This is a genomic window from Morganella morganii (assembly GCF_019243775.1).
Classification (GTDB): Bacteria; Pseudomonadota; Gammaproteobacteria; order Enterobacterales; family Enterobacteriaceae; genus Morganella; species Morganella morganii.
Genome location: NZ_CP069157.1, coordinates 3683361 through 3741031 on the forward strand (window position 1 = coordinate 3683361; position 57671 = coordinate 3741031).

At 53.0% G+C, this 57671-nt stretch carries 48 protein-coding genes and 1 pseudogene (2 of these 49 cut by a window edge); 27 read left to right on the plus strand and 22 right to left on the minus strand.

All coding sequences use genetic code 11. The annotated features are described in order from the left end of the window. Together yihX and typA are read right to left on the minus strand one after the other, a co-directional pair. Positions 1–526, minus strand: partial view of a glucose-1-phosphatase gene (gene yihX / locus JL661_RS17595; protein WP_062773265.1) — the 5' portion only. It extends 92 nt beyond the left edge of the window; only the first 526 of its 618 coding nucleotides appear in the window; it begins with the start codon at positions 524–526; its stop codon lies off the left edge, out of view. A 221-nt stretch (positions 527–747) separates the two neighbouring features. After that, complete coding sequence (gene typA, locus JL661_RS17600; protein ID WP_004236578.1) at positions 748–2568, minus strand: ribosome-dependent GTPase TypA; 1821 nt, start codon at positions 2566–2568, stop codon at positions 748–750. A gap of 561 nt (positions 2569–3129) precedes the next feature. Here typA and glnA point away from each other — a divergent pair. From glnA to glnG, 3 genes are all read left to right on the plus strand, one after another. Continuing rightward, positions 3130–4539, plus strand: a complete 1410-nt coding sequence (glnA, locus tag JL661_RS17605) for a glutamate--ammonia ligase (protein WP_004236580.1) — start codon at positions 3130–3132, stop codon at positions 4537–4539. Between the two features lie 153 nt (positions 4540–4692). Next, complete coding sequence (glnL, locus tag JL661_RS17610) at positions 4693–5742, plus strand: nitrogen regulation protein NR(II) (protein WP_004236581.1); 1050 nt, start codon at positions 4693–4695, stop codon at positions 5740–5742. An 18-nt stretch (positions 5743–5760) separates the two neighbouring features. Further along, positions 5761–7215 carry a nitrogen regulation protein NR(I) gene (gene glnG, locus JL661_RS17615; protein ID WP_004236582.1) on the plus strand — a complete coding sequence of 485 codons (1455 nt, stop codon included), beginning with the start codon at positions 5761–5763 and terminating at the stop codon, positions 7213–7215. On the opposite strand, the gene hemN is transcribed toward glnG, so the two are convergent. The 3 genes from hemN to yihI form a co-directional block, all read right to left on the minus strand. Continuing rightward, the gene (hemN, locus tag JL661_RS17620; RefSeq protein WP_062773262.1) at positions 7212–8582 is read right to left on the minus strand and encodes an oxygen-independent coproporphyrinogen III oxidase; all 1371 of its coding nucleotides are present in this window, start codon (positions 8580–8582) and stop codon (positions 7212–7214) included. The genes glnG and hemN overlap by 4 nt on opposite strands. Before the next feature lie 132 nt (positions 8583–8714). Next, the gene (locus tag JL661_RS17625; protein ID WP_004236584.1) at positions 8715–8993 is read right to left on the minus strand and encodes a SemiSWEET family transporter; all 279 of its coding nucleotides are present in this window, start codon (positions 8991–8993) and stop codon (positions 8715–8717) included. 241 nt (positions 8994–9234) lie between these two features. Beyond that, the gene (gene yihI / locus JL661_RS17630) at positions 9235–9738 is read right to left on the minus strand and encodes a Der GTPase-activating protein YihI (RefSeq protein ID WP_004236585.1); all 504 of its coding nucleotides are present in this window, start codon (positions 9736–9738) and stop codon (positions 9235–9237) included. 215 nt (positions 9739–9953) lie between these two features. Between yihI and JL661_RS17635 the strand changes: the two genes are divergently transcribed. Next, entirely contained in the window at positions 9954–11426 is a 1473-nt protein-coding gene (locus JL661_RS17635) for a glycosyltransferase family 39 protein (RefSeq protein ID WP_062773259.1), read from the plus strand. Between the two features lie 64 nt (positions 11427–11490). Here the strand turns inward: JL661_RS17635 and JL661_RS17640 are convergent, their stop codons facing one another. Next, positions 11491–11865, minus strand: coding sequence for a YijD family membrane protein (locus tag JL661_RS17640; protein WP_004236587.1), 375 nt, complete (start codon positions 11863–11865; stop codon positions 11491–11493). A gap of 23 nt (positions 11866–11888) precedes the next feature. Further along, a complete protein-coding gene (fabR, locus tag JL661_RS17645) occupies positions 11889–12545 on the minus strand; it encodes an HTH-type transcriptional repressor FabR (protein WP_004240776.1) in 657 nt (218 codons plus the stop codon). Positions 12546–12749: 204 nt separating this feature from the next. Here fabR and sthA point away from each other — a divergent pair, with 204 nt between their 5' ends. After that, positions 12750–14150, plus strand: a complete 1401-nt coding sequence (gene sthA, locus JL661_RS17650; protein WP_015422398.1) for a Si-specific NAD(P)(+) transhydrogenase — start codon at positions 12750–12752, stop codon at positions 14148–14150. On the opposite strand, the gene oxyR is transcribed toward sthA, so the two are convergent. Further along, positions 14147–15058: a DNA-binding transcriptional regulator OxyR gene (gene oxyR / locus JL661_RS17655; RefSeq protein ID WP_004236590.1), complete on the minus strand. Its 912-nt coding sequence runs from the start codon at positions 15056–15058 to the stop codon at positions 14147–14149. The genes sthA and oxyR overlap by 4 nt on opposite strands. A 249-nt stretch (positions 15059–15307) precedes the next feature. Between oxyR and JL661_RS17660 the strand changes: the two are divergent. Then, positions 15308–15508, plus strand: a pseudogene (locus JL661_RS17660) (helix-turn-helix domain-containing protein); the annotation flags it as partial. On the opposite strand, the gene argH reads toward JL661_RS17660, so the two are convergent. The 4 genes from argH to argC form a co-directional block, all read right to left on the minus strand. Further along, positions 15474–16853 carry an argininosuccinate lyase gene (argH, locus tag JL661_RS17665; RefSeq protein ID WP_032098014.1) on the minus strand — a complete coding sequence of 460 codons (1380 nt, stop codon included), beginning with the start codon at positions 16851–16853 and terminating at the stop codon, positions 15474–15476. The pseudogene JL661_RS17660 and the gene argH sit on opposite strands and share 35 nt — an antisense overlap. Positions 16854–16930: 77 nt before the next feature. Further along, positions 16931–18154 carry an argininosuccinate synthase gene (locus tag JL661_RS17670; RefSeq protein ID WP_004240778.1) on the minus strand — a complete coding sequence of 408 codons (1224 nt, stop codon included), beginning with the start codon at positions 18152–18154 and terminating at the stop codon, positions 16931–16933. A gap of 69 nt (positions 18155–18223) precedes the next feature. After that, the gene (gene argB / locus JL661_RS17675) at positions 18224–18997 is read right to left on the minus strand and encodes an acetylglutamate kinase (RefSeq protein ID WP_004236593.1); all 774 of its coding nucleotides are present in this window, start codon (positions 18995–18997) and stop codon (positions 18224–18226) included. A gap of 42 nt (positions 18998–19039) precedes the next feature. Continuing rightward, positions 19040–20050, minus strand: a complete 1011-nt coding sequence (gene argC / locus JL661_RS17680; protein WP_062773256.1) for an N-acetyl-gamma-glutamyl-phosphate reductase — start codon at positions 20048–20050, stop codon at positions 19040–19042. 97 nt (positions 20051–20147) lie between these two features. Here argC and argE point away from each other — a divergent pair, with 97 nt between their 5' ends. Both argE and metF read left to right on the plus strand, forming a co-directional pair. After that, positions 20148–21308, plus strand: a complete 1161-nt coding sequence (gene argE, locus JL661_RS17685; RefSeq protein WP_004240780.1) for an acetylornithine deacetylase — start codon at positions 20148–20150, stop codon at positions 21306–21308. 197 nt (positions 21309–21505) lie between these two features. Next, positions 21506–22405, plus strand: coding sequence for a methylenetetrahydrofolate reductase (metF, locus tag JL661_RS17690; RefSeq protein ID WP_004236596.1), 900 nt, complete (start codon positions 21506–21508; stop codon positions 22403–22405). Between the two features lie 74 nt (positions 22406–22479). On the opposite strand, the gene JL661_RS17695 is transcribed toward metF, so the two are convergent. Next, a complete protein-coding gene (locus tag JL661_RS17695) occupies positions 22480–22815 on the minus strand; it encodes a carboxymuconolactone decarboxylase family protein (RefSeq protein ID WP_004236597.1) in 336 nt (111 codons plus the stop codon). 204 nt (positions 22816–23019) lie between these two features. Here JL661_RS17695 and JL661_RS17700 point away from each other — a divergent pair, with 204 nt between their 5' ends. After that, positions 23020–23415 (plus strand): hypothetical protein, encoded by a 396-nt coding sequence (locus tag JL661_RS17700; RefSeq protein WP_125460931.1) that lies wholly within the window; start codon positions 23020–23022, stop codon positions 23413–23415. Positions 23416–23506: 91 nt separating this feature from the next. Here JL661_RS17700 and ppc read toward each other — a convergent pair whose 3' ends face one another. From ppc to metB, 3 genes are all read right to left on the minus strand, one after another. Then, positions 23507–26140, minus strand: a complete 2634-nt coding sequence (gene ppc / locus JL661_RS17705; protein WP_004240786.1) for a phosphoenolpyruvate carboxylase — start codon at positions 26138–26140, stop codon at positions 23507–23509. A 718-nt stretch (positions 26141–26858) separates the two neighbouring features. Next, entirely contained in the window at positions 26859–29297 is a 2439-nt protein-coding gene (locus JL661_RS17710; RefSeq protein WP_015422395.1) for a bifunctional aspartate kinase/homoserine dehydrogenase II, read from the minus strand. An 8-nt stretch (positions 29298–29305) separates the two neighbouring features. Continuing rightward, complete coding sequence (metB, locus tag JL661_RS17715; protein WP_004236601.1) at positions 29306–30466, minus strand: cystathionine gamma-synthase; 1161 nt, start codon at positions 30464–30466, stop codon at positions 29306–29308. A gap of 183 nt (positions 30467–30649) precedes the next feature. Here metB and metJ point away from each other — a divergent pair, with 183 nt between their 5' ends. After that, a complete protein-coding gene (gene metJ / locus JL661_RS17720; protein ID WP_004236602.1) occupies positions 30650–30967 on the plus strand; it encodes a met regulon transcriptional regulator MetJ in 318 nt (105 codons plus the stop codon). A gap of 120 nt (positions 30968–31087) precedes the next feature. On the opposite strand, the gene rpmE is transcribed toward metJ, so the two are convergent. Beyond that, positions 31088–31303: a 50S ribosomal protein L31 gene (rpmE, locus tag JL661_RS17725; protein WP_015422394.1), complete on the minus strand. Its 216-nt coding sequence runs from the start codon at positions 31301–31303 to the stop codon at positions 31088–31090. A 303-nt stretch (positions 31304–31606) separates the two neighbouring features. Between rpmE and priA the strand changes: the two genes are divergently transcribed. From priA to rraA, 7 genes are all read left to right on the plus strand, one after another. Further along, positions 31607–33808 (plus strand): primosomal protein N', encoded by a 2202-nt coding sequence (gene priA / locus JL661_RS17730; protein ID WP_036417504.1) that lies wholly within the window; start codon positions 31607–31609, stop codon positions 33806–33808. A 251-nt stretch (positions 33809–34059) separates the two neighbouring features. Next, the gene (gene cytR / locus JL661_RS17735) at positions 34060–35088 is read left to right on the plus strand and encodes a DNA-binding transcriptional regulator CytR (protein ID WP_004236605.1); all 1029 of its coding nucleotides are present in this window, start codon (positions 34060–34062) and stop codon (positions 35086–35088) included. Positions 35089–35165: 77 nt separating this feature from the next. Next, positions 35166–35972, plus strand: coding sequence for a cell division protein FtsN (ftsN, locus tag JL661_RS17740; RefSeq protein ID WP_032098016.1), 807 nt, complete (start codon positions 35166–35168; stop codon positions 35970–35972). A 100-nt stretch (positions 35973–36072) separates the two neighbouring features. Next, positions 36073–36603, plus strand: a complete 531-nt coding sequence (hslV, locus tag JL661_RS17745) for an ATP-dependent protease subunit HslV (RefSeq protein ID WP_015422392.1) — start codon at positions 36073–36075, stop codon at positions 36601–36603. 11 nt (positions 36604–36614) lie between these two features. Then, the gene (hslU, locus tag JL661_RS17750) at positions 36615–37949 is read left to right on the plus strand and encodes an ATP-dependent protease ATPase subunit HslU (RefSeq protein ID WP_004236608.1); all 1335 of its coding nucleotides are present in this window, start codon (positions 36615–36617) and stop codon (positions 37947–37949) included. A gap of 113 nt (positions 37950–38062) precedes the next feature. Next, on the plus strand, positions 38063–38992 hold the full coding sequence (locus tag JL661_RS17755) for a 1,4-dihydroxy-2-naphthoate polyprenyltransferase (protein WP_004236609.1): 930 nt from the start codon (positions 38063–38065) through the stop codon (positions 38990–38992). Between the two features lie 127 nt (positions 38993–39119). After that, positions 39120–39653: a ribonuclease E activity regulator RraA gene (gene rraA, locus JL661_RS17760; protein ID WP_004236610.1), complete on the plus strand. Its 534-nt coding sequence runs from the start codon at positions 39120–39122 to the stop codon at positions 39651–39653. 235 nt (positions 39654–39888) lie between these two features. Here rraA and zapB read toward each other — a convergent pair whose 3' ends face one another. Further along, on the minus strand, positions 39889–40131 hold the full coding sequence (gene zapB, locus JL661_RS17765; RefSeq protein WP_004236611.1) for a cell division protein ZapB: 243 nt from the start codon (positions 40129–40131) through the stop codon (positions 39889–39891). A gap of 315 nt (positions 40132–40446) precedes the next feature. On the opposite strand from zapB, the gene JL661_RS17770 reads away from it, so the two are divergent. The 4 genes from JL661_RS17770 to glpQ all read left to right on the plus strand — a co-directional run bounded on the left by JL661_RS17770 (position 40447) and on the right by glpQ (position 45634). After that, on the plus strand, positions 40447–41265 hold the full coding sequence (locus JL661_RS17770; RefSeq protein ID WP_015422391.1) for an MIP/aquaporin family protein: 819 nt from the start codon (positions 40447–40449) through the stop codon (positions 41263–41265). Between the two features lie 69 nt (positions 41266–41334). Beyond that, positions 41335–42861, plus strand: coding sequence for a glycerol kinase GlpK (glpK, locus tag JL661_RS17775; protein WP_046024803.1), 1527 nt, complete (start codon positions 41335–41337; stop codon positions 42859–42861). 323 nt (positions 42862–43184) lie between these two features. After that, a complete protein-coding gene (gene glpT / locus JL661_RS17780) occupies positions 43185–44537 on the plus strand; it encodes a glycerol-3-phosphate transporter (RefSeq protein WP_036409018.1) in 1353 nt (450 codons plus the stop codon). Positions 44538–44551: 14 nt separating this feature from the next. Continuing rightward, positions 44552–45634, plus strand: coding sequence for a glycerophosphodiester phosphodiesterase (gene glpQ / locus JL661_RS17785; protein WP_062773250.1), 1083 nt, complete (start codon positions 44552–44554; stop codon positions 45632–45634). 65 nt (positions 45635–45699) lie between these two features. Here the strand turns inward: glpQ and emrD are convergent, their stop codons facing one another. Then, a complete protein-coding gene (gene emrD / locus JL661_RS17790) occupies positions 45700–46887 on the minus strand; it encodes a multidrug efflux MFS transporter EmrD (protein WP_004236617.1) in 1188 nt (395 codons plus the stop codon). Positions 46888–47212: 325 nt separating this feature from the next. On the opposite strand from emrD, the gene fpr reads away from it, so the two are divergent. Next, a complete protein-coding gene (fpr, locus tag JL661_RS17795; RefSeq protein ID WP_062773247.1) occupies positions 47213–47962 on the plus strand; it encodes a ferredoxin--NADP(+) reductase in 750 nt (249 codons plus the stop codon). A gap of 34 nt (positions 47963–47996) precedes the next feature. Here fpr and JL661_RS17800 read toward each other — a convergent pair whose 3' ends face one another. Continuing rightward, on the minus strand, positions 47997–48425 hold the full coding sequence (locus JL661_RS17800; RefSeq protein ID WP_004236619.1) for a DUF805 domain-containing protein: 429 nt from the start codon (positions 48423–48425) through the stop codon (positions 47997–47999). A 57-nt stretch (positions 48426–48482) separates the two neighbouring features. Between JL661_RS17800 and JL661_RS17805 the strand changes: the two genes are divergently transcribed. Together JL661_RS17805 and tpiA are read left to right on the plus strand one after the other, a co-directional pair. After that, entirely contained in the window at positions 48483–49103 is a 621-nt protein-coding gene (locus JL661_RS17805; RefSeq protein WP_032098020.1) for a DUF1454 family protein, read from the plus strand. 133 nt (positions 49104–49236) lie between these two features. Then, on the plus strand, positions 49237–50007 hold the full coding sequence (gene tpiA / locus JL661_RS17810; RefSeq protein ID WP_073970194.1) for a triose-phosphate isomerase: 771 nt from the start codon (positions 49237–49239) through the stop codon (positions 50005–50007). 382 nt (positions 50008–50389) lie between these two features. Here the strand turns inward: tpiA and pfkA are convergent, their stop codons facing one another. Further along, a complete protein-coding gene (gene pfkA / locus JL661_RS17815) occupies positions 50390–51367 on the minus strand; it encodes a 6-phosphofructokinase (protein WP_004240806.1) in 978 nt (325 codons plus the stop codon). A gap of 977 nt (positions 51368–52344) precedes the next feature. Here pfkA and JL661_RS17820 point away from each other — a divergent pair. Next, entirely contained in the window at positions 52345–54798 is a 2454-nt protein-coding gene (locus JL661_RS17820) for an autotransporter outer membrane beta-barrel domain-containing protein (RefSeq protein ID WP_225310109.1), read from the plus strand. Positions 54799–54987: 189 nt separating this feature from the next. Here the strand turns inward: JL661_RS17820 and JL661_RS17825 are convergent, their stop codons facing one another. Further along, on the minus strand, positions 54988–55485 hold the full coding sequence (locus tag JL661_RS17825; RefSeq protein ID WP_015422390.1) for a Spy/CpxP family protein refolding chaperone: 498 nt from the start codon (positions 55483–55485) through the stop codon (positions 54988–54990). 154 nt (positions 55486–55639) lie between these two features. On the opposite strand from JL661_RS17825, the gene cpxR reads away from it, so the two are divergent. Both cpxR and cpxA read left to right on the plus strand, forming a co-directional pair. Then, the gene (gene cpxR, locus JL661_RS17830) at positions 55640–56344 is read left to right on the plus strand and encodes an envelope stress response regulator transcription factor CpxR (RefSeq protein ID WP_004236626.1); all 705 of its coding nucleotides are present in this window, start codon (positions 55640–55642) and stop codon (positions 56342–56344) included. After that, positions 56341–57671, plus strand: partial view of an envelope stress sensor histidine kinase CpxA gene (gene cpxA / locus JL661_RS17835; RefSeq protein WP_004236627.1) — the 5' portion only. The gene runs 40 nt beyond the window's last position; 1331 of the gene's 1371 nt are visible here — the first part of the coding sequence; its start codon is at positions 56341–56343; its stop codon lies off the right edge, out of view. The genes cpxR and cpxA overlap by 4 nt, the downstream gene beginning before the upstream one ends.

Below are 57671 nucleotides of genomic sequence, written 5' to 3' on the forward strand. Positions count from 1 at the left end.
CTACTGCCGCATCCACGTTTTCGCGGACATCATCAAAGAACACGGCATCCTGCGGCTCAAACTCTTCGGTTTCAAGCACATACTGATAGATATCCGGGTCCGGCTTACGCAGTCCCAGATCCTGGGAGAGATACAGGAAATCCGCGGAAGCAGCGATTTCCGGATAGTGCTGCGGCCAGTAATCCTGATGCAGACGGTTGGTGTTAGAGAGCACCACCACGCGGTGTCCCTGCTCACGCAGCCTGTTCATGATATCAATCACATCAGGGCGGACAGAGATAAAGATAGCCTGCCAGCCTTCGGCAAACTCATCAAAACTCAGCGACATATCCAGCTGGTCATTAATAGCTTCAGCAAATTCAACATCGGAAATTTTGCCGCATTCATGCTGTTTAAAGGTTTCACCGTGAATAAAATCACTACTCAGTTCGGACAGCGGCTTGCCGCTCAGATTACTCCAGACTGATAAAACACGTTTAAAATCAATATCAATAATGACATTACCCATGTCAAAAATATAAAGCATACCATCCCTCCGGGTTGATGAATTATTTTTACTCTACCCGCAGAGTCCCTTCCTGAACAGAGTGAAAACCATTTTCGGTGAGAAAAAATATCCGGGAGTGCGATCCCGCCCGTATTTCAGTGCGGTTATCAGCCTGTGACCGGTATGTAATCAGCACGCAGAAAAAGCTCAGGGCGCCCGGAGGCGCCCTGAGTGGCATGAATCAAAACAACCGGCAGAGATTAATCTTTGCTGCGGTGTGCGCGTTTGCGGTCGTTTTCAGTCAGGTGGCGTTTACGCAGACGGATAGACTTCGGCGTTACTTCCACTAATTCGTCGTCATCGATAAATTCTAACGCCTGTTCCAGGGTTTTCTCGATAAACGGCGTCAGTGTGGTCGCTTCATCAGTACCGGATGCACGCATGTTGGTCAGTTTCTTACCGGTCAGGCAGTTAACTGTCAGGTCGTTTGAACGTGAGTGAATACCGATCAGCTGGCCTTCATACACTTCAGTACCGTGACCGACAAACAGCTTACCGCGATCCTGCAGGCTGTACAGTGCGTATGCAACTGCTTTACCCTGACCGTTGGAAATCATCACACCGTTCTGACGGCGGCCGATTTCACCCTGTTTAACATCATCATAGTGACTGAATGTGGCATACAGTAAACCGGTACCGGAAGTCATGGTCATGAATTCAGTACGGAAACCAATCAGACCACGGCTCGGGATGCTGTAATCCAGACGTACGCGGCCTTTGCCATCCGGCATCATGTCACGCAGTTCGCCTTTACGCTCACCCAGTGCCATCATCACGTCACCCTGGTGCTGTTCTTCAATATCCAGAGTCACCTGCTCGAACGGCTCCTGTTTACGGCCGTCGATATCGCGGAAGATAACGCGCGGACGGGATACCGCCAGCTCAAAACCTTCACGGCGCATGTTTTCGATCAGAACAGATAAGTGCAGCTCACCACGGCCTGATACACGGAATGCATCCGGGTCTTCAGTTTCTTCAACGCGCAGTGCCACGTTGTGAACCAGCTCTTTCTTCAGACGGTCAAGGATCTGACGGGAAGTCACATATTTCCCTTCTTTACCGCAGAATGGTGAGGTGTTAACGCAGAAATACATGCTGACGGTCGGTTCATCAACGGCCAGTGGTTTTAATGCTTCAACACAGTTGGTGTCACAGATAGTATCTGAGATATTCAGTTCACCCAGACCGGTCAGCGCGATGATATCACCGGCTTCAGCAACTTCCGTTTCGATACGGTCCAGACCTAAATGTCCGAGAACCTTACCGATTTTACCGTTACGGGTTTTACCTTCCGCATCGATAACAGTAACCTGCTGGTTTGGTTTGACTTTACCGCGCTTGATGCGGCCAATCCCGATAACACCTAAATAGTTGTTGTAATCGAGCTGGGAGATCTGCATCTGGAACGGGCCGTCGAGGTCAACCTGAGGCGGCTCAACATACTTAACAATAGCTTCGTACAGCGGAGTCATATCATCCGCCATATCGTTATAATCGGTGCCCGCAATACCATTCAGCGCAGATGCATAAATGATAGGGAAGTCGAGCTGCTCGTCAGTTGCGCCGAGGTTGTCAAACAGGTCAAACACTTGGTCGATAACCCAGTCAGGACGTGCGCCCGGACGGTCAATTTTGTTGATAACGACGATTGGTTTCAGACCGTTTGCAAACGCTTTCTGCGTTACAAAGCGGGTCTGCGGCATAGGACCGTCCATCGCATCTACCAGCAGCAGTACGCTGTCAACCATGGACATCACACGTTCTACTTCACCACCGAAATCGGCGTGCCCCGGGGTGTCAACGATGTTGATGTGATAGTCGTTCCACGTAATCGCGGTATTTTTTGCAAGAATAGTAATGCCGCGCTCTCTTTCCAGATCGCCGGAGTCCATTACACGCTCTTCCGGTTTTGAACGCTCATCAAACGTACCGGACTGCTGTAATAATTTATCGACCAGCGTGGTCTTGCCATGGTCAACGTGAGCGATGATGGCAATATTTCTTAATTTCTCGATAGACAAAGACTTGTACCGTTTTCGTTAATGGATGGGAATTACGTCACAGATAGCATTCTTTTCAACAACGCCCATCTATGGTGTAGATGTTTGGTGGTATTTTACACGTTCTCTGAGGCAAGTGAAAGAAGTGTGATACATCTCACTTAAAAAATAAATGATTATAAAACATGGAGATAAAATTCATCCTGCCATTTTTTTACAAAATCAGCGGCGCATACCACGCTCAGCGACGAATTCAGAGGGGCATATCATAAACCTATTCAGGATAAAAGAGATACTTTTTTTGCGTTTGTGGCCGGGAAACGGTGCACTGATTTCATTGCACCATAATAGTGCATCCCGGATCTGCAAGCCGAATCAAAAATGCACCAATATGGTGCAATTCACTCCGTTTCCGCTATCCTTATCTGAGTAACCCGCAGCAGTAACGCGGTTTACCCTCTTTTAAAAAAGTTGGCACGCTTTTCGCTTTATATTTATCAAGCAATGTGAGAACCGCAATCAGTGTCCCTCCGGGTGACCACCAGAGGATTGACGGAACATCCCAAACCAGGAGATCTGAATATGTCTGTTGAACATGTATTGACCATGATGGAAGAGTACAACGTTAAATTCGTGGACTTACGCTTTACCGATACCAAAGGCAAGGAACAGCATGTGTCGATCCCTGCTCATCAGGTAGATGAAGATTTCTTCGAAGACGGAAAAATGTTTGACGGTTCCTCAATGGCCGGCTGGAAAGGCATCAACGAATCTGACATGGTACTGATGCCGATTGCGGAATCCGCCCTGATCGACCCGTTCTTTGAAGTCCCGACACTGGTTCTGCGCTGTGATGTGTTAGAGCCGAACACCATGCAGGGTTATGACCGCGACCCGCGCTCTATCGCAAAACGTGCTGAAGATTTCCTGCGCACCAGCGGTATTGCGGATACCGTCCTGTTCGGGCCTGAACCTGAGTTTTTCCTGTTTGATGACATCCGTTTCGGTGCCGATATCTCCGGTGCTTACTATCATATCAATGATATTGAAGCTGCCTGGAACACCGGTACTGTCTATCCGGAAGGTAACAAAGGCCACCGTCCGCGCGTGAAAGGCGGCTACTTCCCGCTGCCGCCGGTCGATTCCTCACAGGATCTGCGTTCTGAAATGTGTCTGGTCATGGAAGAGATGGGTCTGGTCGTGGAAGCACATCACCACGAAGTCGGTACTGCCGGCCAGAACGAAATCGCTACCCGTTTCAATACCATGACGCTGAAAGCGGACGAAACCCAGATGTACAAATATGTGGTGCAGAATGTGGCGCACCGCTACGGCAAAACCGCGACCTTTATGCCAAAACCGCTGGTCGGCGATAACGGTTCCGGTATGCACTGCCATATGTCTCTGTCAAAAGACGGCGTTAACCTGTTCTCCGGGGATAAATATGCCGGTCTGTCAGAAATGGCGCTCTATTACATCGGCGGGATCATCAAACACGCCCGTGCCCTGAACGCCTTTACCAACCCGACCACCAACTCTTACAAACGTCTGGTGCCGGGCTACGAAGCACCGGTCATGCTGGCTTACTCTGCACGTAACCGTTCGGCCTCAATCCGTATTCCGATTGTGTCCAGCGCGAAAGCCCGCCGTATTGAAGTCCGCTTCCCGGACCCGGCTGCTAACCCGTATCTGGCCTTTGCCGCACAGCTGATGGCCGGTCTGGACGGCATCATCAATAAAATTCATCCGGGCGATGCCATGGATAAAAACCTGTATGACCTGCCGCCGGAAGAAGCGAAAGAAATCCCGACAGTTGCACCGTCTCTGGGCGATGCACTGGATGCGCTGGCAGCGGATCATGAGTTCCTGGTACGCGGCGGTGTGTTTACCGAAGATGCGATTAACACCTATATCGACCTGCTGCGTGCTGATGTTCAGCGCCTGAATATGACGCCGCATCCGGTTGAGTTTGATATGTATTACAGCGTGTGATTCTGATAGTGCCGCCGTTTGGCGGCACTCAGAGTGACAGGTTCCGGTTTATTTTGTTGCCGTGAAGCACTTGACCCGCCGTTGGGCGGGTCCTTTTCTCCTGCGGGGTAAATACGCTACAATGCACCAAATTGGTGCAAAGAGGTGGATAATATGAACCCGGATAACAAACCGCAGGCAGAGCAGCTCCTTGATTCACTGATCAACTGTGTCCTGCTGCTGGATAATGATTTGATTATCCGTTACGCCAATCAGTCGGCCATGCAGTTATTCGCCCAGAGTGCCCGTAAACTCACCGGCACACCGCTCCCTATTTTATACAGCTACCTTTCCCTCGATACCGCCACATTGCAGGCCACACTGGCAGAAGGCCACAGCTTTACTGACAACGATGTGACCCTGGTGGTAAATAACCAAATGCACGCTCTTTCGCTGAGTGCCCAGCCGGTATCCGGCGATTTTATTCTGCTGGAACTGACACCGCTGGACAGTCACCGGCGCATTACTCAGGAACAATTACAGCAGGCGCAGCAGGCCGCCGCCCGTGATCTGGTGCGCGGACTGGCGCACGAAATCAAAAATCCGCTCGGCGGGTTACGCGGTGCCGCACAGCTGTTATCCCGCGCGCTGCCGGACCCGGCACTGCAGGAATACACACAGGTGATTATCGAACAGGCCGATCGCCTGCGGGCGCTGGTTGATCGCCTTCTCGGCCCTCAGCATCCGGGGCAGAAAAGTATGCAGAGCATTCACCATGTGGCGGAGCGCGTTTTTCAGCTCATCAATCTGGAAAAACCGGACAATATCACGCTGGTTAAAGACTACGATCCCAGTTTGCCGGAGTTGTCGCATTATCCCGACCAGATCGAGCAGGTTATCCTCAATATTATGCGCAATGCCCTGGAAGCCCTGCATTCCGCAGGCGGCACCATTATTCTGCGCACCCGCACCGCATTCCAGGTAATGCTGCACGGTGAACGCTACCGGCTGGCCGCCAGGATTGATATTGAGGACAACGGCCCGGGTATTCCGCCGCATATCCTGGATACCCTGTTCTACCCGATGGTCAGCGGCCGCGAAGGCGGCTCCGGGCTGGGTTTATCCATTGCCCGCAATCTTATCGATCAGCATAACGGCAAAATTGAGTTCAGCAGCTGGCCGGGTCACACCTTATTTTCACTTTATCTGCCAATCCGTCAGTAAGCCTGTTGAGGAGGTCATATGCAGCCGGGAAAAATCTGGGTCGTTGATGATGACAGCGCGATCCGCTGGGTGCTTGAGCGCGCACTGAGCAGCGCCGGTTATGCCTGTGTCTGTTTTGACAGTGCTGAAAATGCCCTTGCGGCCCTGAACAGCGGACAGCCGGACGTGCTGATCTCCGATATCCGGATGCCGGGCATGGACGGCCTGTCTCTGCTGGCGGCGGTCAAACAGCATAACCCGTTACTGCCGGTGATTATTATGACCGCCCATTCCGACCTGGATGCCGCAGTGAATGCTTACCAGCAGGGCGCGTTTGATTATCTGCCGAAACCGTTTGATATAGATGATGCGGTCACACTGGTGGCCCGCGCCCTGGAACATTACCGCGAGCAGCATCTGCCGGTACGGCAGGAAGCGGCCGCCGATCCGGTGTCCGGCATTATCGGTGAATCCGCTGCCATGCAGGAGGTATACCGGGTGATAGGCCGGTTATCCCGTTCCTCCATCAGTGTGCTGATTAACGGCGAATCCGGGACCGGGAAGGAGCTGGTGGCTCACGCCCTGCACCATCACAGCCCGCGGGCGGATGCACCGTTTATTGCTCTCAATATGGCGGCGATCCCGAAAGATTTGATTGAATCGGAACTCTTCGGCCATGAAAAAGGGGCATTTACCGGGGCATCACAGGTGCGCCGGGGGCGTTTTGAGCAGGCGGACGGCGGCTCGCTGTTTCTTGATGAAATCGGCGATATGCCGCTCGATATTCAGACACGGCTGCTGCGTGTGCTGGCGGAAGGCCAGTTTTACCGCGTCGGCGGTTACGCACCGGTGAAAGTGGATGTGAGGATTATTGCCGCCACCCATCAGGATCTGGAGCGGCTGGTGGCGGAAGGTAAATTCCGTGAAGACCTGTTCCACCGCCTGAATGTGATCCGCATGCAGCTGCCGCCGCTGCGGGAACGGCCGGGGGACATTCCGCGTCTGACACGCCATTTTCTGCAGAAAACCGCAAAAGAGCTGGGAACAGAAGCGAAAAGCCTGCATCCGGATACCGAAGCACTGCTGATGCAGTTGCCGTGGTCCGGCAACGTCCGTCAGTTGGAAAACGTCTGCCGCTGGCTGACCGTGATGTCCGCCACCCAGGAAGTGCTGCCGCAGGATCTGCCTGCCGACCTGACCATGACTGCCGCCGGAGAACACATCCGCAGTGAGCACAGCCATAATCCGGCAGCCGGAAACTGGGATCAGCAACTGGCGCAGTGGGCGGATGCACAGTTACGGGCCGGGAAAACCGATCTGCTGGCGGATGCTCTGCCGCTGTTTGAACGTACCCTGCTGCAGTGCGCACTGAATTACAGCAACGGACACAAACAGGACGCGGCCCGCCTGCTGGGCTGGGGACGCAATACACTGACGCGGAAACTGAAAGAAGCCGGGATTGATGACACTGCCTCAACCCCGGAAACAGATTAAATCACGCGGGAGAACTGACGCTGACGCATCTGGTTGCGCAGATAGGTATCAAAACACATACAGATATTACGGATAAGCAGCCGTCCGCGCGGTGTGACCACCAGAGCATCGTCGCGGATCTCAACCAGCCCGTCATCCGCCATCGGCTGCAATAATTGCAAATCTTCGGCGAAATGGGTTTTAAAATCCAGGTTATACTGCTTTTCAATCTGCGGATAATCCAGCCGGAAGTTGCAGATCAGCGCCTTAATCACATCGCGGCGCAGGCAATCTTCCTCAGTCAGCACCAGACCGCGGCACAACCCGTTGCCGCGCTCTTCCACCTGTGCATACCAGGTTTTCAGGTCTTTCTGGTTCTGGGCATAGTGATCACCCAGCATGCTGATCGCAGAGACACCAAAGCCCAGCAAATCGCACTCCTCATGAGTGGTGTACCCCTGGAAATTACGGTGCAGGATGCCGTTATTCTGTGCGACCGCCAGCTCATCATCCGGTTTGGCGAAGTGATCCATCCCGATAAACTGATAACCGCTGCCGGTCAGGTTTTCAATCGTCTGCTGTAAAATTGTCAGTTTCTGCTCTGCGGAAGGCAGGTCTTCATCTTTGATTTTCCGCTGGGCGGCAAACAGGTCCGGCAGATGGGCATAGTTAAAGACACTCAGGCGATCCGGTGACAGTTCCGCCACCCGTTTCAGGGTAAAAGTAAAACTTTCCGGCGTCTGTTTCGGCAGCCCGTATATCAGGTCGATACTGACGGATTCAAACCCGGTTGCACGGGCACGCTCCACCAGCGCAAAAATCGTCGCTTCATCCTGCTCGCGGTTGACCAAGCGCTGCACTTCTTTGTTGAAATCCTGCACCCCCATGCTCAGGCGGTTAAATCCTTCCGCCCGCAGATGGTCGATAACGTCCAATTCTATTTCACGCGGGTCGATTTCAATGGAAAGCTCGGCATCCGGCGCAAAGCGGAAATGCTGACGCAGCATACCGGTCAGACGGCTGATCTGTGCTTTATCGAGATAGGTCGGCGTACCGCCGCCCCAGTGCATCTGATGCACTTCGCGTCCGGCAAACAACGGGGCACGGGCGGCGATTTCTTTCTCCAGCACGGCCAGGTATTCATCCGCCTTATGCTTCTGACGGGTGACTAATTTATTACAGCCGCAGAAGTAACATAATTTATGGCAGAACGGGATATGCACATATAACGACAGCGGGCGCTCCGGATAACGGTTTGCTGAGGCGATAAAATCACTGTCACTGTACTGCTGATTAAATTCCAGTGCGGTCGGATACGAAGTGTATCGCGGACCGGAATAGTTATATTTCCGGATCAATGCCAGATCCCAGATGATCGCGTCAGACATGCTCTCCCCTTTGCCTCACCATTGCAGAATTAATGTATTTCCGTTCTCTGACGGTTTTGTGTGCCGCACAGTTTATCGGATCTGCCGCCCGATTAATATGATCGTGCCACAGACGGATAATCAGACGGATCACTATAATGCAGTCAGCATCGCCGCCAGCCCGAACAGGACACCGGGGGCATTGGCGACCGCAACCGGCAGATCTTTCACTTTAAGGCCGTAAATCACCCAAAGTGTACAGTTAAATGCGGCAGCCAGCGGCTGCAGCGGTGACGTTTTATGTCCCGCCAGATTATCCATAATCTGTGGAATATAGGAGACATACATACAAAATGCCGTAAAGGTTGCCACCCAGCCGAGGCAGCGGATAAAGCGGCTGTGATCGTGCGGCGGACGTTTTGTATCACTCATTGGTTTCTCCCGGTGAACAGCATCAGCATAATCCCGTATTACTCTTCAGAATTATTTATTATTCTCAGTAAGATATCTGCCATAACTGTCACAGAAAAACCGCCGCACGGCGCTGTTTAATCCTCTGTTAAGGCAGATAACACGGCAAACACGTAGGCTTAAAATAAGAAAACCGGCATAACAGTCGCCCGTTACGCCGGTTTTGATGCAGTACCGCCGGTTTCAGTAAAATAACTGAGGATCAGCGCCCTTTCAGCAGTTGCATGATGTCGTCGGTTTTCTCTTCATCATCATCTTCATCAAGAGAAATACCGAGTTTTTCCATCAGCGCGTCGATACGTTCCAGCATGGTATCAACGTAGGTGTTTTCTTCTGCGGTCAGGGTTTCGTTGTTCTCCAAGCGCAGCAACAGTGCATCGAGACGCTCGTCATTCTCGAGTTTTGCCAGTTCCTCTTCAGGAGACAGTCTGGCTTTGACCGGCTCAGCCGGTTTTTTTACCGCCGGTTTGACGGAGGTTTTACCTTCCGCAAACAGCGGAACCGGTTTTTTACTGCCGATACGCGGATCAGCAACCGCATTCTCCGCACCACGGCCGGTCTTGCGGGCATCATCCTGCTGACGGGCACCGGACGGATTACCGCGGTGTTTTTTCTGCCGTTTGCGTTCACGGCCTTCCGCGTTGAGCTCCTCACGGCTTTTCTTTGGTGTCCGTGACCGGGCTGGTTTTTTTGAAATAGCGGCCATATACCTTACTCGCTTAAAAATAACTGATTAATTTGTGTTAACATTTACCACGTAAATGAACAGTACAAAACTATATTCATGGCTTCCGGGCTGCCCGCAGCCATGACAATGATTCGCTGGCGGCTAGTTTACCCTGATTTCCGTCAAAACGATCTATCATTTCGCCTCCGGGTGAATAATGAACACAGCCATTATTTTAACCAAGATATAGAATTATGCACTTTTCACAACAAACGTCGCACCGCCCTGTCTGGTTTTGGGTCGCTGCTTATGTCACGCTCTGGATTATTGTCAGCTACGGATTGGATCCGACGGTGCCCTACGATGCCGTGGAAGCCCTGAACTGGGGCAAAACCGGTGAATGGGGTGCACCGAAAAATCCGTGGCTGGTCGGTATGCTGATGTACCCGGTCATCGCCTTCCCTGACCTGATTGCTGCCGATTTTTACTGGTACTTCATTCATTTTACCGGCATCGGTATTGGTATGTGCGGGGTGTGGTATCTGACACACCGCCTCACACAGCGTTCTGATTTCGCCTGGCTGGCACTGTTGTCACTGAATCTGTCGGGGATCATTAATTTCGATTTAATCCCTTATAATGATAACTATATCCTGGTCACCTTCTGGCCGTGGATGCTGTACTTTTTTGTCCGCGCCGTTTATGACAACCCGGCCTGGTGGATTGGCTTTGCACTGTCATCCGGGCTGGCAACCATGGGGAAATATTCCACGCTCGCACTCACCGGGATGGTCTTTCTCTTCACCCTGTTTGTGCCGAAAGCGCGGGAAAGTTACCGTTCCCCCTGGTTTTATGCTGCGATAGCCATCTGGTTTGCACTGGTCGTCCCGAATATTATCTGGCTGATGAATAATGATTTTGCCGCCTTTAAATGGGTCGATTCACAGATTAAAACCGGCCTGACCCTGAAAACCACCGGTTCACTGTTTACGGTGTTCTATCCGCTGATCATTATTGCCGTCATTATCCGCCTGAAAGGCGGCCGTTTCGGCTGGCCGGAAGAGCAGGCAAAACGGCTTATCAATATTATGATTCTGGCACCACTCGCGGTGATTTATGTCTGGTTCACCTTCCATCAGGGCGGACGTATTACCGAGTGGCTGCAGCCTTTTGTTCTGCTGTGTATTCCGGCACTGATCTGCTCTGTGGTCACACCGCCGGTAAAACCGCTGAAAAACGTGATGAACGGGCTGATAGTGTTTGCCGTCATTGTTATTACAGGCTATGCCGCAGTGATGGGATTCAACATCCGTGACGCCGGGCAAAAAAATATCGGGATGAAAACCTTTACGGCGGAGGCAGAAAGCTGGTGGGAACAGGAAACCGGAAAACCACTGAAATACACCGGCGGGGAATATCTGCATGAATGGGTAACGTTTTACGGTAAACATCAGCCGGAAACACTTCAGCCGTGGATCAATGAGTTCGGCCATGATTACCGGGCAACCAATATTTATAATCTGCATGTCACCCGTGATGATATCCGCCGTCACGGTGCGCTGCTGATCGGCAAAATAAACCGGACCTGTGCCGATGAGCCGTTTACCGGTGCCCTGGAAGACTGGCCGGATCTGGTTATCGTGAAGCGTAAACAGGTGGTCTATCAGTCACAGCCGGGCGCAAAAGAAGAGGCGGTCTGCCTGGGGATTGTCCGGCCGGAACAATAAAGCAGACACAAAAAACCCCCGGCAGCGGGTTGCCACCGGGGGTATGTTCAGTAAATTGCCGCGATTACTCTGTCACTTCATCCTGCCCGGTGGCACGGCGCTGTTTCATCGCCCGGTAGAGCCACAACGCGATAATCACAATAAAGACGGCAGAAAAGTAGTTTGATCCGGCTTCCGGATATTCTGCGCGCATCAGGGCGTTATAGGAGAACAGACCCAGGAAGAACGTACCGGTTACCAGTTTCGGCATGCCTTCCGGCAGCATCTGGTTGAGGTAACGCTGATGGAAACAATAGACCGCAAGGCACAATGCCAGAACCGGAAAAACCGAAAAATGGACTGCGGAATTAAAAAGTGCTGAAAAAGTACCGTGTACTGAAAGCCCGACAATAAAAGCGAGCAGTAAGGTTCCTTTGTCACGGCGATGTTGTTCCGTCATAACGTTCTCCTTGGTGATAAGTGTCAGATTAATGGGGTGTAATCGGAGTCATGCATTTTCTCTTGTTCGCGGCGGTACCAGTAATACGCGCCTCTGGCGATCATCCGCAGCTGTAATACCAGCCGCTCTTCCAGGTGCGCCCGCTTTTCCAAATCAATATCCAGTGCTTCCGCACCGGCGCTGAAAACGATGGTCACCATCGATTCTGCCTGCAATTCAGTAAACTGACGCGGCATTTTACTTTCCAGTTCCAGATAGTCTGCCAGTTCTGCAATAAAATGCTGGATTTCCCGTGCGACCGCTGCACGGAATTCCGCGGATGTGCCGGAGCGCTCACGCAATAATAACCTGAAAGCGTTGGGGTTATTACCGATAAACTCCATAAATGTCGCAACTGATGTCCGGATCACACTCCCGCCTTTGGCGATACGCTGACGCGCCTGACGCATCAGCTGGCGCAGCATCAGCCCGCTCTCATCCACCATCGTCAGCCCCAGTTCATCCACATCTTTGAAATGGCGATAAAAAGAGGTCGGGGCGATCCCGGCTTCACGGGCAACCTCGCGCAGGCTCAGACTGGTGAAGCTGCGCTCAGCGCTGAGCTGACTGAAGGCAGCTTCAATCAGGGCCCGGCGGGTTTTTTCTTTCTGTTTTGCTCTTACACCAATCACGTTACTCACGGAATTCAGACTCTCAATTTATTCAGACGGATCAATATAACAAACTTAATACTTTTTTCAGTGATGATTAGCTTATGGCCGGTGAAATTCCTGAAAAAAAGATTTCCTGAAGTGTGACCTGTAAACCTTACTAATCATAGGTTGATTTTCCATCTGATGTTAAGATGATGTTGTTAACTTATGTATAAACAGGTTACTTCTCATATGCAACAGAACCAGTTTGATGCCATTGTCATCGGCTCCGGCCCGGGTGGTGAAGGTGTGGCAATGGGACTTGTGAAGCAGGGAAAACGGGTTGCCGTAATTGAGCGTTATGATGACGTCGGCGGCGGCTGTACCCACTGGGGAACGATTCCTTCCAAAGCGCTGCGCCACGCGGTCAGCCGTATTATCGAATTTAACCAGAATCCGCTGTACAGTGATAACTCCCGGGTTCTGAAATCTTCATTTTCCGAAATCCTGGCTCACGCCGGCCGGGTTATTACCCAGCAGACCGGCATGCGCCGTGGTTTTTACGAGCGCAACGGCTGTACCATGTTCTGCGGCGAAGCTAAATTCACCGAGGAGGGTGATGTCCGTGTGCGCTACAGTGACGGCAGCTGCGATATTCTCCGTGCGGAGAATGTGGTTATCGCCACCGGTTCGCGCCCGTACTGCCCGCCGGATGTGGATTTCAGCCACTCCCGCATCTATAACAGCGACACCATTCTGTCACTGACACACGAACCGCGCCATGTGATCATTTATGGTGCCGGGGTTATCGGCTGTGAATATGCCTCTATTTTCCGTGGTCTGAGTGTGAAGGTGGATCTGATCAACACCCGCGACCGCCTGCTGGCGTTTCTCGACCAGGAGATGTCAGACGCACTTACCTATCATTTCTGGAACAACGGCGTGGTTATCCGCCAGAATGAAGAGTATGAGCGGATTGAGGGCACGGATGACGGTGTGATTATTCACTTCCGTTCAGGGAAAAAAGTGAAGGCGGACTGCCTGCTCTTTGCCAACGGCCGCACCGGTAACACCGATAATCTCGGTCTTGAGCATGTCGGGATCACCGCTGACAGCCGGGGACTCATCAGTGTCAATGATACCTACCAGACCAGCAATCCGGCGATTTATGCAGTCGGGGATGTTATCGGCTACCCGAGCCTCGCCTCGGCGGCCTATGACCAGGGGCGGATTGCCGCCCGCGCTATCACTCATGACGGCAATGCACCGCTGCATCTGATAGAGGATATCCCGACCGGGATTTATACCATTCCGGAAATCAGCTCGGTCGGTAAAACAGAGCAGCAGCTGACGGCGATGAAGATCCCGTATGAAGTGGGCCGGGCACAGTTCAAACATCTGGCACGGGCGCAAATTGCCGGGCTGGATGCAGGCAGCCTGAAAATTCTGTTCCACCGCGAAACCCGGCAGATTCTGGGGATCCACTGCTTCGGCGAGCGTGCGGCTGAGATTATCCACATCGGCCAGGCGATTATGGAACAGAAAGGTGAAGGTAATACCATCGATTATTTCGTCAATACCACCTTCAACTACCCGACAATGGCGGAAGCCTACCGGGTTGCCGCACTGAACGGACTTAACCGCTTATTTTAAGCCGCAGGCTCCTGCTGGTAATAAGCACACATTTTTGCACGGATAGCCTCTGCCAGCTGGCTGTAACGGCTGCGCAGCGGCGACCCCGGACGGTAAACCAGGATCACTTCACGGAAAGGCTCCGGATTGGTGCAGGAGAGATAACACACGCCGTCGCGTTTGTGCTCCGGCGGAATCGCCAGATCCGGCAGTAACGTGATACCGCTGCCTGCCGCCACCATATTGCGCAGGGTTTCCATACTTGTCGCCCGGAAGTGGGTATCTTCCCGCGCACCGGCCTGGAAACAGAATCCCATCGCCTGATCACGCAGACAGTGCCCGTCTTCCAGCATCAGCAGTTTTTCCCCGGCCAGCTCATGCATTTCCACTTCCTGACGGGATGCCCACGGGTGCTCATCATAAATCGCCAGTTTCATCGGCTCATTAAACAGCGGCTCTTCAATAAAGCTGCCGGTTTCTTTTACCCGCGCCAGAATCGCGCAGTCGAGTTTCCCGCTGTCCAGTTGCGCCAGCAGCTGATGGGTCTGGGCTTCATGCAGATACATCTCGAGCTTCGGCCACAGCCGGTGCAGTTCCGGAATGATATGCGGCAACAGATACGGGGCGATGGTCGGGATCAGCCCGATATGCAGCGGCCCTGCCATGCTTTCTCCCTGAAGGGAGGCCATTTCCTCAAGAATTTTCACTTCCCGCAGAATGGTCCGGGCCTGATCCACCAGCAGCATTCCCTGCTGGGTAAACAGGACTTTGCGGCTGGTGCGCTCCAGCAGCATCACACCCAGTTCATCCTCGAGCTTGCGGATCTGTCCGCTCAGTGTCGGCTGGCTGACATGACAGGCATCTGCCGCGCGGCGAAAGTGATTATGCTCAGAAAGTGCCACCAGATATTCCAAATCCCGGATATTCATGCCTGTGTCTCCGTCTGCGATTAATAGATAAAATCAATTGATAACTATCATAACGCAACTGCATTGTTAGTCGAGCTTAAATCACAGGACGGAAACAGACAGAAAATCCATAGCGTTACCGGTAAGAAAGCATAACTGTCAGACCGGATCGGGAAATACCGGCAACACTGATAGCAGTGTGCAGGAAATGCAGGATACCTTAATGGTCAGAATACAGCAGAGCCCGGTACGGTCATCAGGAAAACCCATAATGCCCTTACCCGGCGCTGGCCGAAAGGCGAAAAGATTATTGCGGATTTCCTGAAGGTATCACCGGCCGGAATCCGGCTTTCGCGTTATAGGCAAAAATATACTGATGGCAATAATTACCCCCGGCTCACAGGAAAAGAGGGTGAGCCGGGGACAATACATTACGTCACACCAGTTTCAGCCGGATTTTGGCTTCACTGATAGCCGCAGCCACCTGCTCCGGTGAAACACCGCCTTTCGCACAGCGTTTCTCCAGACAGGACTGAAGTGACAGTATGTCATACACATCCAGGGCAATCGCCGGGCTGAATTCCTGCAGTTCTGTCAGCGGCATTTCTTCCAGCGCCACGCCTTTTGCTATCGCGCCGACCACCACTTCACCGACAATATGATGCGCCTCGCGGAACGGAACGCCTTTTGCCACCAGGTAATCCGCCAGTTCTGTCGCGTTGGCATAACCCTGTTTGGCCGCTTCCTCGCAGCGCGGACGTTTCACCTGAATGCCTTCCAGCACCAGTGCCGCCATATGCAGGCAGTCCAGCCAGCTGTCGAGTGCATCAAACAGCCCTTCTTTGTCTTCCTGCATATCCTTGTTATAGGCGAGCGGCAGACCTTTGAGGGTCATCATCATACCGGTCAGTGCGCCCTGCACCCGGCCGCATTTGCCACGGATAAGCTCGAGAGCATCCGGGTTCTTTTTCTGCGGCATCAGGGAAGAGCCGGAGGTGACGCGGTCAGATAATTCAATAAACGCTGCTTCGCCGCTGTTGAAGAAAATCATATCTTCAGCAAAGCGGGAGAGATGCACCATGCTGATCGCCGCATCACTGAGCAGTTCCAGTACATGGTCACGATCAGACACACTGTCGAGGCTGTTGCGGGTTGCACCGGCGAATCCCAGCCAGCCGGCCAGCTGTTCCCGGTCGATGGCATACGCGGTTCCGGCCAGCGCACCCGAGCCGAGCGGGCTGTAATCAAAACGCGCCAGGGCATCGCGGACACGGCTTTCATCCCGCGCCAGCATTTCACTGTACGCCAGGCACCAGTGAGCAAATGTCACCGGCTGCGCCCGCTGTAAGTGGGTGTAACCCGGCATCACCGCATCCTGATTCTGCTCCGCCGTCAGCACCAGCGCCTGCTGTAATTCCTGTAATGCCGCGAGGATCTGACTGACCGCCTCTTTGCACCACAGTTTTAAATCCGTCGCCACCTGGTCGTTACGGCTGCGTCCGGTGTGGAGTTTTTTCCCCAGATCGCCGACTTTGCCGATCAGTTTGCCTTCCACCCAGCTGTGGATATCTTCCGCATCACTGCGCAGAATGGCACGCGGATCGGCCTGCACTTCCGCCAGCAGCTCATTCAGTGCCTGCTCCAGCGCCGCCTGCTCCTGTGCGGTCAGCACATTGACCGTCACCAGTGCTTTCGACCAGGCCACAGAGCCAGTGATATCCTGCTCCGCCAGACGATAGTCGAATCTCAGCGAGTCGTTGAATTGTTTGAACCGTTGATCTGCTTCCTGACTGAAGCGTCCGCCCCACAGTGCCATACTTTTTCCCTTTCTGTTTTTAATGATAAATCAGTCTGATGCACGTCCCTGTGCATAATCTCCCTGTCTCCCGCCGGTTATTTCTGCGCTTTCAGCGCACGGATCCGCGAGGAGAGTGAATACAGGCGGATAAAGCCGCCCGCATGGCTGTGGTCATACACGTCATCTTCGCCGAAAGTGGCGAACTCTTCGGAATAGAGGCTGTTGGCGGACTGTTTCTGGATCGCCGTGACCTGTCCTTTATAGAGTTTCAGCACCACTTCACCGCTGACCTCTTCCGCCAGGGAATCCGCAGCTGCCTGAATGGATTTACGCAGCGGGGCAAACCAGCGGCCGTCATACACCACATAGGACATTTCCAGGCCAATCTGCTGACGCCATTTGAAGCTGTCGCGGTCGAGGATGATCTCTTCCAGTCCGCGCAGTGCCGCCATCATGATGGTGCCCCCCGGGGTTTCATAACAACCGCGGGATTTCATGCCCACCAGCCGGTTTTCAATAATATCAATCCGGCCGATACCGTGTTTCGCACCCAGTTCATTCAGGGCATTCAGGCAGTTATACGGAGACAGCGCTTTGCCGTTCACCCCGGTGACTTCACCGGCCTTAATGGTGACAGTGACCAGCTCCGGCTGATCCGGGGCTTCCTGCGGATCTGCGGTCCATACCCAGCAATCCGCATTCGACTGATTCCACGGGCTTTCCAGCACGCCGCCTTCGGTAGAGATATGCCACGCGTTTTCATCACGGCTGTAGATTTTTTCCAGGGATGCGGTGGTCGGGATATTACGGACTTTCAGGTAATCCAGCAGCGCCTCACGGGAACGCAGATCCCACTCACGCCACGGTGCAATGACTTTCAGCTGTGGCGCCAGGGCGGTGTAGGTTCCCTCAAAACGCACCTGGTCATTCCCTTTGCCGGTCGCACCGTGTGCCAGCGCATCCGCGCCGACTTTCAGTGCCAGCTCCACCTGAGCTTTGGCGATAATCGGCCGCGCCATCGATGTACCGAGCAGATATTTACCTTCATACAGTGCGCCGCTTTTCAGCACCGGATAGACAAAATCTTTGATAAATTCTTCACGCAGATCGACGACATAGCAGGAAGACGCCCCGGAGTTCAGTGCTTTCTGCTCGACACCGTCGAGATCTTCCGCGCTCTGGCCGATATTGGCGACAAATGCCACCACTTCGCAGTTATCATAATGCTCTTTCAGCCACGGAATAATCGCCGATGTATCCAGACCGCCGGAGTAAGCCAGTACGATTTTTTTAATGCCTGTTTTTTTTGCCTCTGTCATAACCCTGTCCTTTCAGTAAATGTTATCCGCCGCTGCGGAGTGATTCTGCCAATGTGCTGATAATCCGGATTACGCGGAAATCCGCGTGCCGATGGCTTCGCCATCAAATAATAAATGCAGCTGATCCGCATGACGCCAGGAGGCGATATCCACCGGCCGCCCCAGTGTGGCCGCCGCTTCCAGCGCCGCGTTCACTTTCACAATCATGCCGTCGGTGATAATGCCGTCGTCGATCATTTTCTGTGCATGTACACCATCGAGTGCTTTGATTTTCTGCCCTTTGCCGTCCAGGATGCCGCTGACATCCGACAGCAGGACCAGATCTGCGCCCAGCGTTTCCGCAATGGCGGTAGCCGCCTGATCCGCATTCACATTCATCAGCAGTCCGTCTTCCGTGATGCCGATGGAACTGATGACCGGCAGAAAACCGTTGTTCAGTAACAGATTCAGCAGAGCCGGGTTGCCCGGTGCCGCTTTACCTACATGGCCCAGTTCGTCACTTAGTGGTGTGACTTTGACACTCTGACCATCCCCGAGACACAAGCCGGTACCGTTGAGCTGATAACGGGTCGCCCACGCCAGCAGTGTTTTGTTGGCACTGCCCGCCAGCGCTCCGGTGATAATGTCTATCTGATCCGCCGGGGTGACCCGCAGCCCCTGCTTTTTCACCACCGGTAACTGTAATTTCGCCATCAGTTCATCCACTACGCAGCCGCCGCCGTGAACGATGACAATGCGGCGGTCATTTGACGCCCGGTATGCGGCCAGTGCGGTGAATAAACGCCCGAGGGCTTCTTCGCTGTCCAGTAACACACCGCCTAATTTGATGACTAATGGTTCCATTTCCGTTTTCCGTCAGATAAAAGAGTGAGCCGGGCTGTCTGCTTACTGTGGCAGCAGGGACAGCGTTTCATTAAAGCCAAAACGAATATTCATGCACTGAACCGCCTGAGCAGCCGCCCCTTTGAGCAGGTTATCCTCTGCACCAGCGACAATCAGATGCTCTCCCTGCACGGCAAAGCCCAGGTCGCAGAACGGCTGACCAACAACAGCATTCAGTGCCGGTACGCCGTGGTCATACACCCGCACCAGCGGTTTATCGTCATAGGCCTTGTGATAGGCCGCGCTGACCTGCTCTACGGTGACGCCGCTTTTCAGTCTGCAGGTGATGGTTGCCAGGATCCCGCGTTTAAAGTTGCCGAGATGCGGGGTAAAAATTACCGGAGTGCCGAGATGTGCGGCAATTTCCGGCTGATGCCGGTGAGTAAACAGCCCGTAGGGTTGCAGACTCACCTCACAAAAACTGTTATTCAGCGCGGCTTTACGCCCCGCACCGCTCACGCCGCTGGTGGCATTGATAACCGGCCATTGGGTCAGATCCAGCAGGTCATTATCCAGCAGCGGTTTCAGCGCCAGCTGGGAGACCGTCGGATAACAGCCCGGCACCGCAATCAGTTGCGCGGTACGGATGTTGTCATGCTGCCATTCCGCCAGGCCGTACACGGCCTGCGCCAATAAGGCGGTATGTTTGTGTTCAAATCCGTAGTATTGTGGGTAAAAATTATCCTGCTGAACGCGGTAAGCGCCTGAAAGATCAAACACCGTGCAACCCGCCGCAAGGAAAACCGGCACGAGGTCATGGCTGACCTCATGGGCGGTTGCCAGGAACACCACATCGGTATTTTGTGCAACGGCGGCCGGGTCTGTCAGCGGCTCCAGCGGCAGATCCACCAGGCCCCGGAACTGCGGATGCAGATCCGAAAAGCATTTTCCGGCATCCGCACTGTTGGCAGAAACCATCAGGCCGGTCAGTTCCGTCTGCGGGTGGCGTTGGATATAAGCAGCGAGCTCTGCACCGGTATATCCGCTGGCACCGATAATCAGCGTTTTCAACATAAGTTATCTTCACCTTGTACCTGAAACACAAACAATGTATTTTTATTCACATAAACTGCATGAATATTGATACTATTATGACTAAAGGCTGTCAACAGTGAATATTAAATTACCTGCATTTATTGAGATTTATCGTCAGCTCATCGCGGCACCTTCCATCAGTTCCACGGAAGCGGAATCTGATCAGAGCAATGAAACTGTTATCAATCTGCTGGCGACCTGGTTTGAAACCCTGGGGTTTGATGTCGAGGTGCAACCCGTTCCGGAAACGCGCGGCAAGTTCAATCTGCTCGCGAGTCTCGGGGATGGCGACGGCGGTCTGCTGCTGTGCGGCCACACCGATACCGTCCCGTTTGATGAAGGCCGCTGGAGCAAAGATCCCTTCACCCTGACAGAGCAGAACAACAAGCTGTACGGGCTGGGAACAGCGGATATGAAGGGCTTTTTCGCCTTTATCCTCGACGCGCTGCGCGATATCAGTGTGAAGGATTTGCAGCACCCGCTCTATATCCTCGCCACCGCAGATGAAGAAACCACCATGGCCGGGGCGCGCTATTTTGCCGCCAATGCAGCTATCCGCCCGTCCTTTGCCATTATCGGCGAACCCACGTCGTTACAGCCGGTGCGGGCGCACAAAGGCCACCTCTCCAATGCTATCCGCATTACCGGTCAGTCCGGTCATTCCAGTGATCCGGAGCGCGGCGTCAATGCGATTGAGCTGATGAATGAATCCATCACGCACCTGATGTCACTGCGTAACGAGCTGAAAGAAAAATTCAATAACCCGGCGTTTGTCATTCCGTATCCGACCATGAATTTCGGTCATATTCACGGCGGTGATGCGGCAAACCGTATCTGCGGCTGCTGTGAATTGCATATGGATATCCGGCCGCTGCCGGGCATGACTCTCAGTGATATTGACGACATGCTCAATACCACGCTGGAGCCGGTGAAGCAGCGCTGGCCGGGACGGCTGGCGATTGAGGAGCTGCATGCGCCGATCCCGGGTTACGCCTGCCCGACAGATCATAAAATGGTCGGTGTGATTGAAAACCTGCTCGGCGAAAAAGCGCAGACGGTGAATTACTGCACCGAAGCACCGTTTATTCAGGATCTGTGCCCGACCCTGGTGCTCGGCCCCGGGTCGATTGAACAGGCGCATCAGCCGGATGAATTTCTCGAAACCCGCTTTATTGAGCCGACCCGTGAACTGCTGACCCAGCTTGTCACCCATTTCTGCTGTAAAACCCCCGAATAATTCTTCTCAGCGGACAGCCCGTCTGTCCGCGCTTTTCCCCTCATCATGACAATCTTTCATACAGCGTGTGAGAAAACCTCACCCGCACTGTGACAATTAGTGGTTGACGTTTAACCAGTTCATCCCGTAATCTACATCCAGACGTCTAAACGTATAGACATTCAAATAATCACGGACGGATAACTGCGGGGGCAGCGATGAGTTTTTTACATATAGACCAGCACGAAGCACTGAATCAGAACCTGGCAGAACTGGCCGGTCGTGTGGCCGTATCTTTTGAATTCTTTCCGCCGGGCACACCGGAAATGGAAAAAACCCTGTGGCAGTCCATCGAACGTCTCAGTGTGCTGAAGCCGAAATTTGTTTCCGTCACTTACGGGGCGAACTCCGGCGAGCGGGACCGCACCCATTCGGTGATTAAAAGTATCAAAGAGAAAACCGGGCTGATTGCTGTTCCGCACCTGACCTGTATTGATGCCACCCGTGATGAGCTGAAAACTATCGCCAGAGATTACTGGGATAACGGTATCCGCCATATTGTGGCGCTGCGCGGCGATCTGCCGGACAGCAGCAGCAAACCGGATATGTATGCCGCTGACCTGGTCGGTTTGTTAAAATCGGTCGCCGATTTTGATATTTCCGTCGCCGCTTACCCGGAAGTGCATCCGGAAGCACGCAGTGCGCAGTCAGACCTGATTAACCTGAAAAAGAAAATTGATGCCGGTGCAGACCGCGCTATCACGCAGTTTTTCTTTGATGTCAGCACCTATCTGCGTTTCCGTGACCGCTGTGCGGCGGCCGGTATTGATGTGGAGATTGTGCCGGGCATTCTTCCGGTCTCTAACTTCAAACAGTTACAGCGCTTTGCAGGAATGACTAACGTCCGCATCCCGGGCTGGCTCGGCACCATGTTTGAAGGCCTGGATGATGACCCGGAATCCCGCAAGCTGGTCGGGGCTTCCGTGGCAATGGAGATGGTGAAACTGCTCAGCCGTGAAGGCGTGAAAGATTTCCATTTTTACACCCTGAACCGCGCGGAACTGACTTACGCTATCTGCCATACTCTGGGTGTCCGCCCGGCCGCCTGCGTGGCATAATTTATCACGATCCGGGCACATACATCAGTATGTCGCCGGATCGTGAGCATCCGTCACAGCGAAAGGTAAGGCGTTTATGAGAACTCTTTAAATGCCTTAATCGTATTTGCCGCGTACATCACAGACGGACCGCCACCCATAGCAACAGCCACACCCAGTGCTTCCGCCAGCTCCTGCTCCGTTACCCCCGCATCAACCAATTTTTTGGTATGAAAACCAATACAACCATCACAACGGTTTGCCACCGCAACCGCGATAAAAATCAGTTCTTTTGTTTTTTTATCTAATACACCATCCGCCGAGCTGCTGCTGACCAGCTCTGAGAAAGCGGTCATAACATCCGGGATAAATTTACCCAGTTCCTGCATGTTTACGGCGATTTCTTTAGTGACATCTTTGTAATATGACATTTCCGATCCTTAGTGAGAGTAACAGTTACATACAATATATATTTTAATATTATATAAATTTACAGATTATTCAATATCATTATTCATATATTCCCGCCATTATTTTGAGATATCTCCGGCAAACTGCCGTTTTCTGCAATTAATTTATGGCATATACGGTAAGATAAATATTTAATTATCTCATGAATAATAAGGAAATAATTGATGCTTCAAATTCGGTTACATGGTGCGCCATGTAATGTCCGGCTGGATAATGGCAAGGTTATGTCAGGCAAAAAAGCAGCAGATCATCTGGCAAAAACAATTAAAGCCACAGGAAATTCACCAATTAATTTTGTTAGTTGCTACGGGGCTGCAGGAGGCGCGATTTCGAATGCACAGATGCTGGCTAATAAAACAGGTTGCCCGGTTAAAGGATACACAAAAAAAATCTCACCGGTACAGGCGGGTAATAACAGTCATGCAGGAAAAAGCCGGGTATTCCACCCGCAAAGCCCTCTGAAAGCGAAAGTTTGCGGCATCACTAACCAGACAGCAGGTTCATTGATACAACCCGGTATGCATGCTTACAATTTTCTGAGAACACATTTGCATCCCTGAATAAAAAATGGCCGCAACTGCGGCCATCCGGGGCCGCCGGCCAACCCGCAGGGGTTGGCAGCGACCGTCAGTGATTGTAAAAATAACGTTATTAACCGGTATTACGCATACCTGCCGCAATGCCTGCAATAGTCACCATCAGGGCCTGCTCTACCTGCGGATCTGACTGATCGCATTCACGTGAGCGGTGCAGCAGTTCGGCCTGCAGGACGTTCAGTGGGTCGGTGTACACGTTACGCAGAGCGATAGATTCCGCAATCCACGGCAGATCCGCCATTAACTGCTCATCTTTGGAAATCATCAGGACACTCTTAATATCCTGTGATAACTGTTCGCGCAGTTTTGCCCCCAGCGGCCACAGGCGCGGCTCCACCAGGCGCTGGTCATAGTATTCCGCCAGCCATAAATCGACTTTGGCAAATACCATTTCCAGCATACCGATGCGGGTTCTGAAGAATGGCCACTGGTAATACATCACTTCCAGCATGGCCCGGTTGCCTTCATCCACGGCGGTTTTCAGTGCCGCCCCCGCACCCAGCCAGGCCGGCAGCATCAGACGGTTTTGCGACCAGGCAAAAATCCACGGAATCGCACGAAGCGTTTCCACACCACCGGTCGGACGGCGTTTTGCCGGACGGGATCCCAGCGGCAGTTTACCCAGCTCCTGCTCCGGCGTGGCCGCGCGGAAATACGGGACAAAATCCGGCTGTTCGCGGACATAGTCGCGGTACATCTCACAGGAGACATCAGAGAGGCGATCCATAATCGCGGCCCACTCCGGTTTCGGCTCCGGCGGCGGCAGCAGATTGGCTTCCAGGCTGGCGCTGGCGTACATCGCCAGGCTGCTGATAGTGACCTGCGGCAGACCAAATTTAAAGCGGATCATCTCACCCTGCTCTGTCACACGCAGGCCGCCTTTCAGGCTTCCCGGCGGCTGTGAGAGCAGTGCGGCGTGTGCCGGTGCACCGCCGCGGCCGATGGTGCCCCCGCGTCCGTGGAACAGCGTCAGTGTCACGCCTTCACGGGCGCAGACTTTAATCAGTGCATCCTGAGCGCGGTATTGTGCCCAGGACGCCGCCATTACCCCGGCGTCTTTGGCAGAGTCGGAGTAACCGATCATCACCATCTGGCGGTCATTAATCAGATTGCGGTACCAGTCGATACTCAGCAGGCGGGTGATAACACTCTCTGCGTTATTAAGGTCATCGAGGGTTTCAAACAGCGGCGCGACCGGCAATGTGACCGGGCTGCCGGATTCTTTGAGCAGCAGTTTGACCGCCAGAACATCCGACGGCACTTTTGCCATCGAAATCACATAGGAAGCGACAGAATTTTCCGGTGATTCGGCAATCACCCGGCAGGTATCAAAAACTTCGCGGGTTTCATTACTGCACTCCCAGTTCTGCGGCACCAGCGGACGTTTTGACTGGAGTTCACGCAGCAGGAATTCCTGTTTTTCCTCTTCCGGCCAGGCGGCGTAATCCCCGAGGCCGAGATACTGTGTCAGTTCAGACAGCGCTTCGGTATGACGGGTACTTTCCTGGCGCACATCAATACGCACCAGCTGCAGACCGAAGCAGCGGATACGGCGCAGCGTATCCAGCAGTTGGCCGTTGGCAATAATCTTCATGCCGCACTCAACCAGCGAGCGGTAGCAGAGATACAGCGGCTCCCATAACTCTTCGTTATCGGTCAGCAGGTTATCCGGTTTGATAGCCGGTTCACCGGCCAGGCAGCGCTCCAGATAGTCCAGTGTGCTTTTCAGACGGGCGCGCAGCTGTTTGGTGATGACGCGGTACGGCTCGGCGGCATCCTCACCCACGCGCTCACGCAGCTCCGGCGTGCATTCGCTCATGGAGAGCTCGGAGACCAGCACCTGAATATCATTATAGAAAAGATCAGCAGCCTTCCAGCGGCTGAGGGTCAGCACGCGCCGGGTGATATCTGCCGTGACATTCGGGTTACCGTCGCGGTCACCACCCATCCATGAGGTAAAGCGGATCGGTGTGGCTTCCACGGACAGGTTGTAATCCAGTGATGCCTCGAGCTGCTCATTAAACTCGCGCAGGAACGCCGGAACCCCTTCCCACAGACTGTTTTCCACCACGGCAAAGCCCCACTTAGCTTCATCAAGCGGTGTCGGACGGTCTTTGCGGATTTCATCAGTATGCCAGGCCTGTGCCACCAGTTGGCGCAGACGGCGCATAATACGATCGTGCTCATAATCAGCCAGGTCATCATGATCCAGCTGTGCCAGGCAGGTATTCACCGCCACCAGTTTGTGGATCAGGGTACGGCGGGCAATTTCGGTCGGATGCGCGGTCAGCACCAGCTCAATGGAGAGTTCATCCACGGCCTTGCGCATCTCTTCATTGGTAAAATTTTTGGCTTTCAGCTGATCAAACAGCGCCGCCAGGGCAACCGGATTACTGGCCGCCTCACCGTGCGGCGAAATGCTGTGATACTGCTCCGCCACGTTGGTTAAATTCAGGAACTGGTTAAATGCGCGGGCAACCGGCAGCAGTTCTTCATTGGATAGATTTTGCAGTGTCATCAGCAGCTTCTGCCGCTGAATTTCATTACCGGCCTGTGACGCTTTGGATAACTTACGGATGGATTCTACTTTCTCGAGAATATGTTCACCCTGGGCCTCTTTGATCGTGTCTCCGAGTAGTTTCCCGAGCATACTGACGTTACTGCGCATTGCGGAATATTGTTGATTCATACGACCCCTGACCCTTATTGACGGCAGAATCCTATGACCGCCGGTGAGGAACTTTCAGCCGGCAGTTCTCTGTCCTGTACATCTTAGTGATTTCATACGACGGATTAATTCTTATTTTGTGACGCCGTTCCCTTGCATTTATCTCTGCCCTATATTCATATCAAAAAAAACGCGCTTTGAAAGGACTTTATCAGATTTAATTACCGTGCCGCCATCATGTTGCGCACAGGCAGGTGCCGGATTATCGGGTAAAAATCCGTCCCGCCAGCATAATGAAAGGGAAAAACAAACGTCACAGACAGATATCGCGAATTAAGGCAAAAATAGTAACGATTCAGCCTGAGCGAAAATCCTCAGTCCGGCGGGGAAAAATTCAGCAGGAAAGTGTAACGGGAAACCGTCAGCAGAAAAACAGCGGGAAGTGAAAATAGTAACGGGATGCAATTAAATCCGTTAATCGCATCCCGCCGGGATTGTTTCTGTCCTTAGCCTGGCTTCCTGTCAGAAGAAGCACGTCCGGTGCATATCCTTACCATGACATCCTGTCACAGCCATCATCCATAATGATTATATGTCCATCTTGAAACATCACCATGCGCTATTTATACCAACCCTGTACTATAAACGTAATAAGACAATTCCCGTTATCGTCATTTTTTGTCCCGTATAGTGACTTTTTAAGACTATTTAACCCCGGCGATAGTCAGAATCCGATGAATTACAGCAATTGTGCCAGACGGTTTAAATCTGACTGAATCGCCCCTGCGGTGACATCACGACCGGCACCCGGCCCGCGGATCACCAGCGGATTATCGCGGTACCAGCGGCTTTCCACGGCAAAGAGATTATCCCCCGGCTGCAGTGCGGCCAGCGGATGATCAGGCCGGACCGCTTCCACCCCGACCCGCGCTTTGCCGTTGGCATCAAAACGGGCCACGTAGCGCAGCACCATGCCCATTTCACGGGCAGCTTCCAGGCGGCAGGCCATCTGTTCATTCAGCGCAGTGACATTCTCGAAGAAGTGATCCGGTGTGCCTTCCTGTGCCGCTTCCGGCACCAGGGATTCCACACGGACATCTTCCGGCTCAATTTCATACCCGGCTTCACGGGCGAGGATAATCAGCTTGCGCATCACATCCTGGCCGGATAAATCAATACGCGGATCCGGTTCGGTCAGCCCCTGCTGCCAGGCCTGCTCCACCAGCTCACTGAACGGCACAGTGCCGTCAAATTGCAGGAACAGCCAGGAGAGTGTGCCGGAGAAGATCCCGCTGATCGCAATAATGCTGTCGCCGCTTTCATGCAGATCGCGCACACAATGGTTGATCGGCAGTCCCGCACCGACAGTGGCGTTGTACAGCCAGTGACGCCCGGTTTTGCGGAACGCATCGCGGATCTGGCGGTAATCGCGGGTTTTTGCCGCCCCGGCAATTTTGTTGGCGCTGATGACATGGAAACCGTACGCGGCAAAATCGGCGTAGCTTTCCGCCAGGGTTTGACTGGCAGTCAGGTCGATAATCACCAGGTCATCAAACGGATGGTTGCGCATCCACAGATACAGGGTGTCCTCATCGGCGATCGGCTCTGCTTCCTCATTGAAGAAAGCCAGTGCGCGGCTCGGATCCAGCCCGTCGTAACTGAGCAGCGCTCTTTCGCTGTCCGCCACCCCGGCGAGAACAAATTCAAACCCGCTGCGGGCAGAGAGATTACTCTGCTCACGCGCAAACAGTTCCAGCCAGCGGCTGCCGATATTGCCTTTGCCGAACACCATCAGGCCGATCTGCTTTTCCGCACGGAACAGGCTCTGGTGCAGACCCTGAATCACATGCCCGGTCTGACGGGTGCGCAGAATGGCCACGAGACTGATACCGTCCTCGGCCTGCCAGATAAACTCCACCGGCTGATCTTTGAGCTGCTGATAAAAACGGTGGTAATGCAGGAGGTTTTTACAGACCCCCGCCCCGACCAGCGCCACCAGCGAGAAGCCGTCACGCAGTGTCAGTGTGCCCGGCAGTCCGGCGCTTTCCAGCACATGCAGGGCGCTGTCTGCCACTTCGGCGGTATAACTGAGCTGAATAAGATTGTCATCATTATGCAGGCCGACCGCCAGCGGGCGGATCTGGCTGCGTTTAAGCAGCAGATCAATACTTTTATAACGCGCTCTGGCGTCATCCCCGGCCGGCAGGCGGATATCAATCAGACAAACCTCATCATGGTTGGTCACGATCTTCGCCCCGGTGCCGGATGCCAGCACACGCTCAATTTTTGTCGAGCCCTGTTCCGGCTGGTAACTGCAGCGCAGCTGTAAATCGATATCACTGACGGACACCGGCTGTAATGTGCGGGTATGCAGTACCGGTGCGGCGAGACGTGCCAGTTCACTGGCTTCATCCAGACGCAGCAGCGGCAGCAGACAGGCATCTTTGACTTTGCGCGGGTCAGAGCTGTAAACCCCCGCGACATCACTCCAGATGGTGACTTTTTTCACCCCGGCCAGCGCGCCGACCTGGGTGGCGGAATAGTCACTGCCGTTACGGCCGAGCAGCACGGTTTCCCCGGCAGCGTTGCGGGAGATAAACCCGGTCACCACCAGACGTTTACCCGGATGCAGCGCCAGCAGTTCTGCAAGCAGCGGCTGCGACCGCGCGGTATCCACTTCCGGCTGCGCCGCCCGCTCCGCACACAGGAATGTCCGGGCATCCAGCCACTGTGCGGCCATACCCTGCTCCTGAAGTACCTGAGCCATCAGACGGGCAGACCAGATTTCCCCGTGGCCGGTCACTTCCGCGTAAATCACATCATTCAGCGGATTTTCCAGCAGTTTCGCCAGGCGCTGAATATCATCATTAAACTGAAAGATCAGGACATTGGCCTGAACTTCCGGCAGTAAGTCACTGATAAGGGTTGTCTGATAGCGTTGCAGGGTCTGCCGCGCCTGTTCTGCGGCAGCACGATCACTCTGACTCAGTTTGACCCAGTTAATCAGCTGGTTGGTGGTGCTGCCGGCGGCAGACACGACCATCAGGTCATCCGGCTCACTGTAGTTCGCCATAATATTCGCCACCCGCAGATAACATTTTGCATCTGCCAGGCTGCTGCCGCCGAATTTATGTAACTGACGCCCTTTTACTGATTCATCAATCGCCAACGCACTCATGATTACCCTTACCCCTTAGTCACTGACTGAAATGCGCGATCCAGATCAGCAATCAAATCACTGCTGTCCTCAATCCCCGCAGAAATACGTAATAAGCTGTCTGAAATTCCCGCTGCATGCCGTGCCTGCTCCGGCATTCCCGCGTGTGTCATGGTCGCGGCATGGGAAATCAGCGTTTCCACCCCGCCCAATGACTCTGCTAGTGTAAAGAGAGACAGGTGAGATAAAAAGCGGGAAATTGCAGCTTCATCACCATTAATGTCAAAACTGAGCATTGCGCCGAATCCTTTCTGCTGCTTTGCGGCCAGTTCATGCCCGGGATGCGTCGCCAGTCCCGGATAATACACTTTTTTCACCAGCGGCTGGCGCACCAGATAATCCGCCAGAGTACGGGCATTTTTTTCCTGTAAGGTGATCCTCGGGATCAGGGTGCGGATACCGCGCAGCAGCAGATAGCTGTCAAACGCCCCCAGCGTCACACCGATATTATTCGCCCACCACGCCAGAGTTTCACAATGTTCCGCATCTGCGGCGATCACCACACCGGCGACCACATCGGAATGCCCGTTCAGGTATTTGGTACAGGAATGAATAACAAAATCCGCGCCCAGTGCCAGCGGCTGCTGTAATACCGGGCTGAGAAACGTGTTATCCGCCGCCACCAGTGCTCCGGCCTGATGCGCCTTCTCACTGACTGCCGCGATATCCGTGATACGCAGCAGCGGGTTACCCGGCGTTTCAATCAGCACCAGCTTCGGTTTCTCCGCCAGCGCGGCACTGAGTGACGCCTCATCATTCATATCCGCAAAGCGGACGGTAAAATGGCCGCGCTGCTGACAACTGTCGAGCAGCCGGTAAGTGCCGCCGTAGCAGTCGTGCGGGGCAACAATCACATCCCCGGGTGATAAAAACACGGTAAACAGCAGATGCAGAGCAGACATCCCGCTGCTGGTCACCACCGCCCCGGCACCGCCTTCCAGCTCCGCCAGCGTGCGCCCGGTGATATCCCGCCCGGGATTGCCGCGCCGTGAATAATCATGTTCACGCGGGCTGTTGAAGGCCGGAAAATTATAGGTTGATGAGAGATACACCGGCGGTATGACACAGCCGAATTGGGTCTCTTCATTGAGTCCGTTATGAATTGCCGCTGTCGCGGGTTTGCGTGCCATACCTCTTTCCCTGTCAGTAACTGAACGAGTTATCAGCATATCCGCGGTTCATTTAGACGTCAATATGTCTGGACATCCATCCTGCTTTACGGTTATATATACAAGTGGGATAATACCGATATCAGTCAGGTACTTTTCTGTGCCCGGCTCCTCCTCAAACTGACTAAGATAACAAGGTAATCCATGGCTGAATGGAACGGCGAATATATCAGCCCTTATGCTGAGCATGGCAAAAAAAGTGAGCAGGTAAAGAAGATTACAGTTTCTATCCCGTTGAAAGTGCTTAAAATTTTAACGGATGAGCGCACGCGCCGCCAGGTGAATAACCTGCGTCATGCCACCAATAGCGAACTGTTATGTGAAGCATTTCTGCATGCTTTTACCGGACAGCCACTGCCCGATGATGATGATCTGCGCAAAGAACGCAGTGATGAAATCCCGGAAGTGGCGAAAGAAATTATGCGCCAGCATGGGGTCGACCCGGATACGTGGGAATATTGAGTTTTATCCGCGTGTTATACGACTTCTCAACCCGGAAACAGACATAAAAAAACGCCCTGTGAAATATTTTCATTCAGGGCGTTTTTTATGGAACAGAGCGCGGCATGCCGCGCAGTGCCATTATTTCTTCGCAGAAGGAACGCTGAAGCGTTTGTTGAAGCGATCAACACGGCCGCCGCTTGCAACGTCACGCTGTTTACCGGTGTAGAACGGGTGGCATTCGCCGCACACGTCCAGGTTCAGGTTGTGACCTGCGGTAGAGTTAATTTTCATTACGTTGCCGCAAGAGCAGGTTGCAGTGATTTCTGCGTAGTTAGGATGAATACCTTTTTTCATGGGAAAACCTCGGTTAAGGCCGTGTCGCTATCCGGGCCTTTTTGCCGGACACCACACGTCGTGTTGATGATAAGTTATCGGTGGTATTTTAATTACCAAAGGCGGCGGATCATACAGAAATTCCCTGAACCATGCAATGAAATCCGCTGTCTTTTCGTGGTATTCTGGATCCTGTTTTGCGGATAATTTCCCTGTTTTTACCGGGGAAAAACTGAAATCCGGTGATTATTCAGACACTTTTGCGCCTTTTCCGCCGCTGTGTATTTTTTACACGCCGGCGCTCTGCCGATGATGGACATTATAATGACAGTCGTCCGGGTGATATTACCAGTACCTCTGACACAAACATTTGACTATTTACTGCCTGATGATATGCCCCGCCCGGTACCGGGGGCACGGGTGATTGTGCCGTTCGGACGACAGAAACAGGCAGTCGGCATTGTGGCTGAACTGGCGGAAACCAGCACCTTCAGCCCGGAGAAACTCAAGCCGGTCATTGCCTGCCCGGATGATGACACGCTGTTTCCCGGGGATCTGTGGCCGCTGCTGAACTGGGCGGCGCAGTATTATCACTATCCGTTAGGGGAAGTGCTGTTTCATGCCATGCCGATTTTGCTGCGTCAGGGCAAAGAGGCCGCCTTTGCACCGCTGTGGTGCTGGGAAGTGACGCCGGAAGGGCGTGAGATTGATATCCATACCCTCAAACGCTCCCCGAAACAGCAGCAGGCACTGGCCTGTCTGCGCCGTCAGCCGGTTTACCGCCATCAGACTGCGGAATATGAACTCAGCGACAGTGCATTGCAGGGACTGAAAAAGAAAAACCTGATCACCCTGAACGATGTGCAGCCGGAGAGCAAACCCTGGCAGCCGGGATTTGCCGTCACCGGCGAACGCCTGAAACTCAATACCGAGCAGGCCACCGCTGTGGGGGCGATCCGCGCAGAGCAGCATCAGTTTTCTCCCTGGCTGCTGGACGGCGTCACCGGCTCCGGGAAAACCGAGGTGTATCTCAGTGTGCTGGAAAATGTGCTGGCTGAAGGCCGCCAGGCCCTGGTACTGGTGCCGGAAATCGGCCTGACCCCCCAGACCATCGCCCGTTTCCGCGCCCGTTTTCAGGCACCGGTGGATATTCTCCATTCCGGCATGAATGACAGCGAACGGCTGGCTGTCTGGCTGCGGGCAAAGCGCGGGGAGACCGCCATTGTTATCGGTACCCGCTCCGCGCTGTTCACGCCGTTTACCTCTCTCGGCATCATTATTATCGATGAGGAGCACGACGGCTCCTATAAACAGCAGGACGGCTGGCGTTATCACGCCCGCGATCTGGCCGTATTCCGCGCCAAGAAAAATGATATCCCGATTGTGATGGGAACGGCGACCCCGTCACTGGAAACCCTGTTTAACGTCCGGCAGAAAAAATACAAAGTCCTGCCGCTGACACAGCGGGCGGGAAATGCACAGCTTGCCGACCAGCATCTGCTCGACCTGAAAGGGCTGCCGCTGACCTCCGGGCTGTCACAACCGCTGATCAAACGCATCCGCCACCATCTGGCCGCAGATAATCAGGTTATTCTGTTCCTCAACCGGCGCGGCTTTGCTCCGGCAATGCTGTGCCACGAGTGCGGCTGGATAGCGGAATGCCCGCGCTGCGACCATTTTTATACTCTGCACCAGAACCACCGCATGCTGCGCTGCCATCAGTGTGACAGCCAGCGCCCGGTACCGAAACAGTGCCCGCAGTGCGGCTCCACACAGCTGGTGCCGGTCGGGCTGGGCACCGAACAGCTGGAGGAGAGCATCACCCCGCTGTTCCCGGATGTTCCGGTCACGCGGCTGGATCGCGATACCACCAGCCGCAAAGGCGAGCTGGAGCAGCATCTGGCGGATGTGCATCAGGGTGGCGCACGCATCCTGATCGGCACTCAGATGCTGGCCAAAGGGCATCACTTCCCGGATGTCACCCTTGTGGCACTGCTGGATGTCGACGGCGCGCTGTTCTCCGGTGATTTCCGCGCGGCGGAGCGCTTTGCACAGCTCTACACCCAGGTCTCCGGCCGGGCGGGTCGCGCCGGGAAACGCGGTGAGGTCATTTTACAGACTCACCATCCGGAGCATCCGCTGCTGACCGTGCTGCTGGAAAAAGGCTATGCCGCCTTTGCCGCACAGGCGCTGAATGAGCGGCAGAGTGTTTGTCTGCCGCCTTACACCAGCCAGGTGATGATCCGTGCCGAAGATCAGAATAACCAGCGGGCGAATGCATTCCTGCAGACGGTACGTCAGCTGTTCGAATCCCACCCGCTGCGGGATGAGCATTTCTGGCTGATGGGGCCGCTGCCTGCTATCCAGGCCAAACGCGGCGGACGTTTCCGCTGGCAGTTGCTGTTACAGCATCCGTCCCGCAGTCAGCTGCAGAAAATTGTCGCGCAGGCCATTCCGTATATTCAGCAGATGCCGGAAAGCCGGAAAGTCCGCTGGAATGTGGATGTCGATCCGACTGATGGCTGAGACTGACGTCTCACGGAAAGTGCGCGCTGTCTCAAAAAATTGAGATAACTCACAGTTTTATGCAAACCAGGTAACAGATTAATTTTACAAAGGGCTTAGAATAGCCGTTAATAGAACGATTAATAAACCGTCTGAATTTCACTTAAGAAGCTCAGGCGGTTTTTCACAGGCATGTGAAAAGTACAGCGGACCATAATGATCACAAAAACCGCGCAATCGATACACTTACAGGGTAACCAAAGGAATTAATGATGGAACCACGCCGCAACGATACCGGCGCGACAATGAAAGATGTCGCCAGAGCCGCAGGCGTCTCAACCGCGACCGTGTCGCGGACACTGATGAATCCGGAGAAAGTGTCTGTGCAGACACGGCAGAAAGTGGAAAATGCTGTCCTGGAAGTGGGGTATTACCCGCACAATCTGTCCCGGGGGATGAAACGTAATGAATCCCGTACCATTCTGGTGATTGTGCCGGATATCGGCGATCCGTTTTTTACCGATATTATTGTCGGCATTGAGGAAATTGCCGCCAAACACGGCTATCTGGTTCTGATCGGTGACTGCCGTTATCAGCACAAGCCGGAACACACCTTTGTGAATCTGATTGTCACCAAACAAATTGACGGCATGGTGCTGCTCGGCTCCGATGTGCCGTTTGACAGCCGCCATGATGAACAGCGCCACTTCCCGCCGATGGTGATGGCCAACGAATTTGCCCCGGAGCTGGAGCTGCCGACGGTGAATATTGATAACCTGACCGCCGCCTTTAATGCCACCCATTATTTACAGTCGCTCGGACACACCCGCATCGCCTGTATTTCCGGGCCGGAAGAGCTGCCGTTGTGTCAGTACCGTGTCGAAGGGTATATTCAGGCCATGCGCCGTATGGGAATGCCGGTACGGGACGAGTATCTGGTGCGCGGGGATTTCACCCACGAGAGCGGCGCGGAATGTGCCGCACAGCTGCTGGCACTGCCGGAACCACCGACCGCGATTTTCTGCCACAACGATATTATGGCGATCGGCGTTCTCTGGGCGGCCAGAAAACAGGGGCTGACACTGCCGCAGGATCTCTCGGTTGTCGGTTTCGATGATTTACCGGCTGCACAATACTGTTCGCCGACCCTGACGACTATCGCACAGCCCCGTTATGAAATCGGCCGTCAGTCTTTCTTACTGCTGCTGGAACAGTTGCAGGGACACACCGTGGCAAAAGGTTCGCGCCTGCTGGATTCTGATTTAATCATCAGAGAAAGTGCCTGCGCGCCTAAAAGCTAGGCAAAAACCATAAGGTTAAGTAACATGTAACGCTGAATAATATGTTCCCTTAACCGACTCATTAGTGAATTGAAACAGTGGCACAACGAGATTATGTGGGACGCGGACGCTCTGCGCCGCGTAAAAAAAGTAAATCACGGAAGAAAAGTCAGGCGAAAGGCCTGCCGTTCACCACATTGGTGATCGCCGTGGCACTGGTGGTCGTTTTTGTCGGCGGCCTGTTCTATCTGGTCCATAACAAAAAAAGTCAGACCGCTTCTGACAGCATCATTCCGCCTGCGCATCAGCAGAGTACCGGTAACGGTCTCCCGCCGATCCCGGAGGAGCGCTGGCGTTATATCAAAGAGCTGGAAAACCGTGAAGCAGGGGTACCGGAGCAGTATTACTCCAACCCGCAGGCACCGGCCAACCGCATTGATCCGAATGCCAAACTGACCCAGGAACAGCGGCAGCTGCTGGAGCAGATGCAGTCTGATATGCAGCAGGCACCGGTTCAGTTGCAGGAAGTCCCGGCAAACGGTGCAGTTCCGCGCTCTCAGGTCGTGGTTACCGGCCAGGATCCGCAGCTGCGTATGCAGCCGGAAACCCGTCCGGCACCGCAGCCGGCCGAAAAACCGGCTGAGAAACCAAAACCGGTGCAGGAAAAACCACAGGCTGCGCCTGAGCGCTGGTTAATCCAGTGCGGATCATTCCGTGAGAGTGGTCAGGCAGAAGAAGTCCGCGCCGGTCTCGCCTTCTCCGGTATCGAAAGCCGGGTGTCCCAGGGCGGCGGCTGGTATCGTGTGATGCTCGGCCCGTATGAGAAATCTGCCGCGCAATCGGTGAAAAGCCGTGCCGCTGATGCCGGCGTAACAAATTGTATTCTTCGCTCCGCCGGGGGTTGAAATCCTTCAGCCCTCCCCCCATATCTCTAGTTAATTCTGTGCCGCCGGGAATATACCCGGCGGCCTCTCTCCATCCTTTAGCACAACCAGGGGCTGACTCATGACAACAATCGTAAGTGTTCGCCGTAATGGCCAGGTCGTAATTGGTGGTGATGGGCAGGCGACAATGGGTAATACCGTCATGAAAGGTAATGTCCGCAAAGTCCGCCGCCTCTATCACGACAAAGTCATTGCCGGTTTCGCCGGCGGCACCGCGGATGCCTTTACTCTCTTCGAACTGTTTGAACGCAAACTTGAACTCCATCAGGGACACCTGACAAAAGCCGCCGTTGAGCTCGCCAAAGACTGGCGTACCGACCGCATGCTGCGCAAACTGGAAGCCCTGCTGGCCGTTGCCGATGAAACCGCATCGCTGATTATCACCGGCCAGGGGGATGTCGTTCAGCCTGAAAATGATCTGATTGCCATTGGTTCCGGCGGCCCGTACGCCCAGGCAGCAGCCCGCGCCATGCTGGAAACCACCGATCTGAGTGCCCGTGAAATCGCGGAGCGCGCACTGACTATTGCCGGTGATATCTGTATCTACACCAACCACAATCTGAATTTTGAAGAATTACCTTCAAAAGCATAAGGATCGACGTTATGTCCGAAATGACTCCACGCGAAATTGTCAGCGAACTCGATAACCATATTATCGGCCAGGATAAAGCCAAACGTGCTGTTGCCATCGCGCTGCGTAACCGCTGGCGCCGTATGCAGCTCAATGAGGAGCTGCGTCACGAGGTCACCCCGAAAAATATTCTGATGATCGGCCCGACCGGTGTCGGTAAAACCGAAATTGCCCGCCGTCTCGCCAAACTGGCCAATGCGCCGTTTATCAAAGTCGAAGCCACTAAATTCACCGAAGTGGGTTATGTCGGTAAAGAAGTGGATTCCATTATCCGCGATCTGACTGATTCCGCCGTGAAAATGGTGCGCCTGCAGTCTATCGAGAAAAACCGTTTCCGTGCTGAGGAAATGGCCGAAGAACGCATTCTCGATGTGCTGATCCCGCCGGCAAAAAATAACTGGGGCCAGACTGACACCCAGGCAGAGCCGTCAGCTGCCCGCCAGGCATTCCGCAAAAAACTGCGCGAAGGTCAGCTGGATGACAAAGACATTGAAATTGAAGTCTCTGCTGCGCCGATGGGTGTGGAAATCATGGCACCTCCGGGCATGGAAGAGATGACCAGCCAGTTACAGTCCATGTTCCAGAACCTGGCCGGACAGAAACAAAAACCACGCAAAATGAAGATCAAAGAAGCTTTCAAACTGCTGGTTGAGGAAGAAGCCGCCAAACTGGTCAATCCGGAAGAGCTGAAAGAGCAGGCCATTGAAGCGGTTGAACAGCACGGTATCGTGTTTATCGATGAGTTCGATAAAATCTGTAAGCGCGGCGGCCAGTCCTCCGGGCCGGATGTGTCCCGCGAAGGGGTTCAGCGTGACCTGCTGCCGCTGATTGAAGGCTGTACTGTCTCCACCAAGCACGGCATGGTCAAAACCGACCACATCCTGTTTATCGCCTCCGGTGCGTTCCAGGTTTCCAGCCCGTCTGACCTGATCCCGGAATTACAGGGCCGTCTGCCTATCCGTGTGGAATTACAGGCACTGACCACGGAAGATTTCGAGCGCATTCTGACCGAACCTAACGCCTCACTGACCGTTCAGTACAAAGCACTGATGGCCACCGAAGGTGTGGATATCACCTTTACAGCCGACGGCATCCGTAAAATTGCTGAATCTGCATGGCAGGTCAACGAAACCACCGAAAATATCGGTGCCCGTCGTTTACATACGGTGCTGGAACGATTAATGGAAGAAATTTCCTACGATGCCAGTGAAAAACAGGGTCAATCCATTGAGATCAATGCGGAATATGTGAAAGATCATCTGGATCAGCTCGTGGCTGATGAAGATTTAAGTCGCTTTATTCTGTAATTTGATAATAATCAGACATAATAGTATTCAGACTGTACGGGTATAATCTGCCCGGCAGTCTGCGTTATTATTTTTGTCGTTATTATTTCATTCTGAAAAGTAAGCGAGTTTCAATGTCAGTCACCCCTTCACCGGCCATCAGCCGTACCCAAGCCTGGCTGGAAAGCCTGCGGCCCAAAACATTACCTCTCGGGGTGATCGCGATTATTACCGGTTCCGCTCTGGCTTACTGGACCGGCCACTTTAAATTCCCTGTTGCCCTGCTCGCCCTTATCACCACCGGCATTCTGCAGATTTTGTCGAATCTGGCCAATGACTACGGCGATGCGGTAAAAGGCACCGATACCGAAGCACGCCTCGGGCCGCTGCGCGGTATGCAGAAAGGTGTTATCACCGCCGCTCAGATGAAAAAGGCGCTGATTCTGACCGTCACCCTCGCCTGTCTGTCCGGGCTGGCCCTGATTATTGTCGCCTGTGAGAAACCGGAAGATATTATCGGCTTCCTGGGGTTAGGTGTGGCCGCGATTATCGCCGCAATCACCTATACAGTCGGGAAAAAACCCTACGGCTACCTCGGACTGGGTGATATTTCTGTTCTGATCTTTTTCGGCTGGCTGAGTGTGATAGGCACCTATTACCTGCAGGCCGGTTTTTTCAGTCCGCTGACCATTCTGCCGGCGACCGCCTGCGGACTGCTGTCTGTTGCAGTGCTGAATATCAATAATATGCGCGATATCGAAAATGATATCCTGGCCGGGAAAAACACCCTGGCCGTCCGCCTCGGCCCGCTGAAATCCCGCTATTACCATGCCACCGTGATTACCGTGGCATTCCTGTGCCTGGTGCTCTTTACCCTTCTCTATCTGCACGGCTGGTACAGCTGGCTGTTCCTGCTCTCTGCACCGGTACTGTTTATGCATATCAGACGCGTGCTGGGGGATATGACCGCCACCGGAATGCGCCCGCTGCTGGAACAGATGGTGAAAGCCGCACTTCTGGTCAATATCCTGTTTTCCGCAGGACTTATCTGCCAGCGTCTGTAACCAGAATTTACGCCGAAATCTGCCGCTTTCTTGATTCAGATCGGAAAGCGGCCGCTGTTGATTTTGCAAACAACCGTGTGAAGGGGCTATACTGACTGTATCCGGCAGCAACCAGACGTAAAATCCTATGAAAAATGATACCTTCGACACCTCCGAGCTTTGTGACATTTACCAGGAAAATGTGAATGTCGTTGAACCCCTGTTTTCCAACTTCGGGGGTTGTTCATCGTTTGCGGGGCAAATCACCACCGTAAAATGCTTTGAAGATAACGGACTGCTCTTTGATCTCCTGGAAGAAGAGGGAGAGGGCCGTATTCTCCTCGTTGACGGGGGCGGATCTGTCCGTCGTGCACTGGTTGACGCGGAACTCGCGGCACTGGCTGTGCAGAACGGCTGGGAAGGTATTGTGGTGTACGGCGCGGTGCGTCAGGTGGATGATCTGGCTGAAATGGATATCGGTATCCAGGCGATGGCCGCAATTCCGGCAGGCTGTGGTTCAGAAGGTATCGGTGACAGTGACATCCGCGTGAATTTCGGCGGTGTGACCTTCTTCTCCGGCGATTATCTGTATGCGGATAACACCGGGATTATCCTGTCAGATATCCCGCTGACGCTTCCGGAAGAAAATGATGATGATGAAGATGAGCTGACCGAAGCGTAATCCTCATAAGATACACAGACAACAAAAAGGGCGGATATCCGCCCTTTTGTCGTTATGACACAAGATAAAAACCGCATAACACTCAATTATTCGTTTTGCAGCAATACCGCGATTACGCTAAATCATTCGTTCTGTGGCAAGGCGGTGAAGCGAAGAGCCCCGGGAGCATACACCAGTATGTGACCGGGGAGCTGAGCGAAACCAACACAGCCACAGGGCGAAGGATGACGCGTAATTACTGGACGTCGTCCATTTTTCCGAGTAAAGCCCGCAGACGCTCCTGCCAGCCTGCCTGTTCCTGCTTCAGCTGCTCGTTTTCACGCACCAGTGACTCACGGGCACCGGCTGCATTCTGCACTTCGCGGTTCAGGTTGTTGTTCGTTTCTTTTAATTCGTCGATTTCCATCTGTAACAGGGTGATGGTGTCGATAGCCTGCTGGACTTTTGCTTCCAGCTTTTCAAATACTTCAAATGACATCTTGCGTCCTCCTTGTAAGCGATGCTCTGATTGTAAGTAGGTGTTATCAATGTGTCCAGTCACATCCCGTGTATTCCCCATAATGCAGCAGAATAAAATCCGGCTGATATTCGCCTGAATGTTGCTCGCTTGTTATAAAATAAGCGAAATCGCTCAATTTGTTGACGAGATCCACAGTTTTTGATTTCGTTATTTCTCGTTTCCGCTCATTAACGATAAATTCACACTAAGACATACGTCTGATACACGAAGAACATTATTTGTTAATAATTTGCACTTATTTCACCCTAATTTTGCACTATCAGGATTGATACTATGAGTCTAATGAAATCTCCGACCCTCTTCGGACAATGTCTCTCCGAATTCCTGGGTACAGCACTGCTGGTCTTCTTTGGTTTAGGCTGTGTGGCCGCGGTTCGTATCGCCGGTGCACAACTGGGATTATGGGAAATCAGTATCATCTGGGGTCTGGGTGTGGCACTGGCGGTGTATCTGACAGCCGGGATCTCCGGCGCACATCTTAACCCGGCTGTCACACTCGCGCTCTGGCTGTTTGCCTGCTTTGAGCGCCGCAAAGTGATTCCGTATATTGTGGCCCAGTTCCTCGGCGGGTTTGCCGCTGCAGCGCTGGTTTATGCCATGTATTACAATGTGTTCCTCGATTATGACCAGGTGCATCATATTGTCCGCGGCTCACAGGAAAGCCTCTTTACCGCCGGGGTTTTCTCCACCTATCCGGCAGCACCGGTCAGCGTGGGTCAGGCGTTCTTTATCGAAGTGGTGATCGCCGCTATCCTCGTCTGTCTTATCCTGGCACTGACCGATGACGGCAACGGTGTACCGCGCGGCCCGCTGGCACCACTGCTGATTGGTCTGCTGATTGCGGTTATCGGCGGCTCCTTCGGTCCGCTGACCGGCTTCGCCCTTAACCCTGCCCGTGACTTCGGCCCGAAAGTGGTTGCATACCTTGCAGGCTGGGGAGATATTGCCTTCACCGGCGGGCGTGATATCCCGTATTTCCTGGTACCGATGTTTGCGCCGATCGTCGGCGGGTTACTCGGTGCATTCGGTTACCGCAAGCTGATCGGCCGCCATCTGCCGTGCGAAGTGTGTAATACCGGGGACGAAAAATAATACCGCAGCGAATCACGTACTCTGACGTTATCGCGTGTTTGTTCACTCAGAAATAAAACAGGTTTAATTATGACAACAGAAACAATCACCCGTGAGAAAAAGTATATCGTCGCGCTGGATCAGGGAACCACCAGTTCACGGGCGGTACTTTTTGATCGTAATGCCAATATTATCGATATCGCGCAGCGCGAATTCACCCAAATATACCCGAAACCGGGCTGGGTGGAACATGACCCGATGGAAATCTGGGCCACACAGAGCTCAGTCTTAACAGAAGTCCTCGCCAAAACTGACGTGCATCCGGACGAAGTCGCAGCTATCGGTATCACCAACCAGCGCGAAACCACCATCGTCTGGGAAAAAGAGACCGGCAAACCGGTTTATAATGCGATTGTCTGGCAGTGCCGCCGGACAGCAGATTACTGCACCGGTCTCAAACAGAATGAAGAGATGGTCCGCTATATCCGGGAAAATACCGGCCTGGTGATTGACCCGTATTTCTCCGGCACCAAAGTGAAGTGGATCCTCGACAATGTCGAAGGTGCGCGGGAGAAGGCGGAGAAAGGAGAATTACTGTTCGGGACTGTCGATACCTGGCTGGTCTGGCGCATGACCCAGGGACGCGTACACGTCACCGATCACACCAACGCCTCGCGCACCATGCTGTATAACATCCGCTCACTGGAGTGGGATCAGAAAATCCTCGACCTGTTCGGTATTCCGCGCGCCATGCTGCCGGAAGTGAAAGCGTCCTCGGAAATCTACGGCAAAACCAACATCGGCGGGAAAGGCGGCACCCGTATTCCTATCTCCGGTATCGCCGGTGACCAGCAGGCGGCGCTGTTCGGCCAGATGTGTGTTCAGCCGGGCATGGCGAAAAACACCTACGGCACCGGCTGCTTCCTGCTGATGAACACCGGTAACGAAGCGGTACTGTCCGAACACGGCCTGCTGACCACTATCGCCTGCGGTCCGCGCGGTGAAGTGAATTATGCCCTTGAAGGCGCGGTATTTGTGGCCGGTGCCTCCATCCAGTGGCTGCGCGATGAGATGAAAATCATTGCCGATGCCACCGATTCCGAATACTTCGCCACCAAAGTCAAAGACAGCAACGGTGTGTATGTGGTGCCTGCCTTTACCGGCCTGGGCGCACCTTACTGGGATCCGTATGCGCGCGGTGCTATTTTCGGCCTGACCCGGGGTGTGAACAGCAATCACCTGATCCGCGCCACCCTGGAATCTATCGCCTATCAGACCCGCGACGTGCTGGAAGCCATGCAGGCCGATGCCGGAACCCGTCTGAAGGCGCTGCGTGTCGATGGCGGTGCGGTGGCAAACAATTTCCTGATGCAGTTCCAGTCCGATATCCTGGGCACGTCAGTGGAACGCCCGCTGATCCGCGAAAGTACTGCACTGGGTGCGGCACTGCTGGCCGGGTTATCCACCGGGTTCTGGCAGGATCTCGAGGAAATCAAAGCCAAATCCACCATCGAGAAAACCTTCCGTCCGGGCATTGAAACCACCGAACGGAATGTCCGCTACAGCGGCTGGAAAAAAGCCGTTGCCCGCGCACAGGACTGGGAAGACCACAACTAATTCCTCTTTCCTTTTCTTTGCTCTCTGCCGCCGGTTAATACCGGCGGTTTTTTATGTGCGAAAACAATAATCACCACCAGAACAAAAACCCGCCCCACCCGGTAAAAGCACATATCTGCAGACCAAACCCCCGGATACCCGTCAGAGATCACAAAAAACAACCAACTGTAATCAGTATGTAACCGCATGTGCTGACATTCACAGTAATAACGAATTAAATCGAATATTCTGTGAGCGAAAAGGAAAATATATGAAGAAAACCGCTGATGTTCCGGTAAACTTCGCCACCAAATACTGACAAATACTTAGCGAGGGGGATGTCTATGCTAAGCCTGTTTAAACCCGCACCGCATATTCAAAGGCTCAGTGCTGATCGCATTGATCCGGTATACCGCCGTCTGCGCTGGCAAATTTTTATTGGTATCTTTTTTGGCTATGCTGCCTATTATCTGGTCCGGAAAAATTTCGCCCTCGCCTTTCCCAGCCTGATGGAGCAGGGATTTTCCAAAGGCGAACTGGGAACGGCATTGTCTGCGATCTCCATTGCTTATGGTCTTTCCAAATTTATCATGGGATCGTTTTCTGACCGGGCTAACCCGCGCTATTTTCTCCCGACCGGGCTTATCCTTGCCTCGGCTGTCATGCTTATCATGGGCTTTTGCGACTGGGCAACCTCTTCCGTCTGGATTATGGCTATTCTGCTGTTTCTCTGCGGATGGTTCCAGGGGATGGGCTGGCCGCCGTGCGGACGCACCATGGTGCACTGGTGGTCACAGAGGGAGCGCGGCGGAATTGTATCAATCTGGAACTGTGCCCATAACGTAGGCGGCGGCTTACCGCCGATGCTGATGCTGCTGGGGATGTACTGGTTCGGTGACTGGAAAGCGGCGTTTTATATGCCGGCATTTGCGGCCATTCTGGTGGCACTCATCGCATTTGCCCTGATGCGGGATACCCCGCAATCCTGTGGCTTACCACCAATCGAAGAGTACAAAAACGACTATCCTGATGATTACACAGAGAACAGCGAAGTTGAACTGACGGCAAAACAGATCTTCATGCAATACATTCTGCCGAATAAGTTACTGTGGTATATCGCTGTTGCTAACGTCTTTGTTTATCTGCTGCGTTACGGCGTTCTCGACTGGTCACCGACCTATCTCAGGGAAGTCAAACATTTCGATATAACAGGCTATTCTGTCGCCTATTTCCTGTATGAATGGGCGGGGATCCCGGGCACTCTGCTGTGCGGCTGGATGTCAGATAAAGTCTTTAAAGGAAACCGTGGTGCAACCGGGGTGTTCTTTATGACGCTGGTGACGATTGCCACCGTGGTCTTCTGGCTCAACCCGGCGGGTAACCCGTCTGTTGATATGGCGTGTATGATCACCATCGGCTTCCTGATTTACGGCCCGGTCATGCTGATCGGCCTGCATGCCCTGGAACTGGCACCGAAGAAAGCCGCCGGTACAGCTGCCGGATTCACCGGATTATTCGGCTATCTCGGCGGTTCTGTGGCAGCAAGTGCCATCGTCGGCTTTACCGTGGATTATTTCGGCTGGGACGGCGGTTTCGGTGTGATGATTGGCGGCAGTGTGCTCGCTGTGATCCTGTTAGTTGTGGTGATGCGTGGTGAGAAAAAACACCACGATGAAATCGCCCGCAATAAAGCCTAAGCGGAGACAGACAGATGAATATATCCCGTCAGTTTTATCTTGTCAGTGCCCTTGCGGGTGCCATGCTCTGCGGCTCTGCCGCTTTTGCGGCAGACAATAAGATTGTGATTGCACATCGCGGTGCCAGCGGCTATCTGCCGGAGCATACCCTGCCGGCCAAAGCGATGGCATATGCACAGGGTGCTGATTATCTGGAACAAGATCTGGTGATGACCAAAGATGATGAGCTCATCGTCCTGCATGATCATTACCTTGACCGTGTTACCGATGTGGCAAAACGCTTTCCGGATCGCGCACGTAAAGATGGCCGTTACTACGCCATCGATTTTACCCTCGCGGAAATTAAATCCCTGAAATTTACCGAGGGGTTTGAAATCGAAAATGGTAAAGCCGTACAAAAATATCCGGGTCGTTTTCCGATGGGAAAATCAGATTTCCGTATTCATACCTTTCAGGAAGAACTTGAGTTCATTCAGGGTCTGAACCATTCCACCGGAAGAAATACCGGGATTTACCCCGAAATCAAAGCGCCGTGGTTCCACCGTCAGGAAGGTAAAGATATCACCCGTAAAACCCTGGAAGTGCTGAAAGCCTACGGCTACCAGACTAAAGATTCCGGGGTATTTCTTCAGTGTTTCGATCCGAATGAATTAAAGCGCATCAAAAATGAGCTGATGCCGGAAATGAAGATGGATTTGATGCTGATACAGCTGATCGCTTACACCGACTGGCAGGAAACATTTGAACAGAATGCGGAAGGCAAATGGGTCAACTATAACTACGACTGGATGATGGCTCCCGGTGCGATGAGTAAAATCGCAGCATATGCTGATGGTATCGGGCCTGATTATCATATGCTTATCAGCAAGGAGTCCAAACCGGGTCACATCACTCTGACGCCGATGGCAAAAGAGGCACACGCTTCGCAACTGATGATCCATCCGTTTACTGTCCGCGCGGATGCCTTGCCGCCGTATGCGGAAAACACTGAACAGTTATTTGATGCTATTTATATTCAGGCCGGAGCAGAAGGGTTATTTACTGATTTTCCGGACAAAGGCATACAGTTTCTGCAAAAACATAAACTGCATCAGTGATCACCCCGCTGCGGAACAAAACAACGGGCACTATTGTGCCCGTTTTCTTATATCAGCAGTCTGACTCAGGATGCCATCGGCTGCTGATTCTGCAACCGGTGAGCCAGAGGCAGCCAGCACAACACCATAATCACAGAGACCGCCAGCATCAGCAGACCGACACTGCCCTGTCCGCCCTGCGGCATCAGTGCGGAAATCCAGGTGGCAACACCAGAGCCCACATTCTGCAATCCGCCCACCAGCGCACCCGCAGCCCCCGCCAGATACGGGAACGGCTCCATGGCCGCCGTGGTGGCCAGCGGGAACAGCATCCCGGCACCAAAGAAAAACAGCGCAGCAGGGATCAGTAAGGTCCAGACATTCATCACGCCCAGCAGCCCCGGGATCCACATCAGCGCCCCGGCCACCAGACAGCAGATTACCGCACACCACACCAGAAAACTGAAGGATTTGCTGTCACGCCCGGCAAACCAGGCACCGAAAAATGCCGCAGGTATCGGCAGAATAAACAGAATACTCACCGCCATACTGCCCAGCCCCAGGCCGTCACGCATCAGCACACCGCTGGATGCCTCAAATACCGCCACCCCGGCCAGGCCGCATATCAGCATCGCCAGATACGGCACAAATGTCCGGTTGGTCAGCAGCAGACGGAAAGAGGCCCACATTTTAGGTTTCTCTTTCATCGGCGGACGGGTTTCCGGCAGTTTGTGCCACATGTTGTAACCCACCGCCAGACCGAGCAGGAGCAGAAACGCATAACAGGCACGCCAGCCGAAGAAAAATGCCAGTGCACCGCCGAGCATCGGGGCGATAAGCGGGCTGACCAGGATCCCCATATTCAGCAGGCTGTTGGCGTAACGCAGGGAAATTCCGGTGTATAAGTCACGCGGCATGGTCCGTGCCATCACCCCGGCCACCCCGGTCCCCAGCCCCTGTAACCCGCTGGCAATCACCAGCATAGTCAGATTCGGTGAAAACAGCGCGGCAGTCGTGGATAACACATAAATAAATAACCCGGTGAGGATCACCGGACGGCGGCCGACTTTATCTGAAATCGGCCCGTAAATAAGCTGGGATGCACCATAAGTAAATAAATACGCCGCCATCACGCTCTGCACGGCACCCGCCGGTTTACCGAAATCCAGCGCAATATCCGTTATTACAGGCACATACACTGTCTGCGTCATTTGCCCGACAGCAATCAGCGCAATCAGCATTACCAGCAGATGAAAATTTTCCAGTTTTTTCATTTTTATTGTCAGTCTTTACATTGTCACCGGGAGGGCACAGCACAATTCCGGCAGCATTAATCACGGCCGGAATCAGTCATACTTGCGATACCGTATAAAATAGCAAATTAAAAAAATTTTGGGAGATAGTTCACACATTTATTTTTGTAACAGAACGACCGTTTTTATGCTGTTTCCGGCAACTAAACTGTACAGTTCATCCTGATTTATCGTATTCATGCGACAGGATCCTCTGACGCATTTAATCGATACATTTTTCCCCGTTGGCTTATTACACTGGTTTACATATTAATAACGACCATTCTGCGACTGACGGAGGTTATGCATGTCAAACTGGATCACAGGACGTGTCACACGTATCACACACCATACTGATACCTTATTCAGCCTGCATGTTCAGGCACCTGTCCTTCCCTTTACAGCGGGACAATTCGCCAAACTCGGCCTGGAAATTGACGGCGAACGCACACAGCGCGCTTATTCTTATGTTAATGCACCGGACAATGATGACCTCGAATTTTATCTGGTCACTGTCGGCGACGGTAAACTCAGCCCGCAGTTGGCAGCCCTGACCCCGGGAGATGAACTGCTGATCACCGATGAAGCGGCCGGTTTTTTTGTGCTTGATGAAGTACCGGACTGCGACACCCTCTGGATGCTCTCCACCGGCACCGCCATCGGCCCGTTTTTATCCATTCTGCAATATGGCAAAGATCTGGAGCGGTTCCGTCATATTGTGCTGGTGCATGCTGTGCGCTATGCCGCCGACCTGAGCTATCTGCCGCTGATGCGGGAACTGCAGAAAAAAATCGGGAGTGACAAACTGCGGATCGTGACTGTCGTCAGCCGGGAGCATGCGGAAGGCTCACTGCATGGCCGGGTACCGGCGCTGATCAGTTCCGGTGAACTGGAAGCCGCCGCCGGATTACCGCTGACCGCCGAAAACAGCCATGTGATGCTGTGCGGTAACCCGGAGATGGTGAAAGACACACAAAATCTGCTGAAAACTGGGCGGGAAATGCGCAAACACCTGCGCCGCAAACCCGGCCATATCACCAGCGAGCAATACTGGTGATACCCTGACCGCGGGTTCGCCCGCTGTCTCTGCCTCAGTGGCTGTCGATTTTATCCACCGGCTGTGTGCTCTCCCCGAAGCGGTTGCCCTCATCAAGACTTTTAAACACACCGCAGTCGAGCACCATTATCATCACGATAAAAATCGGCAGAAAACGCCCCAGCCCCCACTGCCAGAAATCACCGGCGAGGCTCCAGTCCGGCGTGGTCAGTGCCCACGCCATCACCAGCATTAACGCCCAGCCGCCGCGCTTGTTGCGGTCATGCAGGCGTTTGGTAAAAATCGCGGCGGCGGGATACATCACCATCAGCACCGGCACCATAATCACTTCAACAGGCAGCTTAAACAGCCCCTGTAATGACATCAGGAGAAACAGCACTGCGCCGCACACGCCGATCCCCGCCCAGAATGCTTTGCGGCCGATCCGCCCGTGAAACGAAAACGCCCATTGTTGTAGTGTCATTTCTCTTTCCTAATCGTGTACACTGGTTATATTGCAGACGGACCACAGGGAGTCGCTATGAACGCAGTCAAAAAAACCGCACTGGCCGCCCTGACAGCGGGATGCACGCTGCTGCCCGTCACACCGGCTGCGGCCGGTGACGCGGTACTGATCCCCATCCCCTGCCCGCCGGAAACACTCTGGCTTCAGGCGGATGCCCCTGCTTTCGGCATCACCATCCCCGTTATGCGCGAACAGTTTAACCGCAACAACCCGTCGCTGCCATTACGGGAATACAAAGTCGTGGCCTCAAACGACATTACCGCCAGCTATCTGCGGGCGGCAACCCGCATCAGCCCTTATATTTACTCTTCCGCCATCCTTGAGCGCGACAGTGAAAAAATCAAAAGTCTCCAGCTGACACTGCTGCCCGGTGCAGACAGTGCAGCGGAAAAAACCAACCGAGCCCTGATGCTGGCCTATATTAAGGCACTGATTATTCAGTTCGAACCGACGCTCAATAAAAACAATATTGATGCCGCCCTGAGCCGGGCACTGGCGACGGATTTCAAAACCGGCACTTACGCCTCTCAATTCGGTGCATTACGCTATCTTCTGGTAGTTGATGACAAAAATGGGGTAACTTTCGCTATTGAACCGATTAAGCTTTCGCTATCTAATAGTGATACGGCACAGTAAACAGTGGCCGAAAAGCAAAGCTATTTCGCGCCGCTTTCACTATACTGTCTCTCTGTTTGCCTGTTCGCCGCTCTGCGCGGACAATGGTAATAAAGCTTAAGTCATTTAACTCATTCCGGCAGGAGGAAATACAATGCGACATCCCTTAGTCATGGGTAACTGGAAGCTGAACGGCAGCAGTAAAATGGTTTATGAGCTGATCACCGCTCTGCGTCATGAAATCGGCAATGTCACCGGATGTGATGTTGCGATCGCACCACCGGCAATTTATCTCTCTCAGGCCAAACAGGTTCTGGCGGGCTCCTCCATTGTACTGGGTGCCCAGGATACCGGTCTGAATCTCTCCGGTGCGTTCACCGGTGAAACCTCCCCTGAAATGCTGAAAGACATCGGCGCACAATACATCATTATCGGCCACTCCGAGCGCCGCACTTACCACGGTGAGAGTGATGAATTAGTGGCAGAGAAATTCGCGATCCTGAAAAAACTGGGTCTGACCCCGGTACTGTGCATCGGTGAATCCGAAGCAGAAAATGAAGCGGGTAAAACCGAAGAAGTCTGCTCACGTCAGATTGATGCCGTTCTGAACACTCAGGGTGCGGATGCATTCCTCGGCGCCGTCATCGCGTATGAGCCAATCTGGGCTATCGGTACCGGCAAGTCCGCTACTCCTGCGCAGGCACAGGCAGTACACAAATTTATCCGCAGCCATATCGCGAAGAAAGATGCGAAAGTGGCAGAGCAGGTTATTATCCAGTACGGCGGTTCTGTAAATGATAAAAACGCCGCAGAGCTGTTTACCCAGCCGGATATCGACGGTGCATTAGTCGGCGGCGCATCACTGAAAGCAGATGCTTTCGCCGTGATCGTCAAAGCCGCAGCGGCAGCAAAAGCCGCAAAATAATCTCCGGACTCCGGACAGCAAAAAGCGGCGAAATCGCCGCTTTTTTTGTGCCTGTTACTGTGCAAACCGCTTCTTTTTATTCTGATCAATCCCAAATTGAGTCATCAGGTATTATCTTTAAAAAATTCACGCAATCCTCTGAATCATTCAGTCTGTGGCAAGGCGGCAAAATGAAGAGTCCGGGGAGCATACATCAGTATGTGACCCGGGCGATGAATGAAGCCAACACCGCCACAGGCTGAAGGACAATTCGCACAATCCTCTAAATCATTCAGTCTGTGGCAAGGCGGCAAAATAAAGAGTCCGGGGAGCATACATCAGTATGTGACCCGGGCGATGAATGAAGCCAACGCGGCCACAGGCTGAAGGATGACGAGGATTTTTAGTAGAGTTTCTTCGCGGTCTCATACCAGTCTTTCTTAAACACCCGCTTCATATTCATTACCGCATCAATAATATCGTGATGAACCAGTTTTTCATTCTGGATCCCGACACAGCGGCCGCCGTAACCTTCCAGCAGTAACTGAATAGAATAAGCACCCATGCGGGATGCCAGGATGCGGTCATACGCCACCGGCGAGCCGCCGCGCTGGATATGCCCCAGTACCGTTGCACGGGTTTCGTGATGTGTTGTCGCCTCTATCTGCCGCGCCAGCTCATACACGTCGGTGACATGTTCGGTGATCGCCACAATCGCATGGCGTTTGCCTTTATCAATCCCGGCTTTGATTTCTGCAATCAGTTCATCACTGCTGTATTCCACTTCATTCGGCGGCAGAACGATAAATTCACAGCCCCCGGCAATGGCAGCGGACAGTGTCAGGTCACCGCAATAGCGGCCCATCACTTCTACAATAGAGATACGTTTGTGGGAAGTGGAGGTATCACGCAGACGGTCGATAGCTTCAACCACGGTTTCCAGTGCGGTAAAATAGCCGATGGTGTAGTCGGTTCCCGCCACGTCATTATCGATAGTACCCGGCAGGCCGATACACGGGAAACCCGCTTCGGTCAGTTTTTTGGCACCGAGATAAGAACCGTCCCCGCCGATAACCACCAGCGCGTCGATGCCATTTTTGCGCAAATTTTCAATCGCGGTTTCCCGCACTTTGTCATCACGGAATTCCGGGAAACGCGCCGACCCGAGGAAGGTACCGCCACGGTTGATCACATCAGAGACACTGAAGCGGTCGAGCTGTTTCATCCGGTTTTCATACAGGCCGAGATAGCCGTCATAAATCCCGATAACTTCCAGCCCTTCTGACAGCGCAGCGCGGACAACGCCACGGATTGCAGCATTCATGCCCGGCGCATCACCGCCGCTTGTCAACACACCGATTCGTTTGATCTTCTTGCTCATGATGACCTCTGATTTGCAGATGTAATATGTGTAAATCTGAAAAACCTGAGCGGCATGTTATCACGCTTCCCCGGTCAGGCTTCGGGAATTCACTGCTGTAACGCATTGCTGAATTGATTCACCTAATCCTATAGTAAGATAAGGTTTAGCCGGATGCACCTATCTTTGCGGATTTTTTTGTCATTTTGAGACACCGGAAACACAGGCCTGTCATAACCGCAGGATTACTCAGCATACCCGTTAAGGATACCCGAAAAACAAAAAATAATTAGCGGATATGAAACATTTTTTTCACAAATAATGCGTTACCGGAAAAGCAGGGGTCAAAAGCAGGATCTGAAATAAAAGGCATATCCGGGAAAGAATATATATCCGGATTTACCGCACATTATGTAATTAACAAAAACAAACCGTAAGAAATTATTTCATTACTCACATCGTGACATAAATAATGCAATAGAAATTTATATAATATTTTTTTGCAATTATTGAATATAATTTATGGCCGGATTTGAAAAACAGATATCAGTAATATTTTGTCATACTAAATTAATATTTATTACACCGCCGCTATTACGCATGTCGCGGGTATATCCATTACCCCTGATAAATCAAATATGGAATTTAAATAACAAAAATAACCCAAAAACAGACATAACCAGAGCTTTATTCTGACCAAAGAAATAAAAAAACCATCAGATTAGCTTCATTCATAATGTGTATTAAGATTCATTACCGTCAATGAATCTTAAAAAAATCACTTAAATATGCATTTTCGCTCCCATTGATTAAACAAACCTTAAATAAGATACTCATCTCATAAATAAAATTTACACCTTTTAAATTTACCATTTCCGTCTGACGAAATGGCTTTCGTTATATATACCGACACCAGGGAATAACTAATGAAAACAAAAAAGAAACTTTTACACCTTTCCATTATTGCCGTCTTATGTTCAACCGTACCATCATTAGTTATGGCAGAAACATTTTGCGGCAGCCGTAAAAATGTGGGCCTGACAGGAAGCGCACCTTTCACCGGTGAAATGACCGCTGATGATTGCTATGAAATTGGTGCCTGGGTAGAAGGTAAGCCAACAGATTATGTCGGCATTGCTCAGAATCTGACCATGCTGAGCGGCAGTAAACTCAGCGTACTCGGCCTGTTTGAGGATTCTCAGGTTCAGGGCGGCGCTGAAGTCTGGATTGATAAAACAACCCATATTGCCTGGGACGGCTATCACACCGGTTTCCCGGCCACCGGCAGCCGTATTGATATTCAGAGCGGCGGATTAATCCGTGTTCTGGACGGCGGAACATTAAAAGATTCCGTACTCAACGGCGGAACCGTTTATGTCAGTAATACCGGTAAAGCCGATGATCCGGGCAAGTCTGAAAATAATATCGTCAACAGCGGCGGGAAATTATTTATTTACCTGGGCGGGGAGTCAACCGGTACACAGGTCAATGACGGCGGTTATGAATATGTCCAGCAGGATGGTAAATCCCTGAATACGGTCGTGAATAACGGCGGTGCTCAGATGCTGAAATCCGGCGGGTTTGCGGACAGCACCATTATTAATGATGGCGGATTACAGCAACTGCACGGTAAAGGTTTTGCCGATAATACCCTCGTAAACGCCGGAGCACGGCAATATGTTGTCGATGATTCCAAAGCAACCAATACAACCGTTGACGGCGGCCAGCAATATATTTTCAATCAGAATGCATCTGCATCTGCCGGTATTGCAGAATTTAACCGGATAAAAAACGGCGGCGCCCAGATTATTAAAGGTGGCGGACAAGCCATTAATAACGAATTATATGACACCGCCGTACAAAGTATTTACAGCGGCTCCTCTGCGACAGATACCACGCTGAATGATCGCGCCAAAAGCTGGCTGGCGGCAGGGGCACAGCTCCTCGGCGTCACGACTGTTAATCAGCAGTCGCAGGTACAGCTGACTGCCGGTTCAGAAGACAAACTGGCAGCGGATGCCGGAGCTTATGCGGAAAATGTTATCTTATCCGGCCCGGACAGCACCCTGATGGTGATCACCGGTGATACCGGGAATGCCGCTTTTGCCGGTTCGCTCAGCGGACAGGGTCAGGTCCGGTTTGTTGCACCGGTCAACGCCGGGTACAGCCATCTGATCATTGAAAATCTCTCCGGCAGCCAGACATTCTATATGAACACGGCCATTGCCGAGCAACAGGGTGATTACCTCACTATCCGTAACAGCAGTGGTGATCATGCTCTGAATATACAGGATTCCGGGGCTGAAATTACCCGTCCGGATGAATCACGTCTTGATTTAATCACGGACGAAAGCAGCAATGCACAATTCCGCCTGAGCGCCCTCGACGGCACTAATATTGATGCGGTGGACGGCGGGACCTATATGTACTCGCTCTATCAGCGTGATGAGCAGGACGGCAAAATCTGGTATCTGGCCGCTCAGAAAGATGAGCCGGGCGAGCCTGAAAAACCGGTTCCGCCGGTCGTACCTGAGGATAAAACCACACCATCCACCGATGCGGTGTTATCCATGGCTGCCGCGCCGCAGCTGATTTTTAATCACGAACTCGACAATCTGCGGTTCCGCCGCGGCGAATTACGGGATAATCAGGGTGATGCGGGTGTCTGGGTGCGTCTGACCGGCGACAGAACCCGTGCAGGCACCGGACACACACACTTTAAACTGAATCAGGCCGGTTTTGAGCTGGGTGCGGATAAATCTGTCCCGCTGGAAAACGGCAAATTGTTGCTCGGCGTCTTTACCGGCTATAACGATGTCAAACTGAAGCATCAGCGCGGCGGCGAAAGCAGCATCGACAGTATTACTGCCGGTGGTTATGCCACCTGGTTCTCAGATAACGGCTGGTACCTCGATGGTGTGCTGAAATATAACCATTTCAATAATGAGTTACGTGCGGTTTCCACCAACCGCAGCAGCATCCGCGGAGATTATTCACAGAATGCTTACGGTGCATCCGCAGAGGCCGGTTACACCTTTGATCTGCCGGAAGCCTTCTGGGCCGAACCGTATGCCCGCCTGAGCTATATGCGTGCGGACAGCAAATCAGTTCATCTGAACAATAATATGCAGGCAAAACTGGATGCACAGCAGTCCCTGCAATCCGAACTCGGCCTGCACGCGGGTAAAGATTTCACCCTGAACAATCAGGTGATCATCACCCCTTACGCCACACTGGCCTGGCAACATGAGTTTATCAGTAATAATGATGTGACCATTAACCAGCGCAATACGTTCGACACCGATTTCTCCGGTGACAGCCTGAAAGCCGGCGGCGGGTTGACTGTCCGTTTCACACCGCAGATTCAGGCGTATGCGGAAATCGATTACCGCAAAGGCGACAAAACAGAATCGCCGCTGCACGGCAATATCGGCGTGCGCTACAACTTTTAATTTCCCGTTGTGATTCAGTTACGGCGGCCGCAAGGCCGCTTTTTTTTATCTACGGCATCTCCGGCGCCAAAAAACAGGCAAAAAAAAGCCCTCAAGAGGGGCTGTAAAAGACAGGGATGGTGTCTATGGCAAGGAAAAACTTCTTGGGTGCTACTTAACGACTCTACTGACTTCACTACTCTGACAAATTCATTCCGGCATATTCTGCGCGGAGGAGGCGGATGAGGTATGAATACTCTCCGGCTCAAAATTAGCATCCAGCTGCATTTTCTGCTCCGGGTTGAGTAACTGATACATCTGATGGTGAACCCGTATCATCTCAACCTGATAATCCAGCCGCTTGCGCATCTCCTTTTCAAGCTGATTACGCACGGCCGTTTCATCAAACTTTTCGGCCTTAACCAGCTCGTACAGCGCAATATCATCTTCTGCAAGGTTACGGACATTCCGTAACTGGTCGCGGTAATTGTGCATCAGATCCCGCAACTGCATCCGCTGTTCTTCCGTTAACCGGATGCCGGTCAACATAGAGGTATAACCATCTCCCCCTGATGTCGTTATACCTTTATACTGACTGTGACTCTGCACCGGGGTAACGCAGCCATCACTTTCTGAATCCTGCGCCAGTCCCGGCGCACTTTGCATCACAAACATTGACGCTAAAGTGATTGTTGCTATCTTACCCATAGTAACTCCTTAAACTTCTGAGTCTGTGTCACCTGACCCATTGGAATTAACTATACGCACCCGGCTGCAAACATGCGTCAGAGCATGTAAAAGAACGTAAAGTCATGGAATAGAAACGTTTGTTGTCGTATTTTGCACGTGGAGGACGTGAATAATGAATAAAATACTGCTTGTTGATGATGACCGCGAATTAACCTCGCTGTTAAAAGAATTACTCGATATGGAAGGGTTCAACGTTGTCATTGCACATGACGGCGAGCAGGCACTGACCCTCCTTGACGATTCCATAGACTTGTTATTGCTCGACATCATGATGCCGCGCAAAAACGGGATTGAAACCCTGAAAGAACTGCGCCAGAACTACCAGACTCCGGTGATTATGCTGACCGCACGCGGCAGTGACCTTGACCGTGTTCTGGGGCTCGAACTGGGTGCGGATGACTATCTGCCGAAGCCGTTTAACGATCGCGAGCTGGTGGCACGTATACGCGCGATTCTGCGCCGCTCCAACTGGAGTGAGCAACAGCAGCAGAGCGACAGCAGCAGTAACTCTTCCGTGGTGATGGTGGATAAACTCCAGCTCAACCCGGGCCGCCAGGAAGCCAGCTTCGGTGACGAAGTACTGGATCTGACCGGAACCGAGTTCACGCTGCTTTACCTGCTGGCACAGCACCTCGGCCAGGTGGTCAGCCGTGAACACTTAAGCCAGGAAGTGCTGGGCAAACGCCTGACGCCGTTTGACCGCGCCATTGATATGCATATTTCCAACCTGCGCCGCAAATTACCGGAGCGCACAGACGGCCTGCCGTGGTTTAAAACGTTACGCGGCCGTGGTTACTTAATGGTATCTGCAACATGATAAGCAGCCTGACGGCGCGGATTTTCGCCATCTTCTGGTTTACCCTGGCACTGGTGCTGTTACTGGTGCTGATGGTGCCGAAGCTCGACTCCCGGCAGCTGATGCCGCTCCAGGAGGCCGAGTACCGACAGGGGATGATGCTGCAGCAACATATTGAATCTGATCTCGCACAGGATCCGGCGAATGACCTGCTCTGGTGGCGGCGGCTGACCCGCGCCCTGGTAAAATGGACGCCGCCGGACAAGCGCCTGATTATTGTCACCACTGAAGGCCGGATCATCGGGCCTATCCGCAATGATTCCCAGGTCATCCGTAACTTTATGGGTCAGTCAGATAACACTGACAACCCGAAAAAGAAACGTTACGGCCGCATTGAGCTGCTCGGGCCGTTTGAAGTCAGGGACGGCGAAGACCGCTATCAGCTTTATCTTATCCGCCCGGCGAACACCGCACAGTCTGATTTTATCAACTTCCTGATTGACCGCCCGTTCCTGTTACTGGCCGCCACCATGCTGATCAGCACCCCGCTGCTGCTCTGGCTGGCGTGGAGCCTGGCAAAACCGGCACGAAAACTGAAAAACGCGGCGGATGATGTTGCCAAGGGTAACTTGCGCCAGCATCCGGAACTGGAAGCCGGCCCCCAGGAGTTCCTTGCGGCGGGTAACAGTTTTAACCAGATGATCAGCGCCCTTGAACGCATGGTGAACGCACAGCAGAGGCTGATATCCGATATCTCCCACGAACTGCGCACCCCGCTCACCCGGCTTCAGCTGGCTACAGCACTATTGCGCCGCCGCCACGGTGAAAGTAAAGAGCTGGAACGCATCGAGACAGAGACCCACCGCCTCGACGGCATGATCAATGACCTGCTTGTTCTCTCCCGCAGTCAGCACAAAAATGAGCTGCTGCGCCAGAACATCAAGGCCAATGAGCTGTGGGATGACATTCTCGACAACGCGAAGTTTGAGGCAGAACAGCGCCATAAAACGCTGGAAATCACCTCACCGCCGGGCCCGTGGACAATTTACTGCAACCCGTCCGCACTTGGCAGCGCATTTGAGAATATTGTCCGTAACGCCCTGCGTTACTCAAACCAGCATATTCAGGTCGCATTCAGTGCCGACACCAAAGGTATCAGCATTGTGGTCGATGATGACGGCCCGGGTGTCAGCCCGGAAGATCGCGAACATATCTTCCGGCCGTTCTACCGCACGGATGAAGCCCGCGACCGTGAATCCGGCGGCACCGGGTTAGGACTCGCGATTGTCAGCACCGCTATCAGCCAGCACAACGGTAAAGTCACCGCCAACGACAGCCCGCTCGGCGG

What these genes read in the sequence shown, in the direction of transcription:
- glpT (WP_036409018.1), top strand. Translation starts at nt 43,185, where the DNA reads ATGCTAAGCCTGTTTAAACCCGCACCGCATATTCAAAGGCTCAGTGCT.
- JL661_RS17825 (WP_015422390.1), bottom strand. Translation starts at nt 55,485, where the DNA reads ATGGGTAAGATAGCAACAATCACTTTAGCGTCAATGTTTGTGATGCAA.
- cpxR (WP_004236626.1), top strand. Translation starts at nt 55,640, where the DNA reads ATGAATAAAATACTGCTTGTTGATGATGACCGCGAATTAACCTCGCTG.
- JL661_RS17635 (WP_062773259.1), top strand. Translation starts at nt 9,954, where the DNA reads ATGCACTTTTCACAACAAACGTCGCACCGCCCTGTCTGGTTTTGGGTC.
- JL661_RS17710 (WP_015422395.1), bottom strand. Translation starts at nt 29,297, where the DNA reads ATGAGTGCGTTGGCGATTGATGAATCAGTAAAAGGGCGTCAGTTACAT.
- ppc (WP_004240786.1), bottom strand. Translation starts at nt 26,140, where the DNA reads ATGAATCAACAATATTCCGCAATGCGCAGTAACGTCAGTATGCTCGGG.
- hemN (WP_062773262.1), bottom strand. Translation starts at nt 8,582, where the DNA reads ATGTCTGACGCGATCATCTGGGATCTGGCATTGATCCGGAAATATAAC.
- argH (WP_032098014.1), bottom strand. Translation starts at nt 16,853, where the DNA reads ATGGCACTGTGGGGCGGACGCTTCAGTCAGGAAGCAGATCAACGGTTC.
- yihI (WP_004236585.1), bottom strand. Translation starts at nt 9,738, where the DNA reads ATGGCCGCTATTTCAAAAAAACCAGCCCGGTCACGGACACCAAAGAAA.
- JL661_RS17695 (WP_004236597.1), bottom strand. Translation starts at nt 22,815, where the DNA reads ATGTCATATTACAAAGATGTCACTAAAGAAATCGCCGTAAACATGCAG.
- glpK (WP_046024803.1), top strand. Translation starts at nt 41,335, where the DNA reads ATGACAACAGAAACAATCACCCGTGAGAAAAAGTATATCGTCGCGCTG.
- JL661_RS17820 (WP_225310109.1), top strand. Translation starts at nt 52,345, where the DNA reads ATGGCAGAAACATTTTGCGGCAGCCGTAAAAATGTGGGCCTGACAGGA.
- metB (WP_004236601.1), bottom strand. Translation starts at nt 30,466, where the DNA reads ATGGCACGCAAACCCGCGACAGCGGCAATTCATAACGGACTCAATGAA.
- argB (WP_004236593.1), bottom strand. Translation starts at nt 18,997, where the DNA reads ATGGAACCATTAGTCATCAAATTAGGCGGTGTGTTACTGGACAGCGAA.
- tpiA (WP_073970194.1), top strand. Translation starts at nt 49,237, where the DNA reads ATGCGACATCCCTTAGTCATGGGTAACTGGAAGCTGAACGGCAGCAGT.
- JL661_RS17755 (WP_004236609.1), top strand. Translation starts at nt 38,063, where the DNA reads ATGTCAGTCACCCCTTCACCGGCCATCAGCCGTACCCAAGCCTGGCTG.
- fpr (WP_062773247.1), top strand. Translation starts at nt 47,213, where the DNA reads ATGTCAAACTGGATCACAGGACGTGTCACACGTATCACACACCATACT.
- argC (WP_062773256.1), bottom strand. Translation starts at nt 20,050, where the DNA reads ATGTTGAAAACGCTGATTATCGGTGCCAGCGGATATACCGGTGCAGAG.
- JL661_RS17640 (WP_004236587.1), bottom strand. Translation starts at nt 11,865, where the DNA reads ATGACGGAACAACATCGCCGTGACAAAGGAACCTTACTGCTCGCTTTT.
- emrD (WP_004236617.1), bottom strand. Translation starts at nt 46,887, where the DNA reads ATGAAAAAACTGGAAAATTTTCATCTGCTGGTAATGCTGATTGCGCTG.
- oxyR (WP_004236590.1), bottom strand. Translation starts at nt 15,058, where the DNA reads ATGAATATCCGGGATTTGGAATATCTGGTGGCACTTTCTGAGCATAAT.
- rraA (WP_004236610.1), top strand. Translation starts at nt 39,120, where the DNA reads ATGAAAAATGATACCTTCGACACCTCCGAGCTTTGTGACATTTACCAG.
- metJ (WP_004236602.1), top strand. Translation starts at nt 30,650, where the DNA reads ATGGCTGAATGGAACGGCGAATATATCAGCCCTTATGCTGAGCATGGC.
- metF (WP_004236596.1), top strand. Translation starts at nt 21,506, where the DNA reads ATGAGTTTTTTACATATAGACCAGCACGAAGCACTGAATCAGAACCTG.
- JL661_RS17670 (WP_004240778.1), bottom strand. Translation starts at nt 18,154, where the DNA reads ATGACAGAGGCAAAAAAAACAGGCATTAAAAAAATCGTACTGGCTTAC.
- glnL (WP_004236581.1), top strand. Translation starts at nt 4,693, where the DNA reads ATGAACCCGGATAACAAACCGCAGGCAGAGCAGCTCCTTGATTCACTG.
- JL661_RS17770 (WP_015422391.1), top strand. Translation starts at nt 40,447, where the DNA reads ATGAGTCTAATGAAATCTCCGACCCTCTTCGGACAATGTCTCTCCGAA.
- cytR (WP_004236605.1), top strand. Translation starts at nt 34,060, where the DNA reads ATGGAACCACGCCGCAACGATACCGGCGCGACAATGAAAGATGTCGCC.
- hslU (WP_004236608.1), top strand. Translation starts at nt 36,615, where the DNA reads ATGTCCGAAATGACTCCACGCGAAATTGTCAGCGAACTCGATAACCAT.
- zapB (WP_004236611.1), bottom strand. Translation starts at nt 40,131, where the DNA reads ATGTCATTTGAAGTATTTGAAAAGCTGGAAGCAAAAGTCCAGCAGGCT.
- JL661_RS17700 (WP_125460931.1), top strand. Translation starts at nt 23,020, where the DNA reads ATGCTTCAAATTCGGTTACATGGTGCGCCATGTAATGTCCGGCTGGAT.
- JL661_RS17800 (WP_004236619.1), bottom strand. Translation starts at nt 48,425, where the DNA reads ATGACACTACAACAATGGGCGTTTTCGTTTCACGGGCGGATCGGCCGC.
- JL661_RS17805 (WP_032098020.1), top strand. Translation starts at nt 48,483, where the DNA reads ATGAACGCAGTCAAAAAAACCGCACTGGCCGCCCTGACAGCGGGATGC.
- JL661_RS17625 (WP_004236584.1), bottom strand. Translation starts at nt 8,993, where the DNA reads ATGAGTGATACAAAACGTCCGCCGCACGATCACAGCCGCTTTATCCGC.
- sthA (WP_015422398.1), top strand. Translation starts at nt 12,750, where the DNA reads ATGCAACAGAACCAGTTTGATGCCATTGTCATCGGCTCCGGCCCGGGT.
- pfkA (WP_004240806.1), bottom strand. Translation starts at nt 51,367, where the DNA reads ATGAGCAAGAAGATCAAACGAATCGGTGTGTTGACAAGCGGCGGTGAT.
- priA (WP_036417504.1), top strand. Translation starts at nt 31,607, where the DNA reads ATGACAGTCGTCCGGGTGATATTACCAGTACCTCTGACACAAACATTT.
- rpmE (WP_015422394.1), bottom strand. Translation starts at nt 31,303, where the DNA reads ATGAAAAAAGGTATTCATCCTAACTACGCAGAAATCACTGCAACCTGC.
- hslV (WP_015422392.1), top strand. Translation starts at nt 36,073, where the DNA reads ATGACAACAATCGTAAGTGTTCGCCGTAATGGCCAGGTCGTAATTGGT.
- glnG (WP_004236582.1), top strand. Translation starts at nt 5,761, where the DNA reads ATGCAGCCGGGAAAAATCTGGGTCGTTGATGATGACAGCGCGATCCGC.
- glpQ (WP_062773250.1), top strand. Translation starts at nt 44,552, where the DNA reads ATGAATATATCCCGTCAGTTTTATCTTGTCAGTGCCCTTGCGGGTGCC.
- glnA (WP_004236580.1), top strand. Translation starts at nt 3,130, where the DNA reads ATGTCTGTTGAACATGTATTGACCATGATGGAAGAGTACAACGTTAAA.